Origin of the sequence: Actinomyces sp. HMSC075C01 (genome assembly GCF_001812965.1) — a bacterium.
In the GTDB taxonomy this organism is placed as follows: Bacteria; Actinomycetota; Actinomycetes; order Actinomycetales; family Actinomycetaceae; genus Actinomyces; species Actinomyces acetigenes.
The window spans coordinates 85,843-140,275 of the sequence record NZ_KV811010.1 but is presented as its reverse complement, the minus strand read 5'-3'; the positions used below and the strand labels follow the sequence as shown (position 1 = coordinate 140,275).

Below are 54,433 nucleotides of genomic sequence, written 5' to 3'. Positions count from 1 at the left end.
GGCGGGTCGTCTGCTCACGCGGACGACCCGCCTACGCATGCTCCGGTGTGTCCCCATACCTGACGGGGGAGCCGGAACCGCCCCAGGCCTCAGGCCCAGCCCGCTCCACACGACCCAGGAGGCACCCGTGCTCTCACGCGAACAGATCCAGATCAAGACGCCGGAGCAGGTCCGCCTCATGCGCCGGGCCGGGCTCGTCGTCGCCGACATCCACGCCGCCCTGCGCAAGGCGGTGCGCGCCGGGATCACCACCGCCGAGCTCGACGCCGTCTCAGCCGGGGTCATCGAGGCCGCCGGCGCCCACTCCAACTTCCTGGGCTACTACGACTACCCGGCCACCGTGTGCATCTCCGTCAACGACGAGGTCGTCCACGGCATCCCCGGTGAACGGGTCCTGGCCGACGGCGACCTGGTCACCTTCGACTGCGGCGCCTACATCCTCGACGAGGACGGCACCCAGTGGCACGGCGACGCCGCCTTCACCACCGTCGTCGGCGGGACGTACCTGAGCCAGACCGACCGGCTCGTGGACACCACCACCCGACAGGCCCTGTGGGAGGCCATCGCCGCCGTCGCCCGCGCCGCAGCGGGGGAGGGGCACGGACGCCAGCTGCGCCTCAACGCGGTCGGCGACGCCGTCGAGGCCGTTGTCGCCGACGTGGCCGAGCGGGAGGGCCACGAGCTGGGGATTCTCCAGGAGTACGTCGGCCACGGCATCGGCACGAGCATGCACATGGCCCCCGACGTCCTCAACTACTCCGTCAAACGGCGCGGTCCCCGCCTGCGCCCCGGCATGGTGCTGGCCATCGAGCCCATGCTCACCGCCGGCAGCCCGGCCACGCGCGAGCTCGACGACGGCTGGACCGTCGTCACCCGGGACGGCTCCCACGCCGCCCAGTGGGAGCACACCGTCGCCATCGTCCCCGGCGGAGTGTGGGTCCTCACCGCGCCCGACGGCGGCGCCGAGGGCCTGGCCCCCTACGGCATCGAGCCCAAGGCACTGGGCTGAGACGCTGAGGCGGGACCTGCTGCGAGGATGCGCTTACCCGCGGTGTGTCAGGAAACACCGCGTAATCGCGCCATCTGGCATGGTGGAGCCCGGGCCGTCTGCCGTAAAGTTATCCGCTGGACGCGCGTCCGTCGATGACGCATGCCCTCATGCCGCATTCACGACCCTGGCAACAGGGGCCCGCGGTGAGGCCTGCGCAACGGCGACCGCGGCTGCCCGGCGGCGACGTCGTCGGGGTGAACTCGAGCGAGAAAGCACCGATGGAGGAACATGGCTAAGAAGGACGGAGTCATCGAGGTCGAGGGATCGGTCGTCGAGGCCCTTCCGAACGCGATGTTCCGGGTGGAGCTGAGCAACGGGCACGTCGTGCTCGCGCACATCTCCGGAAAGATGCGGCAGCACTACATCCGCATCCTCCCCGAGGACCGGGTGGTCGTGGAGCTGAGCCCCTACGACCTGTCCCGCGGCCGAATCGTCTACCGGTACAAGTGACATGTCGGCTCCCAGAGCCGGCGGAGGAACATCATGAAGGTCAAGCCGAGCGTCAAGAAGATCTGTGACAGCTGCAAGGTGATTCGTCGCCACGGCCGCGTCATGGTCATCTGCGAGAACCCGCGGCACAAGCAGCGTCAGGGCTGAGTCCCCGGCGCCGGGCCGCCCAGAGAGCTGGACGGCCCTTTCCAGCACCCATCCCAGCGCACCCGCACCGCGGGTCCGCAACCCCCGGTTCTCGGAGGCCGGGGCCACCAGGCGAGGTGGGGGAGATGGGTGACGACCTCCGGGAGCACACAGGAGAACCACACCGTGGCACGCATTTCCGGTGTCGACCTGCCTCGCGAGAAGCGAGTCGAGGTCGCACTCACCTACATCTTCGGGATCGGACGCACCCGCGCGGACGAGACCCTGAAGGCGACGGGCGTCAACCCCGACACCCGCGTCAAGGACCTCACCGAGGAGGAGCTGGTCAAGCTCCGCACCCACATCGACGGCAACTACCAGGTTGAGGGTGACCTGCGTCGTGAGGTTCAGGCGGACATCCGCCGCAAGATCGAGATCGGCTGCTACCAGGGCCTGCGCCACCGCCGCCACCTGCCGGTGCACGGTCAGCGCACCAAGACCAACGCGCGTACCCGCAAGGGCCCCAAGCGCACCGTGGCCGGTAAGAAGAAGGCCAAGTAAGCAGCAGCTCGCGCCCCGCCCAGCGCAGGGCGCAGTGACGACCTCATCACGAAGAAGGAAGAATGCCTCCCAAGACCCGCGCCGCCGCGCGCAAGACGCGCCGCAAGGACCGCAAGAACGTTACCCACGGTCACGCCTACATCAAGTCCACCTTCAACAACACCATCGTCTCGCTGACGGACCCGCAGGGCGCCGTCATCGCCTGGTGCTCTTCCGGCCAGGTCGGCTTCAAGGGCTCGCGCAAGTCGACCCCCTACGCCGCCCAGCTCGCCGCCGAGGCCGCCGCCCGGCGCGCCCAGGAGCACGGCATGAAGAAGGTTGACGTCTTCGTCAAGGGTCCCGGCTCCGGCCGCGAGACTGCGATCCGCTCCCTCCAGGCCGCCGGCCTCGAGGTCGGCTCGATCACCGACGTCACCCCCCAGGCCTTCAACGGCTGCCGCCCGCCCAAGCGCCGTCGCGTCTGAGCTTCACGGGACGACGGCGCAGCCGGTTGCTGCGTCGTCGTCCCACCACGTTCCGCCCCCACGGCGGGACGCGGAGTAGGGCCGGCCCGGTCGGGCCGGTTGCTCCACCCATGAGGAACGGCGTCATATAGCGGGCGCCGCGACGAAAGGAAACCACGTGCTCATTGCACAGCGACCCACGCTCACCGAGGAGGTTGTGGTCGAGGACCGCCGCTCGCGCTTCGTGCTCGAGCCCCTCGAGCCCGGCTTCGGCTACACGCTCGGCAACTCCCTGCGCCGCACGCTGCTGTCCTCCATCCCGGGGGCGGCCGTGACCAGCATCCGCATCGACGGGGTGCCCCACGAGTTCCGCACGATCCCCGGGGTCAAGGAGGATGTCGCCCAGATCATCCTCAACATCAAGGAGATCGTCCTGTCCTCGGAGAACGACGAGCCGGTCGTCATGTACCTGCGCAAGTCCGGTCCGAGCGAGGTCACCGCCGGTGACATCACCCCGCCGGCCGGCGTCGAGATCCACAACCCCGACCTGGTCATCGCCACTCTCAACGAGAAGGGCAAGCTGGAGATCGAGCTGACCGTCGAGCGCGGCCGCGGCTACGTCTCCGCCAACCAGAACAAGGACCCCAACGCGGAGATCTCCCGCATCCCGGTGGACTCGATCTACTCGCCGGTCAAGAAGGTCTCCTACTCCGTCGAGGCCACCCGTGTGGAGCAGCGCACCGACTTCGACCGTCTCATCGTCGACGTCGAGACCAAGTCCTCCATCACCCCGCGTGACGCCCTGGCCTCCGCCGGTAAGACACTCGTGGAGCTCTTCGGCCTAGCCCGTGAGCTCAACGTCGAGGCCGAGGGCATCGAGGTCGGCCCCTCGCCGATCGACGAGGCCTTCCAGCAGGACCTGGCCCTCATGATCGACGAGCTCGACCTGCAGGCCCGCTCCTCCAACGCCCTCAAGCGCGAGGGCATCCACACCGTCGGTGAGCTCGTCTCGCGCAGCGAGGCCGACCTGCTCGACATCCGTAACTTCGGCGCCAAGTCCATCTCCGAGATCAAGGACAAGCTGGCCGAGCTGGGGCTCTCCCTCAAGGGCTCCCCGGTCGACTACGTCTCGGACGACGACTACGCCAACCCCACGTTCAGCGACGAGACCCAGGCCTGAGCCGGCTCGTTATTCACCTAGGAGACAACCATGCCTCGCCCCACTAAGGGTCCCCGTCTGGGCGGCAGTGCCCAGCACGAGCGTCACCTGCTCGCCAACCTGGCCACGCAGCTCATCGTCCACGAGTCGATCAAGACCACGGAGGCTCGCGCCCGTCGCCTGCGTCCCTACGTCGAGAAGCTCATCACCAAGGGCAAGCGCGGTGACCTGCACGCCCGCCGCACCGTGCTGAAGAAGGTGACGGACAAGTACGCCGTCTACCGCCTCTTCGAGGAGCTCGCCCCCAAGTTCGAGGGCCGCGAGGGCGGTTACACCCGCATCATCAAGACGACCCCCCGCAAGGGCGACAACGCCCCCATGGCGGTCATCTCCCTGGTGCTGGAGCCGGTTGCCCGCAAGGAGATCGTGGACGACGCGGTCGCCACCGCCAAGAAGGCCGCCCAGAAGGCTGTTGCCGACGAGGACAAGGCCGAGAAGAAGGCCACGACCGAGAAGGCTGAGGAGAAGGCCGACAAGGCTGAGAAGGCTGACAAGGCCGAGTACGCCGGCGCGGTCCGCCTCGAGGAGGGCGCCACTGACGCTCCCGACGACGACCACCTGGTCAAGGGCAACGAGGACTCCATGAAGTACCACGTTCCCGGCTCGCGCTGGTACGACGCCACGGTCGCCGAGATCTGGTTCGCCAGCGCCGAGGACGCCGAGGCCGCGGGCTTCGCCCCCGCCGGCGGCGCCGCCGCCCAGAAGGTCGAGAAGTGAGCCAGAGCTGACGCTCTGAGCGAGAACTCCGGGAGGGCCGGTCACCTGATGGTGACCGGCCCTCCCCGTGTGCTTGGTGGATGGTGGCCGACGGCGTCGTCACCGGCCAGGTCCTGAAGCGCCCCTGAGGCGAAAGCGGCCTGCCTGCGCCGGGCTCCCCGCACCAGCCGATGTTCACCTCTCAGACAGCCGGTGACTGGGCGAGGCTGATGAGAGAGCCGAGAAGATCAGCGCGGGGACTGGCAGGCCGGGGTCCTTCGTGTCGGGGGACCTTGATCGAGGACGTACTTCTCCGACGAGAACTGCGATGTCCTGCAGACCACTGGGGGTGGAGTGCAGTCATTTGTGGGAAAAGTACGTTCTGGACGGAGAATGCAGTCCCCGATCCGTTCGGCTTCGCGTTCCACACCCGCGTCCGCGCCGCCGGGCCGGTGCCGCTCCTCAGAAGCTCACGATGGAGTCCTCCAACGCCTTCTGCTCCGTGGCGGCCTCGGTCTCCTGGCGGATGCGGGCGGCGGCGTCGGACACGGATGGAGACGCAGGGGTGGAACGCGCCATGTCACCGGCCCTCCCCGAGGCGCATGACGAGCATGTCGCGCTCGTGCCGCAGACGGGAGGACTCCTCAACCAGTCCGCAGAACTCCAGGATCGTCGCGTTGACGTCAAGCGCGTTGACGAGAGAGCGGCTGAAGGACTGCGGATCGTGGTCGGAGAGGCTGCGAAGGAGAGCCGTGGCCTCCCGGGAGGCGGCCAGCGCCTCGTCGTTCCGCTCGGCGTTGGACAGGCGCTTGGCCAGATCGATGAGCTCCGTGGAGAGCCTGTGGGAGTATGCGGCCGGGTTGTGCTGCGCCAGGCTCCGATAGAGCGAGACCATCTCCTGCTCGGCGACCAGTGCCTCGTCGAAACGCTCGCCCCGGGTCAGCACGATGACGAGATTATTCAGAGCCTTCCCGAAATCGGAGGTGTACTGACCAGGGGTCTCCCAGATCAGCCGCCTGTACAGGGTGACTGCCTCCTGCGCAGTGTCCGCGGCCTCCCTGTACTGCTCGGCACCGGCCAGGTGACCGGTCAGATTCGTCAACGATGCTGCGAGCTCACCGGCGTAGGCACCGGGATCGGACTGAACCAGTCGGCGTCGGATGCTGACGACCTCCTGAGCGGCGGCCAGCGCGTCGTCGCGCCGCCCGGAGTCGCGCAGCCGGTTGGCGAAGGTGTTCAGGGCCATGGTGAGTCCGGAGGCGTGGGCCGAGAAGTCGGCCTGCGCCAGGTGCCGGTAGAGGTTGACGGACTCCTCGGCGGCGGCCATGGCCTCGGTCTCCCGTTCGGCCGTGTGGAGGTCGATCGAGAGGTTGTTCAGCGCCTCGGCGAGCTCTGCGGTGTGTGCGCCAGGGTCGATCTGCGCCAGGTGACGTCGGATGCTGACGACCTCCTGGGCGGCGACCAGGCCCTCGTCCTGATAGCCGGCCTCGCCCAGGCGCACGGCGAGAAGATTCAGGGCCGTGGCGAGATCGGCAGTGTAGGCGCCGTTGGACCGCGCCAGGTCACGCAGGGCACCGACGGCGTTACGCGCGGCAGCGACAGCCTCCTCCGATCTGCCGGAGTGCGACAAGCCGGCACTGAGATCCAGCTGTTGGGAGGCGTAGTCGTGCCGGGCTCTGTCCTGTGGGTAGGAGGCGGACATGCGACGGTTCTTTCAGAGCGGGGGCGAGTGCGCCCAAGAGTTTAGCGAGGCTCATCGGCTCAGAGGCGGGGTGGAGGTGGGCAGTGGTCTCCATCAGCGGGGCCCTCAGCCCGTCGACGCGAGTGGTCGGATGACCCAGAACCCGTCGACGGAGGTCTCCAGAGCCACATCCTCCGTTATGGCCTTGATTTCCTGGCGGATGCGGGCGGCGTCGGCCTCCTTACCCGCCCATTCGAGGACTGACGCATAGGTCCGCAGCGCGCCGGCGAGCCCCCGGCCGAAGTCCTCCGGGCGCCTGCGGGCCAGACCCCGGTAGGCGATGACCGCCTCCCGCGCGGTCTCCAGGGCCTCGCACCGGTGACCGGCCTCGGCCAGGCGCTTGGCGAGCCGGTGCAGGCACGGGGCCAGCGCCGGGGCGTGAGTCGCCGGGTCACGCTCGGCCAGCTCCCGGCGAATCTCCGCCGTCTCCCGGATCGCGGCCAGCGCGGCGGAGCGATCCCCGACATCACCCAGGCATGTGGCCAGGTTGTGCAGGCATGCTGCCAGGTCCGGCCTGTAGGCGGCCGGATCGACCTGAGCCAGGCTCCGGTAAAAGGTGACCGCCTCCTGCACCGCAGCCAAGGCCTCATGTGCACGCCCGGCCCGGCTGAGGTTCAAGGTAAGGATGTTGAGTACCCGAGCCAGGTCGGCGGTATGAGGAGCCGGGTTGGTACGGACCAGCCGCCGGTAGATGTCGATGGCCTCCCAGGCCATCACGAAGGACTCCTGCAGCTGCCCGGCCGTGTACAGGTAGACGGCGAGGACGTACAGGGACTCGGCCAGGGCCGGGGTGTCAGTGCCGGGACTGCTGCTCACCAGAGTGCGCCGAATGCTGACCACCTCCCGCGAGGCAGCCAGCGCGCGGTTCAGGCTGCCGCCATCACTCAGGCAGGCGGCCTGGACCGTGAGGGTGCTGGCCAGGTCGGGCAGGTGGGTGTCGGGGGCACTGTGGGCCAGAGCGCGAGCGAGGTCGACCGCCTCCTCGGCCGCGGCGAGCGCCTCACGGTGCTGACCCACGTCGCTCAAGCGCCGAGCCAGCGTCCCCAGGGCGTGGGCAGCCTTCGGCGAGTAGAGCGCCGGCGTGCGGTGGGCCAGTCCCCGGTAGAGCGCAGCGGCCTCCTCAGCCGTTTCCAGGGCCTCGGTTCGGCGCCCAACGGAAGCCCCGCAGGCGGCCAGCACCTCCAGGGCTCCGGCAAGATCACCGGTGCACGAACCGAGATCCTCTTCATCGAGGCGACGGTAGAGACCCACGGCCTCCCGGGCCAGCTCGAGGGCCTCATCGACGTAGCCCACCGCGCGCAGCCTGGGAGCCAGACGCGCCAGGTCCGCCGCGAGCCGGCGCGTGTGCACATCTGGATCCGTCCGGACCAGACGCCGTCGGACAGTGAGGGCCTGCTGGGCGGTGACGACGGCGCTGCTGGGCCGGCCGGACACACTCAGACAGCAGGCGAGCGTGACCAGAGCCTGAGCCAACCCGGTCTCCTCACCGAGGGGATCATCCCGTCTCAGGCCCCGGTAGAGGTCCACGGACTCCTGCGCGCTGGCCAGGGCGTCACGCAGATCCCCGGAAGCGCTCAGGTCGACGGCGAGGCGGCACAGCGCCTGCGCCAGACCGGAGGCGTGGGCGTCGTAGTCGTGCCGGGTCAGGCGCCGTCGGATCCGGACCGTTTCCTGTGAGACCGCAACCCCCTCACGCCTGCGGCGGGTCTCGCGCAGGCGGGCTGCCATGACGGAGAGCCCCTCAGCGAGATCGGGCAGGTACGTGCCCGAATCGAGCCGGGCCAGGCCCCGGAGAACCTGGCAGGCCTCCCGTGCGGCATCCAGCGCCTCCCCCCGACGGCCCGACTCGGCCAGGCGCTCACTGAGCTCCAGCAGCCGACCGGCGCGAGCAACCCACTCGGGGGCAACGCAAGGGGAGGTCGACACGTCCGACAAGCCTCAGGAACTGGGGAAATGGTGGTGGGCTCACGCTAGACGGTGCGTGAGCGCCGCCGCGATGGGGAGACATCACCAAAGGCGCGCCCGGCCAAGGGCTCCTTTAGAATCGGCGCTGTGCTGGCGGGGGGCCGGCGGCTGCCGGCAGGACAGGCACGGTGACGACAGAGAAGGGAGCCGGTGTGAACGCGCTGTTCAGCCTGAACCACGTGGGGGTTCAGGTCGTCGCGATGCTCGCCACCTTCCTCCTGTGCCTGACGCTGGGTGCCGAGCGCCACCTGCGCCACAAGGACGCCGGCGTCAAGACGCACGTCCTGGTGGGACTGGGCTCGTGCCTGTTCACCCTCGTGTCCGCCTACGGCTTCGCCCCTATCACCGGCTCGGATGTCGCGGTGGACCCCAGCCGTGTGGCCGCGCAGATCGTCTCCGGCATCGGCTTCCTGGGAGCCGGGGTCATCTTTGTCAACAACGACACCGTCCGGGGCCTGACCACTGCCGCGACCGTCTGGCTCAGCGCCGCCATCGGCATGGCCTGCGGGGCGGGCATGATCCCCCTGGCGGCCACGGCGGTCGCGCTGGACTACATCGTCGTCCTGCTGCTGGGTCCCCTCACCTCGCGCCTGCAGCGCCGCCGCGGCGAGGTGACCGTGCGCATCGACTACGAGGTCGGCCGCGCCATCATGCCTGAGATCCTCCAGGCGGCCACGGCCTCCGGCTTCACGGCCACCCTGGAGGAGACCGAGATGACCCGCGGCGAGCACGGGCGCACCATGAACGCCGTCATGCGCTTCCACGGGCAGCGGCCCGCCGCCCATCTCATCGAGTCCCTCTCCGGGCTCGACGGTGTCGACGGCGTCGAGTGCCTCGAAGGAGGCCGGCTCGACTGAGCCCGCCCGGTGGGGGCGGCCGGGTGCCTCGACGAGGCCCACCGGACCACGCCGAGCCGCCAGATCCGAGTGGAATCGTCCGGAGGTGTCCAAATCTGTGACAAAGGCTCGGGAGGAGTTCATGCCCACGAGTAGAAACCGCATGATTCCAACGTTCCATCAGCGAGGCCAAGGGCTCTGGAGGCTCTTTGTCACAGATTTGGACATCCTCGGCCATATTGACGCCCGCTCCAAACCAGTGCTCCGGGGCCTGCCCCGAGCAGGCCCCGGATTAACTGAACCCGCTCCGGGGAGGGCTCCGGCGACGGACGGAGTAACGGGAATCAGGGGCGGGCCATGTCCCAGCAGCGGGCGCCCCCGGTCATGCCGGCCTCGTTGGGGACCACGACGACGTCGTCGCCGATCCTGGCCAGCTGGGCCGCCGCGATCCGCCGCGAGTTGCCGCCACCCAGGTAGAGGCGGTCCCACAGGTACATGGGGCGCAGGGCGTCGACGACGCGGCGCACCCGACGCGACCAGTGGGCGTCGCCCAGGCGCAGGCGCTCGTGCTCGCCGATGTAGTCGTCATAGGTCAGTCCCCAGCGCACCGGCCCCTGGGAGACCTCCACGTGCGGGGCCAGGACCCCGTTGTCGAAGACGGCGTTGCCCAGGCCCGTGCCCAGGGTCACGATCATCTCCAGGCCGTGGCCCGTGACGACGCCGGCCCCGGCGACCTCGGCGTCGTTGAGGACCAGGGAGGGGATGCCCAGGGCCCGGGAGATGGCGGTGCTCATGTCGAAACGGGCCCAGGCCTCCACCAGGTCGGGCAACACCTTGGAACGGGGGCCGTCCTTGGTGATGTAGTGCGGGGTGGCGATGACGACCCCGTGGCGGATCATGCCCGGCATCCCCACCGTCACCCGGTTCGCGCCCGGCAGCTGGGAGGCCAGCGAGGCGATGGTCTCCACCAGTTTCGTCGGCGGGAGCGGGTAGGGGGTCGGGGTGCGCACGGCGCGGGAGATGATGTTGCCCTCGCAGTCCAGCACCGAGGCCTTGATGCCGCCGCCTCCGCAGTCCACGGACAGAGTCGTTGTGCTCACGGCCGCGAGCCTAGTGGAAGCGCGAAGACGGTGCGGTTCAATGGGGGCATGCCACGCATCCGCCTCGACCTGGCCTACGACGGGACCTTCTTCTCCGGGTGGGCCGCCCAGCCCGGGCTGCGCACTGTCGAGGGGGTCCTCACCTCCGCCCTGGCCACCGTGCTGCGTGAGCCAGTCCGCCTCACCGTGGCCGGACGCACCGACGCCGGCGTCCACGCCGCCGCCCAAGTGGCCCACCTCGATGTGAGCCCCGAGGCCTGGGCCGCACTGCCCGGACGCTCCGGGCGCCTCCCCGAGGCAGCCCTGCTCACCCGGGTGGCGGGCGTCCTGGCCCGCGAGGCCCAGGAGAGCCTGACGCGCACGCCGCGCGGGGCCGGCGACGTTGTCGTCACCGGGGTGCGCACCGTGCCGGAGGAATTTGACGCCCGCTTCGGCGCCCTGAGCCGCCGCTACACCTACCGGATCGCCGACGCCGCCGCCCCGCGCGACCCCGCCCGGCGCGCCACCGTCCTGTGGCTGCCCGATGCGCTCGACGTCGAGGCCATGGACGCCTGCACCCGGCCTCTGCTCGGCGAGCACGACTTCCTGTCCTACTGCAAGCCCCGCCAGGGTGCCACGACCATCCGCACCCTGCGCACCCTGCAGTGGCGCCGGGCCGAGGCCGGGCCGGACTCGGGGTCGGACGTCGGGCTCGTGACCCTGAGCGTCGTCGCCGACGCCTTCTGCCACTCCATGGTCCGCTCCCTGGTGGGGGCGGGCCTGGCCGTCGGGCAGGGACGCAAGCCGGTCACCTGGCCGCGCGAGCTCCTGGACGCCCGCACGCGCCAGAGTGCCGCCCCCGTCGCCCCGCCGCACGGACTGACCCTGGAGGAGGTCACCTACCCGGCCGACGACGAGCTCGCCGCCCAGGCTGAGCGCGCCCGCACCACCCGGCATCTGAGCTGCTGATCCGCGGCCAGGAGCCCACCTGGCCGCGTGGTGCGATTCACGGAACTGGGCAGCCGCACCTTTTGACCCTCCCGTGGGGCGCCCGGTACTGTTGGCAATCGTCGTGCAGCACACGTGTGCGTGTCCGCGGTGCCGTCCCACTCGCCCCGGGTCGCCTGTGCTCCGACCACTCACCTGACCATGGTGGTCTCGCCGAACCGCGAACGCTTCACCGCGCTTCGGCGTGCCCACTCGCCAAGAGAAACGAAGGCAACGCCCGTGCGCACGTATACACCGAAGCCCGGCGACGTCGAGAAGAACTGGTACGTCATTGACGCCACCGACGTCGTCCTGGGTCGACTCGCGGCCCAGGCCGCCACCCTGCTCCGTGGGAAGCACAAGCCCCAGTTCGCCCCCAACGAGGACTGCGGCGACTACGTCGTCATCATCAATGCCGACAAGGTGGCTCTCACCAACGGCAAGGCTGACAAGAAGTTCGCCTACCGCCACTCCGGCCACCCGGGTGGTCTGACCGCCGTCTCCTACCGCGAGCTGCTGGCCACCCGCCCTGAGCGCGCCGTCGAGAAGGCCATCAAGGGCATGGTTCCCCACACCAAGCTCGGTCGCGCCCAGCTCAAGAAGCTCAAGGTCTACGCAGGTGCTGAGCACCCGCACGCCTCCCAGAGCCCGAAGACGTTCGAGATCACCCAGGTCGCCCAGTAAGCGCTCCAGCGCTCGGCACCCCGCGACAAGCAAAGGACATATCGTGGCTGAGACCACTGTCGACATTGACGCGCTGGACGAGGAGAACGCCCCCTCCAGCTACACCACCGAGACCGAGGAGTCCGCTCCTGGTCGCGGCCAGTCCATCACCGCCCCCGGCTCCGGCCTGGGTCGCCGCAAGGAGGCCGTCGCTCGCGTGCGCCTCGTTCCCGGCACCGGCCAGTGGACGCTCAACGGCCGCTCCCTGGAGGACTACTTCCCCAACAAGCTGCACCAGCAGCTCGTGCGCGCACCCTTCACCATCCTGGACCTCGAGGGTCGTTTCGACGTTGTCGCCCGCATCAACGGCGGTGGCGTCTCCGGCCAGGCCGGCGCCCTGCGCCTGGGCATCGCCCGCGCACTCAACGAGATCGACCGTGAGGCCAACCGCGCCACCCTGAAGAAGGCCGGTTTCCTCACTCGCGACTCGCGCATCGTGGAGCGCAAGAAGGCTGGTCTGCACAAGGCCCGCCGTGCCCCCCAGTACTCCAAGCGCTGATCGGGCCAGGTCCTGGCCGAACCGGCCGGGACTCCGCTCCGCTTGCCTACGACGGCGGCCGTCCCCTTCCCGGGGCGGTCGCCGTCGTCATGTGTCAGGGGCGGAGGGGAGCGGCCCGGGCGGCGCCGCCAAAGTCGATACGCAGCCGGCATGAAGCCGATGCTCCCAGGTGAAGGGCGTCATCTCGGGCGCGCGTCGCCGGCTGCGCGCCACCGCAGGACATCAGACCTTGTGCGCTGGCCGAAGGTTGGGCCCCGATGTTCGGCGCTCCGTGGCAGGATGGTGCTGTTTCGTCACCCCTCAGGAGGATTTCCATGGCTCGTCTCTTCGGAACCGACGGCGTACGCGGCCTGGCCAACGACCTGCTCACGCCGACCCTGGCCGTGCAGCTCGGTGAGGCCGCGGCCCGCGTCCTGACCAAGGACACTTCCGCCGCACGCAGCTCACGCAGAGGCCGCCCCCGTGCCATCGTGGGCCGCGACACCCGCGCCTCCGGAGAGTTCCTCGACCACGCCATCAGCGCGGGCCTGGCCTCCTCCGGCATCGACGTTACCCGCGTGGGCGTCCTGCCCACCCCGGCGATCGCCCACCTGACGGCCACCCAGGACATCGAGCTGGGCGTCATGATCTCCGCCTCCCACAACCCCTTCCCGGACAACGGCATCAAGTTCATCGCCCGCGGCGGCTACAAGCTCGCCGACGCCGTCGAGGACGAGATCGAGGCCCTCCTGGGCAAGATCAGTGACCGCCCCACCGGCGCCGACGTCGGCCGCGTCATCAAGGGTGAGACCGTCGCCGACCAGAACTACATCAACCACCTCGTCGACTCCGCCGCCACCGACCTGTCCGGGCTGCGCATCGTCGTCGACGCCTCCAACGGTGCCGCCTCCGTCGTGGGTCCTGCCGCGCTGCGGGCCGCCGGCGCCGAGGTCATCGTCATCAACGCCTCCCCGGACGGCCTCAACATCAACGACAACTGCGGCTCCACCCACCCCGAGCAGCTGCAGAACTACGTCAAGGCGGTGGGAGCGGACATGGGTGTGGCCTACGACGGTGACGCCGACCGCTGCCTGGCCGTGGACGCCGACGGCCAGCTCGTCGACGGTGACCAGATCATGGGCATGCTCGCCATCGGCATGAAGGCCGACGGCACCCTCGGCTCCGACACGCTCGTCGTCACCGTCATGAGCAACCTCGGCCTCATCCTGGCCATGCGCGAGCACGGCATCCGCACCGTCCAGACCGGCGTGGGCGACCGCTACGTGCTCGAGCGGATGCTCCAGGGCGGCTACACCCTGGGCGGCGAGCAGTCCGGGCACGTCATCGACACCGTCCACGCCACCACCGGTGACGGCGTGCTCACCTCCCTGCACGTGGCCGCGCGCGTCAAGCGCACCGGCAAGACGCTGGCCGAGCTGGCCAGCGTCGTCACCCGCCTGCCCCAGACCCTCATCAACGTCAAGAACGTCGACAAGGGCGCTGCCAGCACCAACAAGGCCGTGCAGGACGCCGTGGCCTCCGCGGAGAAGGACCTGGGCGAGACCGGCCGGGTCCTGCTGCGCCCCTCGGGCACCGAGCCGCTCGTGCGCGTCATGGTCGAGGCCGCCACCCAGGAGGAGGCCGACCGCGTGGCCCGCTCCCTGGCCGACACCGTCAAGAACAACCTCAGCCTGTGAGCTGACGGAGGCTCCCTCCCCGGGGCCGGTCGAGGCCGCCGCTACCAGCATGGTGGCCGGCCCCGCGGCTTACCTTGACCGCTGGAACGCTGCCTTGGGGCGATGGGGGACAATGGACCCGTGACCTCCCCGTACCGCATGACTCTCCTGACGGAGCCGCCAACCTGGCATGGCAGGGCCCTGAGCGGGAGGAGCCTTGACCTGCTCGCCGTGCTCGCCGGCAGCCAAGACGCCAGGGTGAGCGACGGCGCCCTCATTGAGGCCCTGTGGCCCGACGACGCCCCGGCCCGCCCCCTGCGGGCACTGCACGTCGTCGTCTCCCGGCTACGTGCCGTCGTGGGGGAGGGTGTCGTCGAGCGCAGCGGCGACGGGTACCGGCTGGAGCTGGCGGAGGCGGAGGTCGATGTCCGGGACCTGTCGGGCAGGGCGCACCGGGCCCGGGCCTGCGCCGCCGCCGGCCAGTGGGAGCAGGTCCTCGATCTCACCGACTCCCTGCCACCAGTGCCCGTTCCCGACGAAGCCGATGACAACGGTGGAGCGGGAGACGCCCCTGTGGTCCTCCTGCGGGAGCGGGCCGCAGCCCTGACCGAGGGGGCCCGCCGCGACTGGGGGCTCGCCCTGGAGGCCACCGGTGAGCACGAGCAGGCCGCGGACCTGCTGCGCCAGGCCGCCCAGCGAGACGCCGGAGACGAGACCGTCCTGGCCGCCCTCATGCGCGCCGAGTCCTGGGCGCGCTCACCCGCTGCGGCCCTGAGGATCTACGAGCAGTACCGCCGTCGGCTGCGCGAGCTGGGAGCCGTGCCCGGCCCCGCCATGCGCGCCGCCCACGAGGCCGTCCTGGCCGCCGAAAACCCCGTGCGCCACGGCCTGGAGCCCGAGCCCGAGCACTTCCTGGGGCGTGAGGCGGACGTGACCGGTGTTCTCAAGACCTTGAGCACCCACCATCTGGTGACGATCACCGGCCCCGGCGGAGTCGGCAAGACGACCCTGGCTCAGGTGGTGGCGGCCCGCAGCCGCCGCCCCGCCGTCTACGTCGTCGCCCTCGCCGAGGTGCCGCCCGGGGCCGATCTGACCAAAGTCCTGCTCGACGCCGTCGGAGGTTCCGCAGTCGTCAACGGCGACCCACGCCGCGATCTGGCCGCCGCCCTCTCCCAGCCCGGAACCGTCCTGGTGCTGGACAACTGCGAGCACCTGGCTGACCAGGTCGCCGACCTCGTCGGGTCGCTCCTGGGCGCCTGCCCCGACCTGCGTGTCCTGGCGACCTCGCGCCGCCCCCTCGACCTGGCCGCGGAGCACGTCCACCGCCTCGATGCCCTCGATGCGGCCTCCTCCGCCGAGCTCTTCCGCGCTCGCGCTCTGGCCGCTCGCCCCGGCCAGGTCATTGACGATGATGACCTGGGCGAGCTCCTGAGCCGGTTGGAGGGCATCCCCCTGGCCATCGAGCTGGCCGCCGCACGCACCCGCAGCCTGTCGGTCGGCCAGATCGCCGAGCGGCTGCCCGGCAGACCCGATCTGCTCACCGCCGCCCGCGACGCCCCGGCCCGTCAACGCACTCTGAGGGCGGTCATCGAGTGGTCCTGGAACCTGCTCGACGCCGCCGAGCGTCGCGCCCTGGCCCGGCTGGCCCTGCTCGCCGACGGTTTCACCCTCCTGCCCGCGGAGGCGCTCATCGGTGCGCAGGCCGCCGACCTCCTCGACGCCCTGGTCTCCCACTCCCTGCTCGTGGTGCGCGACCACGGCCTGCCCCGCTTCCACATGCTTGTCACCGTCCGCGACTTCGCCCTGGCGCAGCTGTCCGCCTCCGGTGACGAGGCCGAGGCCCGCGCGGCCCTGCACCAGTGGGCGGTGGACCTATGCTCCCAGATCCGCTTTCCCGTGGACTCCGGAGACTTCGGCGATGCCAGTCACCCTGAGGCGCGCCACCACGACCGTCTCTTCCAGCAGGTCGCCGACAATGAGGCCGTCATCCTTCAGCAGCTCGACCGGCTCCTGGCGCAGGCCGACGGCCACGGCTCGGATCGCCTGCCGGCGGAGCTGCGCGACGCGATCTGCCTCATCGGCGCCGCACTCATGCGCCTGTGGAGCGTTACCTGGAGCTATGAGCGCATCGCCGACTACGGTGCGCGCCTCATCGGTCCCGCCGTCCAACCGACCCAGGACCTGCGTGGCAACGAGGCAGGCCTAAGCGTCCTGGCCCTGTGCGTCACCCTCTTCGGGCTCCTGAGCCACGTGCCCGCACAGGTCCGCTCACGTCTGCCTGCGTCCTTCGACGGCGAGGGCACCTTCGCCCGGGTGCGGCGCTTCCTGCGTGCGGGCGACGAGCAGTGGCCCGAGCTGGCAGACGACGCCGACCCCTGGGTCGCCTGGGCGGCGACCCGCTGTCTAGCCGCCCAGCAGGAGGACGACGGCGACCCTCAGGCCTCCCTGGAGACCATCGAGGCCCTGCTGGGGCGACTCCACAGTCACGACCTGGCCGGCATTCACCTGCTTGAGCTCCACCTCCACCGGCTGCAGGTGCTCATGTCCCTGGGGCGTTACAGCCAGGTCGTTGACGCCTGCTCGCGCGCCCAGGTGCTCCTGGAGCGGGTCCTGCCCAGCTGGGGCGAGTTCTTCCGCACGACGCTGCAGTGGGGGGACGCCTACTGCACGGTCTACCTCGATCCGCGCCCTGAGACTGCAACCGAGCTGCTGGAGAGGCTCGAGTCCGTCGACCTGCCGGGAACCATACGCTTCATCCTCCGCTCCGTGCGCGGCGAGCTGGAGCTCACCCGCGGGAACGTGCGCACCGCCGCCCTCATCCAGCGCGTGAGCCTGCACTACGCCAGGCACTGGCGATCCATCCTGGGGGCCGGCTCCCAGTGGGAGCTCTACAACCTAGGTATGTGCATGGTCACTGACATCGAGCTCAGCCCCGACGACGCCGTCGAGCTCGATGCTGGAGCCATCCGTGCCCGAGCCACCTCGCTGCTACGTGACATCCTGTCCGACCCCGCTCCGCGGCAGCGGGACATCCCCACGATCATGGGCTTCGCCGCAGCTGTCGGTCTGTCCGCAGCAGCAGCCGCGGAGCCCGGCTCCCAACGACGGGCAGTGGGGGCCGAACTGGTCGCCACTGCCCTGGCCGTGGGTACTAATCAGACTTACCGTCTGCTCTCCCACGACTACCTGCGCACCCGCACCGAGCGGCTCGACACACCGGCGCTGGGTCAGGCCGAGGAGAGGATCCGGGGTCTGGACCGCAGCGAGCTCGTGGCTCACGCGGCCGACCTCGCCGGCCGTCTGGCGGGCGAGGTCGGCTGAGTCCTCGACGTACGGCTCAGGCGTTGCGCCGCTGGTAGCGGAAGACCGTCAGAGGAGCCGTGATGACCAGGACCAGCAGCGAGCCGATGATCGCGGCACGCACGTCCCCGGCCGAGCCCGCCGTTCCGTCCAGCAGATAGCGGCACCCGTCCACGATGTGTGAGACCGGGTTGTGGCGCACGAAGACCTTGAGCCATCCCGGCAGCGTCGAGGTGGGCACCATGGCGTTGGACAGGAAGGTCAGCGGGAACATGATGATCACCGAGAAGGAGGTGACCGCCTGGGCCGAGGAGAAGACCGTTCCCAGCAGCAGGAAGATCCATGCGATGGCCCAGGCGCAGCCCGCCGCCAGGGCGATGGCGCCGAGCGTGCCTGACCAGCCGTTCTCAGGTCGGTAGCCCAGGACGTAGCCGGTGAGTACGGTCAGTGAGGTGCAGATGAGGTAGCGCAGCACGTCGGAGACCATGGGGCCCAGGACGGGAGCGACCCGCGACATCGGCATGGCGCGGAAGCGGTCGAAGACCCCCTTGTCCATGTCCTCGCGCAGGTCCACGCCCACACTCTGGCTCGTGGTCAGCGCGTTCATGATGACGAGCCCGGGGACGATCGTGGGTAGGTAGGCCTTGACGTCCCCGGCAATGGCACCGCCGAAGAGCTCGCCGAACATGACGGTGAACATGATCGGTTGGAGAAGAACATCGAAGGACTCCCCAAAGTTGCGCACCATGGTGATGAGTGAGCGCCAGGCCATGGCCAGGGTATCCGGGACGAGTCGGGCCTCGCTGAAACGCGAGACGCCGGAGGACAGGGAGGTGCTGGTCGATGTGGTTGTGGCTGCTGGGACGGTCATGACTGCTCCTTGACATTTGAAGGACGGGCGGATGGGGAAGCGGGCGAGGCCGCGTCGTCGTGCCGCCCTTGCCCGGTCAGGGCCATGAAGACCGAGTCCATGCTGGGGCGGTCCACCGAGACGGTTCTGGGGGACAGGCCGGCGTCGCGCAGTGCCACGAGCACCTCGGTGGCCACCGACGCATTGTTCAGCGGCGCCTGCAAGTGGGTGCCTTGATCGACGGTCGCCGGGGCGTGACCGGTCACCCGCTCGATGATGGCGGCGGTGGCCGCCTGGTTCTCGGGGGTCGCCGGGGTTAGCACCAGGGAGCTGCTGCCCACCCGGTCCTTGAGCTCATCGGGTGTGCCCTCGGCGATGAGCCGTCCGGCATCGATGATGCCGACCCGGTGAGCCAGGCGGTCGGCCTCCTCCAGGTACTGGGTGGTCAGCAGGATCGTGGAGCCGCCCTCCACCAGGGAGCGGATGACGTCCCACATCTGCTCGCGCGTGCGCGGGTCCAGACCAGTGGTGGGCTCGTCGAGGAAGACGAGCGGGGGACGGGAGATGAGCGAGACCGCCAGGTCCAGTCGGCGCCGCATCCCACCGGAGTAGCCGCTCACCCGCTTGCCACCGGCCTCAGTGAGGCTGAAGGCGGCCAGCAGCTCGTCGGCCCGCTCACGCGCCCGGCGCCGGCCAAGACCCAGAAGGCGCCCGAAGAGTCGCAGGTTCTCCACCCCGGTGAGCGTCTCGTCGACGCTGGCGTACTGGCCCGTCACCCCGATGAGGCTGCGCACCGCATGGCGCTCGCGGACGACGTCGTGCCCCAGGACCATTGCCTGACCGCGAGTGGGCGCCAGCAGGGTAGTGATCATGCGCAGCGCCGTCGACTTGCCGGCACCGTTGGGGCCGAGCAGGCCGTAGACGATGCCGGTGGGGACTTCCAGGTCAAGGCCGTCAACGGCGGTGAAGGAGCCGAAGGTGCGGGTCAGGCCATCGGTCCTGATGGCCGGTGCCTCGCCCGGTGAGGGGGATTCGCTTACTGTTCGTGTTGCCATGCCGCCAAGGCTGGACCCCGGCGGTTTCACAGCGGCTTCAACGCGACACCGTCCGGTTTCACGCCGTTTCGTTCCGTTCATGGACCATGTCAGGGAGGTGCTGATCACGGCGGACGGTAGGGCTACTATCCTCATGAGTCACTCCATAGCTCCCCGAGGAGTCCCTATGGCAACGTTTTCGTCGCGAGTGTGGTCATGATGACCGCCCTTCTCCATCACAAGGTCTTCGGCTACGGGGCTCGTTCGTGTCGTTGTGGCGGGTACTGGAAGAACACTGTCGACAACCGCGGGCGCCCCTACCTGACCAAAGAGATGAGCGAACTGCGGGCACGCAACATCAGTGAAGACGAGTGGCAGATGCTCCTGGCCGAGGTCCAGCAGCTGCTCCGGGATGCAGAAGCCGGTCGTCTCAACTACGACAACAGTTACACCAAGGGCGTCGTCTGCAGGGCACAGAGTGCGCATGACGTGCTCGAGGCCCGCCTGGAGCTGACAGTCAACCTCGACGGAGAGCAGCGCCATCTGCGGCTGTACTTCAGCGAACCGGATGATGAGGACCGTCTGCTGCTCTCGCTCAGCCTCCGCCACAAGCGAGGCGGAATGATCGGGCTGGAGGAGCAGGACGAGCACATCGCCTCGGCTCAGAGGCGTTTCGAGTCCTGGGTGCAGACGCGGAGAGCGAAGTGATGTGAGATGCGACGATGCACTCCCCGCAGGATCGAAGCAGAGGCTAATATATCGCCACCGATATATCCCACAAGGTGGTGAGTGAACATGGACATCTACGAGCTTCTCGGTGAGGATCCGGACGCCCCTGGTCACAAGCATGCGCGCAGCCTGGTCGCTGCCGACCATGCGCTGGTCCGTGACCTCGTCGCCGTGCGCGATCGCAGCGGGATGACTCAGGCTGACGTTGCGCGCATCATGGGCACTAGTCAGGCATCCGTCTCCCGGTTCGAGTCGGGCCACTCGGATGCTCACCTGTCGACGGTGCGCCGCTATGCCAAGGCAGTGGGTGCGCTTGTCCGCCACGAGGTGATTGCTGTCGGAGAGCAGAACGTTCGTCGTGCCGCTCGCAACGCTGGTATGCCTGACTACAGGTGGGAGTCATCCTCTACGGAAGCGGCGCGACGGGTATCTACGGGCAAGCTGGTGGGGGCATGATGTCCGCGCCGAGTTCAGGTGAGACGAGCAATCAGCACTTCTCGCTTCGATCGGCCGCCGTCCTACAGCTTCAGACCTTCCGTGTCATCTGTCAGCCGCAGGACATAGAGAAGGACTTCGTTCAGTGGCGCATCAGCCCCATTGAAGTGCAGATGGCGCAAGAGGAGACGGCTCCGATCCACGCTCTTGTCGGTGATCTTGCCATCGGTGCCGGTGAATGGTTCGTCGGCGCGACCGCCAGTATGGTGTTCGCTGCTTCTGATGACGAAGCTGACGAGACCGCGATGCAAGAAGATCTCGCTGCTGTCGCGCAGCGCTACGGCCCCTGGGCTGCACGTGTGCTGTGGGATCACGTCTCAGCGGCTGCACGTACAGTGTCGGCACTTTGTCCTGGGAGCGTGGGGTGCATCGATATTCCTGGGGACATGCCGGATGTCACCTACCCGTCTCCCGCCGGGCAGACCGGTCGCACCGCGAACGATGAGTAGTGATGTGATGAGTGAGCGATTGCGTCATGAGATGGCTGCCCCGTCCGGCGAGGCACCTGTTTCGAGCGACGGCGTTTCAAAGTCGGGCGATGTCGGTGGTGCCGGAGCTGCGGCGGGCGGCCTTGTCACGGGCCGCTTCGTAGCTCTCGTAGAAGATGGGCGCAGAAATCCCGTTGGTCCGGCCCTGCTCGTAGACGGTCCGGCACACGAACAGCAGGTCAGCGGTGTTGCCATGCAGCGTCATGATCCGTCGGGTGAGAAGATTCTTGGCGAACATCCGCTTCATGAGGGGCGCGGACACGGCGGTCGGCAGCCGATAGGCGAGCATCTCGCCGCGGTAGCGCCTCAGATCAACGCCGCGCGAGGCCACGATCCTCGATGTTTCCCGGATCGCCTTGACCACCCCGGCGAGCATCCTGGTAGAGCCCATGAGCTGCTCGGCGGCGTGCGTCGTGTCCTCGACGTCGCCGTACATTGCTGCTACGGCACCGACGCCGGCGTTGATCGCCATATGCAGCCAGATCCACTCGAGCATGTCATGGGGGCGCTCGAGGCCGACACCGCAGGAGCCGAACAGCGCCTCCACCCTCTCGTAGCCCGGGAAACGGGCTCTGTCTTGCCGCTCCAGCATGATGTGGTCGAAGATGCAGCAGGTGAGCTGTTCCCCCGTGATGCTCCCGCCCGCCACCGGGTACCCCAGGAGGACGTCGCGGCCGGCCATCAAACGGTCGAGCTCCTCGCGCTCTCCCCAGAACCCGCAGAACAGAAGCACGGGTCCCTCGATCCCGCTTGTGCGGAGGTCGGCCATCACCTCGGCGATCCTGCCCTGCGGCACTGAGACCACGATGAGGTCGTAGCTGGTGCGTCTCTGGTGGTGAACGGTGTACTGGTCACGGGTCAGCGAGCCTTTCGGGTCAGTCCTGCCATCGAGGATCTCGACCTCGAGTGAGCTGACTGAGGCCCTCGTGCTGCTTTGTCGCACCAGGTGCTCGACGTGGTGACCGGCCTTCTGGAAGAGGTATCCGTACGTCGTCCCGATCACCCCCAGACCGACGACGAGGACGTGCATGGGAGCTGTAGGTGTTGCCTGCGTTGTCATGACCGTGAGCCTGTGGCCCTCCGGTTTCACCGGTTTCACGGTGGCTTCAGGGACGGGCGCTCAGGACTTGCGCCGCAGGACCCGGCTCATGCGGTGCTCGGCGTCCTTGGTCAGGACCAGGGTGGCCCGCCCCAGGAAGGTCGTCATATCAGACTGATGAAGAGTGGGTTCTGGTGTGATTCAAACAGGTGCGGATGCCACTACTTTTAACATGCAAACCTCATCGTGTCTGTATTGTTTGATTGACGACCACAGTGTGCTGTTTTATTATTTGTTTATGATTAATAGCAACATCGCCACCTTGCGTAAAAAGCATCGCTGGACTCAGGAAGCATTGGCAAACAAGGTTGGCGTCTCTCGGCAGACCATTGCCAAGTGGGAGGCTCCGGGCGGTAATCCCGACATTTCCTCATGTATTCGGTTAGCGCAGGCGTTCGATGTTGCGATCGACGATCTTGTCAACGGCGACACTTCATTTGTTGCCATGCTTGATCGCCCCGGCAAATACATATTTGGTACCGTTGTGATCGATCAGGATGGGAGACTCACGCTTCCAGTGCGTGCCAGAAAAGTATTCAACATTAAGCCTGGCGACGAACTCCTACTTATCGGCGACATCGATCAGGGGCTCGCTTTGATGGATGCGCGGTTCTTTGTGCAGGCTGCTCGTCACGTGGAGGGAGGTCATCGTGCGGCACATGACAATACTGAATACTAAGCGAAAGAGGGTGCGCGTGTTGATAATCATTTGCGCCGTGATTGGCTTGCTCGGGGGAGGCGTGACTTATTATGCTCATCGAAATATGACCTATGATCGGGCTGCTGAAACGGTTGTTCGTCGTGCTGGTTTTGTCGAAAGGCAGGTAACGCTGCCGAGCGGTTCAGTCATTCACTATGGTGAAGGGCCTGCCAATGGTTCGCCGCTCATGTTGGTCCACGGCCAGCAAACAACGTGGAGGGACTATAGTGCGGTGCTCGGAGAACTATCTCAACGCTATCACGTGTTTGCGGTCGACTGTTATGGCCATGGTGGATCGAGTAAAAATCCGGCAGATTATACGGCGATCAAGAATGCGATTGATTTCGTGTGGTTTATCCAGCATGTTGTCAAGTCTCCAGTCTTGATCTCCGGTCACTCTTCGGGAGGTCTGTTGGCGACTATCGTTGCCGCCAGGGCTCCGCAGCTTGTCACTGGTTTGTTGATTGAGGATGCGCCATTCTTTGCGACTGAACCTGGAAGGGCTGAGAAGACATTTGCTTGGCTCGGGTTTCGCGATATGCATCGTTTTTTGCGAAGCGGTGAACGAAATTTCACCCGCTACTCGCTTGAGCACACCTATCTTGCGCAAGTTCTTGGGCAAAAGAACTTTGATGTGTTTGTTAAGCGTCCTGCCCTCGATTACATGAGGCGCCACCCTGGCGAAATACCGCGCCTTTGGTATTATCCTCCTGAGCTGCATGTCAATGAGTTCTTCGACTTGACGGCTAACTTGCAGGATGGTACGGGCGCCTATGACTTACGATTTGGTGAGACCTTCTATGATTTCTCGTGGTTTGCTGGTTTTAATCAGGCGGAAACACTGAAGGCTGTGCGCTGTCCGTCAATTATTTTACATGCTGCTCATCCATCAAATATGCAGGGCTACTATGATGGTCGTGGGGTGCTGCTCGGTGCTATGGATGATCGTGATGCGTCGCGTGTCCACTCGCTTCTCTCTCGTGGCACTCTAGTTGACAACGTTAAAAGCGGTCATGATATTCATTCTGAACAACCTGAGGTTTTTATCAAGGCTGTCGATGATCTTCGTTAACTTTGTTGCAGGAGTGGGGTGGGAGTGTTTTCTGAAAATCAAAATCGGTGCCGACGCCACGATGTTAACGCTGGGTGAGATCGGCATCCGGTAGGCGAGCATCTTGCTGCGGTAGCGCCTCAGGTCGACGCCGCGCGAGGCCACGATCTTCGATGTCTCCTGAATCGCCCTGACCACCTGGACGAGCATCCTGCTGGAGGTCATGGACTGTGTGGTGGCGTACTGACCGAGGGGCCTGGTAGGTCTGCTGCACCGGACTCTCCGGGGAATCGGCATGTTGGTGTCCCCATCGGTGATAATGGGACCTTCGAACCTCAGGTCGCGTGAACACGAACCTTGGAATCATGCGGTTTTGCTTCGTTACCACGAGAACGGTCTGGGCCTTTTGTCACCGATGTGGACATCCTTGGCCCCTCTTCGGGTTGCTGACGGTGCATGTCTGATGCCGGTTCGGGCATGTCCCTCTTCTGGTGCGGTCTACTCCACGAGGGTGGGGATCTACTGGCCAGGGGTTGTGCGCACTGCACGAAGGTCCTACCTACCTGGAGTACACCCAACCCTCCCGCAGTAGCACCCGACCCTCGTGCAGTGCGCGCCCAAGGCCTGCACGGCGACAGCGGGCGGCCCGCCCCTCCAAGGAGCCGGCGGACGACTCCCACCCCCAGGCGGCTCGCCCCCGCTGGAGTCTCAGCGCGAGGACGAGGGGGACGGGCGCTCAGGACTTGCGCAGCAGGACCCGGCTCATGCGGTGCTCGGCGTCCTTGGTCAGGACCAGGGTGGCCCGCCCCCGGGTGGGGGCGATGTTCTCGCGCAGGTTGACCAGGTTGACGCTCTCCCAGATCTCGTTTGCTCCAGCTAGGGCCACGTCGTCGGGGATCTCGGCGAAGCGCCGGAAGTACGAGCCCGGCTGGGTGAAGGCCGTGTGCTTGAGGGTGAGGAACCGGTCCAGATACCAGCGGCGGATGTCGTCGGGGTCGGCGTCGACGTAGATCGAGAAGTCGATGAAGTCGCTCACCGCCAGCGCCGAGGCCCCCGGCCGCGACCCCCGCGGGGCGGGCTGGAGCACGTTGAGTCCCTCCAGCACGAGGATATCGGGACGCTCCACCGTCACGTGCCGGTCCGGGACGATGTCGTAGACCGTGTGGGAGTAGACGGGCGCCTGGACGCACTCGCTGCCGGACTTCACCGCCGCCACGAACTCCAGCAGCGCGCGACGGTCGTAGGACTCGGGGAATCCCTTGCGGGCCATGAGTCCTCGCTCCTCAAGGACCCGGTTGGGCAGCAGGAAGCCGTCGGTGGTCACCAGGTCCACCCGGGGCGTGTCCGGGAAGCGGGCGAGCAGGTGGGCGATGAGTCGCGCCGTCGTCGACTTGCCCACGGCGACCGAGCCGGCCACCGCGACGATGAAAGGCGTGGGCGGCTCCCTCACCCCCAGGAAGGCGCCGGTGCGGTGCGCCCGCTCGCGCGAGGTGGTGATGTAGTCCTCCAGCAGCGCGGTCAGGGGCCGGTAGACGGCGTCGACCTCGGCCAGGTCGATGGGGTCGCCCAGTCCCCGCAGCTTCTCGACATCGGCCTGGGTCAGCGGCAGCGGCGCCGAGGACGCCAGGGCGGACCACTGGTCCCGGTCCAGCTCGATGTAGGGCGAGGCGCACGGGAAGCCCAGGTCACTCGGGTCGCTCAGCTCGGATGTCACTGACACAGTGTCGCAAATGACAAGGCGCGGCGGACGATCCCCGGGGAACGAATGGGGCTCGTCGGGGTGCTGGCGGGGAATCGAGGTCGCACTGAGATCGCACTGAGATCACGCCGAGATCACATCGACGTGTCCCTGCGCTCGTTGTCAACGCCGCGCCGGCGTGATTCGATCGGAGCATGTGTGGAATTGTCGGCCATGTCGGCCCTCCGAGTGAAACTGGTTCCTCCCGTTCCCTGACTGTTCTGATGGATGGCCTCGGCCGTCTGGAGTACCGTGGCTACGACTCTGCGGGCGTCGCGCTGGTGGGCCCCTCCGGCCTGGATGTCGTCAAGGAGGCGGGCAAGCTCTCGGGCCTGCGCGCCATCCTGGAGGCCACCCCGCCGGCTCCCGCCACCGCGGGCATCGGCCACACCCGCTGGGCCACCCACGGCGGCCCGACGACGGTCAACGCCCACCCCCACCGCGCCGGCCACCTCGCCGTGGTTCACAACGGCATTATTGAGAACTTCCGCCCGCTGCGCGAGGAGGTCGAGGCCGCCGGGCGTGAGCTCCTCTCCGACACCGACACCGAGGTCGTCGCGCACGTCCTGGACATCGACTTCACCTCTCGTCTGCGCCAGGACCCGGCTGCCGCCTCCGACCCGGCCCGGGTCGCCGACCTCCTGGTCGCCTCGATGCAGGCCGTCACCGCCCGCCTCGAGGGCACCTTCGCGCTGCTGGCCGTCACCGCCCTGGCCCCCGCGGCGATCGTCGCCGCCCGCCGCTCCAGCCCCCTGGTCATCGGCCTGGGTGAGGGGGAGAACTTCCTGGGCAGCGACGTGGCCGCCTTCGTCGCCTTCACCAAGAAGGCCGCCGAGGTCGACGACGACCAGGTCCTCCTGCTGACCGCCGACGCCGTCCACGTCTGGGACCAGGACGGCAAGGCCGTCGAGCCCAAGACCTGGGAGGTCTCCTGGGATGCCTCCGCCGCCGTCAAGGGCGGCTACGACACCTTCATGGACAAGGAGATCCACGAGCAGCCCACCGCCGTGGCCGACACCCTGCGCGGCCGCGTCGACGAGCGCGGTGAGCTCCAGCTCGACGAGATGCGCATCGACCCCGCCGTCCTGCGCAGCGTCGACAAGATCATCGTCATCGCCTGCGGCACCGCCGCCTACGCCGGGCACGTCGCCAAGTACGCCATCGAGCACTGGTGCCGTATCCCCGTGGAGGTCGAGCTCGCCCACGAGTTCCGCTACCGCGACCCGGTCGTCAGCGAGAAGACCCTGACCGTGGCGATCTCCCAGTCCGGCGAGACCATGGACACCATCCAGGCCGTGCGTCACGCCCGTGAGCAGGGCAGCAAGGTCCTGGCCATCGTCAACACCTACGGCTCGACCATCGCCCGCGAGGCAGACGCCGTCCTCTACACCCACGCCGGCCCGGAGGTCGCCGTGGCCTCCACCAAGGCCTTCCTCGCCCAGATCACCGCCTGCTACCTGCTGGGGCTCTACCTGGCCCAGCTGCGCGGCAACAAGTGGCCCGACGAGGTCGCCGAGTACCTGGACAACCTCGCCGCCATGCCGGACCGCATCCAGCACGTCCTGGACCACCAGGAGGCCAGGGTGCGTGAGCTGGGCACCGCGCTGGCGGACAAGTCGTCCTTCCTGTTCCTGGGCCGCCACGTCGGCTTTCCGGTGGCGCTGGAGGGGGCGCTCAAGCTCAAGGAGCTCGCCTACGTCCACGCGGAGGGCTTCGCCGCCGGCGAGCTCAAGCACGGCCCGATCGCGCTCATCGAGGAGGGGCTGCCGGTCTTCGTCATCGTGCCCACCCCGCGTCGCCCTGTCCTGCACGACAAGGTCATCTCCAACATCCAGGAGATCCGGGCCCGCGGTGCGCGCACCATCGTCATCGCGGAGGAGGGGGATACCGACGTCGAGCCCTTCGCCGACCACATCATCCGGGTGCCCGTCACCCCCACGATCCTGTGGCCGCTGCTGACCGTGGTGCCGCTGCAGATCTTCGCCGCGGCGCTGGCCGGTGCCAAGGGGCTGGATATCGACCAGCCGCGCAACCTGGCCAAGTCCGTCACCGTCGAGTAGGGCCGACGCCGAGACGTCGACTCGACTCGCAACGGCGCCGAGCTCGTATCCCGGGCTCGGCGCCGTCGTCTACAGGGCGGGGCGAAGGGACCTGATCTGCTGCTTCGTGCGGGCCTGTGAGCGTTGGGAGGACAGGGCCAGGTCGTCGTCATTGTCGACGTGGTCGGCCTGGGCGACGACGAAGGCCTGGGCCATACCGCCGTCGTGGGCCAGGGAGAGGTGCCAGTGGCCGATGCCGGCCTGGCGCGCGGCCATCGCGGCCGCCCCGGTTAGGCGCAGGCGCGGCGGCGTGCCGGGCATCGAGGTCACCTCGATGTCCTGGTACTCCCACCCCTGGGGCGCGTCCAGCCCGAGCTCGGCGTAAGCCGACCCCAGGGCCTTGAGAACCGCCTCCTTGGCCGCCAGGCGCGCCCCGAGGGAGGCTGCCCGCTTCTGGCAGGCGGCCAGCTCGGCGGGGGTGAAGAGCCGCTCGCGCAGGCCGGGTACCCGGTCCATGTAGCCTTCGAGGCGGGGGATATCAACCAGATCGGTCCCTACAGCGCGAATCACTCGGCCATTGTGCCGGGTGAACGGGGACGGCGAGGGGTGAACGCGCCACCTAGTTCTAGAAAGGACAACTTCTTGCCGCCTGCCCGACGGCGGCTGACCTGGACCTGCAGCCACCGAGTGAGTCCCGTTGTGTGAAACTGCCTGTCTCAAAGCCGCGTTGGAGGGGCGAGGAGAGCGGAGCGGAGGACAATGGGACGGGTGAGTGACCTCAACGACCTCCCGCGTTCCCACGACGTCACCGACCCCACCACCTGTGCCTGGCCCGCCCGGGAGATAGCGTCCGCGGAGGCCCCCGTCACCGCGGGCACCGACCGCTACATGAGAGCCGCCGCCCACGCGGTGGCTCGGGCGGCACTGCGCGAGCTGCGCCAAGGAGCCGGCACTGCGGGCACCGCGGCGGTCCCTGCCCGGTCGGTTCTGGCGCCAGTGTCTTCAGCGAGTCCCGTGGGGACGGCGCCGACCCCCTCCTCACCGCTGTCCCCGACGACGCCGCTGGGAGGAACGGGTGGTGGAGCAGGCGCGTGCGCGAGCCCCGGATGGATCTCCGGGGCCCCGGTACTCCTCTTAGTCGGCGGCGGCCACAACGGGGCCGACACCCTCCTGGCCGGTGGCCTGCTCGCCCACAGCGGCTGCGCGGTCAGCGCCGTGCTCGCCACCGAGCACCCCCATCCCGTCGCCCTGGAGGAGGCCCGCAGCCACGGCGTCACCATCCACGGAGCCGGCTACCGCAGCGATGACGGAACCGATCAGGCCTTAGCCGAGGCCGTGGCCGCTATCGAGGCCTTCCTCGTCCGCGGCGGACTCGTCCTGGACGGGCTCACCGGCATCGGCGCCACCGGGGCGCTGCGACCCGACGCCGCCGCTCTCATCGCCCCGCTCATCGCCGCCGGAGAACCGGGGCACCGCCCGCTGCGCGTCATCGCTGTCGACCTGCCCAGCGGAACCGGCGTCGACGACGGCACGGTGAGCGGCCCGGTCCTGGCCGCCGACCTCACCGTCACCTTCACCTGCCTCAAGGGATGCCAGTGCCTGCCCCCGGCCCGCCACCTGTGCGGCGTCGTCGAGGTCGTCCCCCTCGGGCTGCCCACGCCCACGAGCCGGCCCCTGGCCCGCCACCCCGCCGACGGCGCCCTGGGCGACTACCTGAGACGAGCCCTTCGCGAGCCGGGCCCCGATGACCACAAGTACACCCGTGGCGTGGTCGGCCTGTGGGCCGGCAGCGAGACCTACCCCGGCGCCGCCGTCCTGGCCGCCAGCGGCGCCGTGCGCGCCGGCTCCGGCATGGTGCGCCTGTCCGCCCCCAGGCGCGTGGAGGACCTCGTCCTGGCGGTCCGACCCGAGGTCGTCCCCACCGCCGGACGCGCTCAGGCGCTCGTCCTGGGGCCGGGCATCGACCCCGCCGACACCACCAGGGCCGATGAGGTGCGGGCCGTCCTCGCCTCCACCCTGACACCCTCCGGCCAAGACAGCCAGTGCCCCACCCCGGTCCCCACCGTCGTCGACGCCGGCGCCCTGAGCATCCTGACCGAGCTCCTCACCGAGGAGCTGGGCTGCACGCCGCTGCACGTGCTGACCCCGCACGCCGGAGAGGCCGCCGCGCTGCTGATCGCACTGGAGGACAAGGGGGCGGCGGCGCGGGAGACCCATAGATGGAACCGCGAGCGCGTCGAGGCCCACCCGGGGCTCGCCGCCCGCGAGATCTGCCGCCTCACCGGCGCCACTGTCCTGCTCAAGGGAGCCACCACCCTCATCGCCGCACCACAGCGCCCCCTGGTCAGCGTGGACAGCGGCCCCGGCTGGATGGCGAGTGCCGGAAGCGGGGACGTGCTGGCCGGGATCCTCGGAGCGGTCCTGGCCGGCGCCGCAGCCCGCTGGGAGCAGGAGACAGTGCCCGCCGCCTCGGGCCCGGCCTCAGTAGACGTCCTGGTTGAATCGGTGGCCGCCGGCGTCAGGCTGCACGCGCTCGCGGGGGCCTACGCCGCTGCAAGCCCGCAGGGCGCCGGGGGCGCGGGGGCCGGTGGGCACCCGATCGCCGCCCTGGACATCGCCGCGGCCCTCGGCCCGGCCCGCCTCGAGCTCAACCGGCTCCAGGCGGTGCCCCACCCTTGAGGTGCGGCGCCTGAAGCGGTACCCAGCAGGCCTTCCGGCTCGAGGCGTGGGCCAGGAAACAGCGGCGCCCCCGGCCACCCAGTGCGACAATCGCGCCGTGACCACCTCCCTGGACTCTGCCGCAACGACCCCCTCCACCGCTCCGCGATCCGCGCTCGCCCAGTGCGCGCCACCGGCGGCGGCTACCTCGCGGGCCGTCATCGACCTGGAGGCCGTGGCCCACAACGGGCGGCGCCTGGCGCAGGTGGCGGGCGTGCCGTGGATGGCCGTGGTCAAGGCCGACGCCTATGGTCACGGGCTGGGACCGGTCGCCCTGACCGCCCTGTCAGCGGGAGCCTCCTGGCTGGGAGTGGCCCAGCTCGCCGAGGCCCTGACCCTGCGCTGCCTGCTGGATGAGGCCGGCGTGAGCCGCCCGGTGGGGGAGCCCTCCGCGCAGGCCCCCCGGGTCCTCACCTGGCTCCTGCCCGTCATGGATCCTGCCCGGGCGGCCGCCGAGGACTCGCCCCTGCGCGCCGCCCTGGCCGCCGACCTGGACCTGTCGGTGTCCACCCCGCCCCAGCTCGAGGCCCTGTCGGCGGCGGCCCGGGCGCAGGGGAGGACGGCGCGTCTCCACCTCAAGGTCGACACCGGCATGTCGCGCGGCGGCGCCACCCCCGAGGAGCTGCCGGCCCTGGCCGCCGCGCTGAGGCGGGCCGAGGACGAGGGGACGGTCGACGTCGTCGGCCTGTGGTCCCACCTGTCGCGCGCCGACGAGCCTGCCAGCGGCTCCACCGAGGAGCACCTGGAGCGGTACCGGCAGGCCGAGCAGGTCGTCCGGGCCGCCGGCCTCAACCCGCCCATCCACCACCTGGCCGCCACCGGAGGACTCCTGTGGCACCCGCAGGCCCGTATGGACCTGGTGCGCGCAGGCATCGGCCTGTACGGGTTGAGTCCCGACCCCTCCGTGGCCACCGGCGCCGAGCTCGGGCTGCGGCCCGCCATGCGCCTGGAGTCCCCTCTGGTGCAGGTCAAGCGCATCGAGGCCGGGCAGGCCGTCTCCTATGGGGGGACCTGGAGCGCCCCCACCGACCGCTGGGTGGGGCTCGTGCCCCTGGGATACTCCGACGGCATCCCCCGCGCCGCCAGCTCCACCGGCCCCGTGGGAGTCGGCAGCATCATGACCACCATCGTGGGGCGGGTGTGCATGGACCAGGTGGTCGTCGACCTCGGCCCGGCCGTGGACGAGACCGGAGCGCCCCTGCCGGCACCGGCCCAGGTCGGGGAGACCGCCGTGCTCTGGGGAGACCCCCAGGACTCAGACCAGGAGGCCGTCCCCACCGCGGATGAGTGGGCGCAGGCCTGCGGCACCATCAACTACGAGATCGTGACCCGGTTGGGAGCTCGCGTCCCGCGCTGCTACGTCGGGGAGCCCGGCACCGGCGACTACTCTCGACCCTAGACGGCAGACGTCGGATATCGCCGGTCCCCATCAGGCCGGCCGGTTCCACCATCGGACCCATGCACGGATGAGGAGGGAATATGAGCACAGCGCCGCACACACCTGAGACCGCCCCCGAGATCACCATTGCCACCGGCAACGCCGACGAGACCCGGGCACTGGGTGCCCGCCTGGCCCGCCTGCTGCGCGCCGGCGACCTCGTCATGCTCTCCGGCGGACTGGGGGCCGGCAAGACCACGCTCGCCCAGGGCGTCGGTGCGGCCCTGGGGGTGCGCGGCCGGGTCTCCTCACCCACCTTCATCATCGCCCGCGTGCACCCCTCCGTCTCCGACGGCCCCGACCTCATCCACGTTGACGCCTACCGGATCACCTCCCTGGAGGAGATTGACGCCCTCGACCTGGACTCCTCCCTGGACCGCGCCGTCACCCTGGTCGAGTGGGGCGAGGAGAAGGTGGAGGCCCTGAGCCCCGACCGCCTGGAGATCCAGGTGCTGCGCCCCCACGGAGCCGTGCGCGCCGAACGCCCGCAGCCCGACGACGCCCCCGCCGGGGCCGAGCACTCCGCCGGCTCGGTAACGGGGGAACCGGTCGTGGACCTCGGCGAGGTCGACGACGGCAACCGGACGATTATCGTGCGCGCCGTCGGTCCGCGCTGGGCCGACGTCGACCTGAACCCCCTGGCCGCAGAGGCCTCCTGCCAGCCTGGAGCGCCGCTGTGAACACTCCCACCACCGTGGCACCGGTCCGCAACGCCACCCCGATCCTGCCCGCCCAGTGCGCCCGGCGTCCTCGGCGTCCCCGGCACCTGCTCCTGCCGGCTGCGGCGGCGACGCTCCTGGGCGTCTGCCTCCTGACCCCGGCGCCGGTCCGCGCCGCTGCCGACACTAGTGCCCGACTTGCACCGATCACGTCGGCCGGCGGCGTGGCGGGTGTCTCGACCGACGCCGACTCGCGTGACGAGGCCAAGGCGCTCATGGAGAGCGAGTGCGTCGCTCAGGTACGTCAGAGCACCGGTGAGCAGGGCGAGATCACGGTGGGCGATCCGCGCAGCGTCTACACCTGGGCCTCCGGCTTCCTTGACGGCTCCCAGCCCACCGCGCAACCCGTCGACACCGGCGACTGGGCCGCGACCGTCTCCTCAGGCGGCAAGCCGGTCGGTCTTCTCGAGGTGGTCCATGACAAGGGGCACGCCACCTGCACCCCCGTGTTCGACGACGACCTGGCCACCGACGTCGACCAGATGGGCGAGGCCCACCTCGTCCACGACCGCAACGCCAACGCCTGGTACTCGCTGAGCGGCACCACGGTGACGGCGATGGGGGAGGCCGCCACCCGGCGCCTGGCCGGTCCCATCGATCTGCGCGACTATGGAGAGATCCTGCGTGAGCGCGCCGGGTCCAAGCCCAAGACCTCCGCCGCTCAGGGCGAGGAGCGCTCCACCACGGGGGGCTGGGCGATCTGGGGGCCGGTCCTGGCGGTCGTCGTCGTCGGGATCCTCACCGTCATCATCACGGTCCGTCACGAGCGTAAGGTGACCGCCCCGCTGCGCCAGGCCCGCAACCGCGCCGACATGGCCGAGCGCGCTGATCGGCTCAGCCGGGACGAGTCCGACACCCAGGGCGCCGCAGTGCGGCGGGGCATCCCCCGCGCCGCCATCGACCTGTCCCTTCTGGGGGACGGGGTTGAGGATGACGCCGACGCGACCGTCGGTGAGACCCTGGGGGACACGATCCCCGAGAGCCGCGTCAACCTGCCACGAGACCCGAGGGCATAGGCTGGTCCGGTGCGAATCCTCTCCATCGACTCCTCCCTGGGGACTCAGCTCGCGGTCGTCGATGCCGCCCCCTCGGCCGCCGGCGCGCGCGCCCTGCAGGTGCTGAGCCAGGATGAACAGGCCGATACCCGTCGTCACGCCGAGTCCCTCGGGCAGATGCTCTCTGAGGCTCTGTCGGCTCCCGAGGTGGCCGAGCGTCCGTTGGACGCCGTGGTCGCCGCCACCGGACCGGCCCCGTTCACCGGACTGCGGGCCGGACTGGTGACGGCCGGGGTCGTCGGGCGCACCCGGGGCGTCCCCGTCCACGGAGTCTCCAGCCTCGACGCCGTCGCCCGCCGCGCCCTGGACGAGCTCGGAGCCCACGAGGGGCACAAGGATCCGGTCGTCCTGGTCGCCACCGACGCCCGCAGGCGCGAGGTCTACGCGGCACTCTTCCGCGCCAACGGTCCCGACGACGTCACCCGCCTGACCGAGATCAGCGTCTGCCTCCCGGCCCAGGTCGCCCAGCGCCTCGCCGAGCAGACGCCGGGGCGGGCCGGAGAAGGCGGAGGCGTCGACGTCGTGGCCGGCTCCGGCGCCGCCCTCTACCCCGAGCTGGCGGAGATGACCTCCTGCCAGGAGGCCCTGGCCCCCGTCTCCGGTGACGCCCTCACCCAGGTGCGCATCGCCCTGGCCCGCCTCGAGCGCGGCGAGGAACTGAGCACGCAGCCGCTCTACCTGCGCCACGCCGACGTGCAGATGCCCACCGCCCGCAAGCGCGTGCGCTGACCCCGGGGCCACGAAGGACACTGAGATGCCCGAGGTGACGGGAGCGAGCCGGGCCCCCAGACTGCGGGAGATGGCCGCGGGGGACCTGGAGACCATCGCCCGTCTCGAGAGCGAGCTCTTCGGAGCCGAGGCCTGGAGTAGAGATCTGCTGGCCGCCGAGCTGGCGGCCTCCCAGGGGCCTGGGACGGACCGCCGCTACGTCGTCGTCGAGGCCGAAGAGACCGATGATGACGCTGCGGATCGCGCCACCGGGGCCGGGCCGCACGGGCCACGGCTCCTGGGCTATGCCGGGCTCTATCACGCAGGCGGGCTGACCAGCGCGGATCTGCTGACCATCGCCACCGTCCCGGCGGCGCGCGGGCGAGGGATCGCCTCCCTCATGCTCGCCGAGCTCGTCTCCACCGCCCGAGAGCTGGGCTGCCCCGATGTCCTGCTGGAGGTGCGTCAGTCCAACGAGGCCGCCCAGCGGCTCTACGCCAGGCACGGCTTCGTCCCCATCGGCCGGCGCCGCCGCTACTACCAGGCACCGCCGGAGGACGCCGTGGTCATGCGGTTGACTCTGAGCCCGCGCCCGGGACCGGTGGGGGCCGAGGCCGGTGATCCGAGCCCGCCCTGAGCCCGAGGGCCAGCCCATCCGGGGGCATGCCCCGGTGTCCGACTGGACGGATTGCGCCGGGACCGAAGAAGCAGATGGGTCCGCAGCGACCGGAGATAAACACGGACCGCGGGGAGAGAAGCGGTAGGTGTCGGCCACTTCACAGATTTGTCTGACACCCCCGTGACGAAAAGGCGACCCCAGATGTCGGTGTCAGCATATTCCGCGGCGTTGAATGACGAATCGAGATTCGATGAGATCCCCGCGATTCTGCGGATCGTCACAGTAACTGCGCTGGTAGGGGCCCGGGCGGGACCAACGGGACCTGGTGCCCGGCTAGCCTTCTGCCGTGGCCAAATCATCTGCTCCTTCCCTGAAGAGGCGGACCGCCTTCTCCACGACCGTCTTCATGAAGCGCATGATGGCGATCTCGGGACTGGTGTTCCTGTTCTTCGTCCTCTTCCACGCCTACGGCAACCTGCACTACTTCGAGGGTGAGGTCGCCTACGATCACTACGCCGTGTTCCTGCGAGCGCTGCTGGTGCCGATCATGCCCTACGGCGGTGTCCTATGGATCCTCCGCCTGGCTCTCATCGCCTGCCTCCTGGCTCACGCCGGCAGCGCCTTCCACCTCTGGGCGCGCAACAAGCGGGCCCGCGGCAACGACAAGTACGCCGTCAAGAAGCCCGGCGCCGAGTACTTCGCCTCCCGCTACGCCATGCGCACCATGCGCTGGGGCGGCGTCATCCTCCTGCTGTTCATCATCTGGCACCTCCTGCAGTACACCACTCTGTCACTGACGCCGGGTGGGAAGTACGTGCACGGACGGGCCTACCTCAACATGTACTACGGCTTCCAGCTGTGGTGGGTGTGGCTCATCTACGCGGTCGCGCTGGCCGCCCTGTGCCTGCACGTGTGGCACGGCGTGTGGTCCGCCCTGCAGACGCTGGGGGCGGTGCGAGGAAACACCATCCCCTTCATCCGGCTGATCGCCTTCGTGCTGGCCTTCGCGCTGTTCGTCGCCTTCATGGCGGTTCCGACGGCGATCCTCTTCGGCTATGTCGATGCCCCCATGGCCGCTGGCGACTACTATCCGCAGTTCTGTGACGCGATCGGCTCCTCCGCCGAGCACTTCGCCGAGTGTGCTACGGCGACCCACTGAGAGTGAACGACTATGACTGAACTCATCGACGGCCTGTACTACGAGGGCGAGAAGATCGCCGACACCAAGGCCCCCCACTCCGTCCCGATCGACCGGCGCTGGGAGCAGCGCAAGTTCGAGGCCAAGCTGGTCAACCCCGCCAACCGCCGCAAACTGGACATCATCGTCGTCGGCTCCGGCCTGGCCGGCGGCGCCGCGGCCGCCTCCCTGGGCGAGCAGGGCTACAACGTCAAGGTCTTCTTCTACCAGGACTCGGCTCGCCGGGCGCACTCCATCGCCGCCCAGGGCGGTATCAACGCCGCGAAGAACTACCGCAACGACGGGGACTCCGTCTACCGGCTCTTCTACGACACGGTCAAGGGCGGTGACTACCGCGCCCGCGAGGACAACGTCTACCGCCTGGCAGAGGTCAGCGCCAACATCATCGACCAGTGCGTGGCCCAGGGCGTGCCCTTCGCCCGTGAGTACGGTGGCCTGCTGGACAACCGCTCCTTCGGTGGCGTGCAGGTCTCCCGTACCTTCTACGCCCGCGGCCAGACCGGCCAGCAGCTCCTCATCGGCGCCTACCAGGCCCTCGAGCGCCAGGTGCACGCCGGCACGGTCAAGGAGTTCCGTCGCCACGAGATGGTCGAGCTCATCATCGTCGACGGCCGTGCCCGCGGCATCGTCACCCGCGACATGGTCACCGGGAAGATCGAGACCCACCTGGCCGACGCCGTCGTCCTGGCCAGCGGCGGCTACGGGAACGTGTTCTTCCTGTCGACCAACGCCATGGGCTGCAACGCCACTGCCATCTGGCGCGCGCACCGCAAGGGCGCCTACTTCGCCAACCCCTGCTACACGCAGATCCACCCCACCTGCATCCCGCAGTCCGGGGACTTCCAGTCCAAGCTCACCCTCATGAGTGAGTCCCTGCGCAACGACGGACGCATCTGGGTGCCCAAGAAGGCCGAGGACTGCGACAAGGACCCGCGCGACATCCCCGAGGAGGCGCGCGACTACTACCTCGAGCGCATCTACCCGGCCTTCGGCAACCTCGTGCCGCGTGACATCGCCTCCCGCCAGGCCAAGAACATGTGCGACGAGGGTCGCGGCGTGGGACCGGCCATCAAGGAGCGCGACGCCGACGGCAACGAGCGGATGATGCGTCGCGGCGTCTACCTGGACTTCTCCGAGGCCATCAGCCGCCTGGGCAAGGACGCCGTCTCCGCCCGCTACGGCAACCTGTTCGAGATGTACCAGCGCATCACCGGGGACGACCCCTACGAGGTCCCCATGCGCATCTACCCCGCCGTGCACTACACGATGGGTGGCCTGTGGGTGGACTACGACCTGGAGTCCAACGTCCCGGGCCTCTACATCGCCGGAGAGGCCAACTTCTCCGACCACGGCGCCAACCGCCTGGGCGCCTCCGCCCTCATGCAGGGCCTGGCCGACGGCTACTTCGTCCTGCCTGACACCATGAACGACTACCTGGCGGACATGCTGCGCCTGGGCAAGGTCGACCCCAACGCCCCGGAGATCGCCGAGGCCAAGCGCTCCGTCGAGGAGCGTGTCGCCCGCCTCATGGCCCTGCGCGGCACCCGCAGCGTGGACGACTTCCACATGGCCCTGGGCCGCATCATGTGGGAGTACTGCGGCATGGAGCGGCGCGACGCCGGACTGCGCGACGCCATCGAGCAGATCCGGGCCCTCAAGGAGGAGTTCTGGCGCGACGCCCGCATCACGGGCCAAGCCGACGAGCTCAACCAGGCCCTGGAGAAGGCCGGCCGACTGCTGGACTTCTTCGAGCTGGCCGAGCTCATGTGCATCGACGCCCTGCACCGGCGTGAGTCCTGCGGTGGCCACTTCCGGGCGGAGTCCCAGACTCCCGAGGGTGAGGCCATGCGGCACGATGACGAGTTCCTCTACGTCGCCGCCTGGGAGTGGGGCGGGGAGAACCAGCCGCCGATCCTCCACAAGGAGGACCTCGTCTACAAGGACATCGAGCTCAAGCAGCGGAGTTACAAGTGAACATCAAGCTCAAGATCTGGCGCCAGAAGAACCAGGACTCGAAGGGCCACTTCGAGGAGTACGCCATGAGCGGGATCGAGGAGCACATGAGCTTCCTCGAGGTCCTCGACCTGCTCAACGAGCAGCTCTTCGCCGAGGGCAAGGAGCCGGTGGCCTTCGACTCCGACTGCCGCGAGGGCATCTGCGGTCAGTGCGGTGTGGTCATCAACGGGCAGGCCCACGGGCCCATCCGCTCCACCACCTGCCAGCTGCACATGCGCCACCTGGCGGAGGACCCCTCCTTCAAGGACGGCTCCACCATCACGATCGAACCGTGGCGCTCCACCGGCTTCCCGGTGCTGCGCGACCTCATTGTGGACCGCTCCGCCCTGGACCGCATCGTCCAGGCCGGCGGCTACATCTCGGTCAACACCGGTGGGGCCCCGGAGGCCCACTCGGTGCCCGTGCAGAAGGAGAAGGCCGATGCCGCCTTCGAGGCGGCCGCCTGCATCGGCTGCGGCGCCTGCGTGGCGGCGTGCCCCAACGCCTCGGCCATGCTGTTCACCGGCGCGAAGATCTCGCACCTGGGCCTGCTGCCGCAGGGTCAGCCCGAGCGTCTTGCTCGCGTGGTGAGCATGCTCAACCAGCACGACGCCGAGGGCTTCGGCGGCTGCACGAACATCGGTGAGTGCGCGGCCGTGTGCCCCAAGTCGGTTCCGCTCGAGGTCATCTCGCGCCTCAACCGGGATCTCGGCCACGCTCTGTGGAAGGGCCAGCACGCCCACTGATCCACTTGCCTCACTCAGTACCGAGCCGGGCATTTCTCGCGTACCCCAACGGAATTTCTGTAGGGCTACGCGAGAAATGCCCGGCTCGGCGGTGTTCTACGTGCATACCTTTGACCAGCGCACGCCGGTGGGGACTTTCTGCGCGTGCGGGGGCAATCTCTTCCGGACGGGGGCATGTTGCGCGTACGGCGACTGGATTGCTGTCCCCGACGGCGTCGAATGTCCCCGCCCGGAACGACAAGCGCCCGGCCGCGTGGAATGTCCCCGCCCGAGGCCTCGATAGGCGCCTGTTCGGCGTCCGTCTCTCCAGGCGATAGTCTGGCCCCGTGAGCGACCCCCTCATTCTCGGCATCGAGTCCACCTGCGACGAGACCGGCGTGGCCCTCGTGCGCGGCCGCGAGCTCCTCGCCGATGTCACCGCCACCTCCATGGACCAGTACGCGCGCTTCGGCGGCATCATCCCCGAGATCGCCTCACGCGCCCACCTGGAGTCCTTTCTTCCGACCCTTGACGCCGCGCTGGAGAAGGCCGGTGTCGACCTCAGTGAGGTCGATGCCGTCGCCGTGTGCGCCGGCCCCGGGCTCATCGGCTCCCTGACCGTCGGCATCTCCGCCGCCAAGGCCCTGGCCGTGAGCCTGAACCGGCCGATCTACGGCGTCAACCACGTCATCGGCCACCTGGCGGTCGATGAGCTGGTCGACGGCCCCCTGCCGGAGCACTTCGTCGGACTCATCGTCTCCGGCGGCCACTCGAACCTCCTGAGCATCCGCAACGTCGCCACCGACGTCGTCGAGCTCGGCGGCACTCTCGATGACGCCGCCGGCGAGGCCTTCGACAAGGTCGGCCGCCTCCTGGGTCTGCCCTACCCCGGCGGCCCGCACGTGGACCGGCTCTCCCAGGAGGGTGACCGCGGTGCCATCCGCTTCCCCCGGGGGCTGGCCGCGGGCAAGGACAAGGAGCGTCACCGCTACGACTTCTCCTTCTCCGGTCTCAAGACCGCCGTGGCCCGCTATGTGGAGTCCCTGGAGGACTCCGGCCAGGAGGTGCCCAGTGCCGACGTCTGCGCCGCCTTCTCCGAGGCCGTCAACGACTCCCTGACGGCCAAGGCGGTCCAGGCCTGCCTGGACACCGGCTGCGACACGCTCGTCGTCGGGGGAGGGTACTCGGCCAACTCCCGCCTGCGCTCCCTGGCGGCCGAGCGCTGCGAGGAGGCCGGCATCACCCTGCGCCTGCCACCACTGCGCTTCTGCACCGACAACGGCGCCCAGATCGCAGCCCTGGGGTCAGCGGCCGTGCGGGCCGGTGTTGCCCCCAGCCCCATGGACTTCGCCCCGGACTCGGGGATGCCGTTGGACGTCAGCGTTGCCCGCTGACGTCGCCCCCTGAGGCCGACTGCCCTCCGGTATCCGTTGCGCTCGGGGACAGGCCGGCGGCCACTCCCCGGATGATGATCTCGATCTTGCGGTCCAGGCCGCCGCGCTCCAGCCAGCTCTCGTTGGGCGTCAGCGCCTCGGGTAGGGGAGGGTTCCCGACGGCGGCCGCGAACCGGCTGGTCTCCTCCAGTCCCGTGGCGCCGCCCCTCCCGGTGCCTGAGGCGCTCTCTCCCGATTCGTGTCCCGGCAACGGTGCAGGCAGCTCGGGGCGACCGGCGGGGGAGCGCATGACCTCGATCTGCGCGTGCGTGGAGATGACGGTGTCGCCGACGAAGTCCAGAACCACCCCGGCCTCGTCGGCCTCGAGTCCTCCCTCGATCAGAGCCTGACACGCCTGAGCCACGGGTGCGGCGAAGAGCTGGTGGGCCCACGGCACCCCCATGATGACGCCGGCCAGGCCGGGATAGCGCTCCAGCATCTCCCAGACGGCCTCGGCATGCGCCCGAACCGTGTCGGGCCAGCGCTTCCCGGGGCGGGGAACCTCGATCTGGGCGGCGATCCTCTCCAGGCAGGCGGCCAGCAGGTCCTCACGTGAGGAGATCGTGCGGTACAGGCCGGAGACCGCCACGCCCATCTGCTTGGCCGTGGCGGTCAGGGTGAATTCGGCGATGCCGATCTCGAGGGCGGCATCGACGACGTCGTCGCGCGAGAAACCGGGTCTTGGTCCGGTTGGCCTGCCCAGTCGTGCCTGTGATGCCATGACAGCACCGTAGTGCGACTCAGCGACGGTTGCTCCCGGTTCAGAGACCAGATTAAGGTGTGCCTTATTAAGTTCTGAAACACCTTCAGAGTTAGAGTCGACGGAAGAACGAGGCACCTGATGAGCACGCAGGCACAGCGGCCGGCGCCAGGGACGTCGCCGCAGACGGCACCGCAGTCGTCTTCGCAGCTGTCGCCGCCTTCGCCGGGCCCCGGAAGAGCCGGGGAATCGGGCGAGCAGGTGAGGAGGAGCAACGCTCAGCGCTCGCGTGAGGGGCAGGCCGCCATCGCCCGCCTCGGCGCCCCCGTGCGCACCCGCCTGCGGATCGGTCAAATCCTCGTCCTGCTCTCCGCGGTCCTGGCGGTGGCCCCCTACATCGCTCTGGTCCAGCTCGGCGACATCCTGCTGCGCGCCCACCGGGCGGGCCTGAGCCCGGATCCCCGGCAGGTGTCAGGTGCAGTCATGGTGCTCGTGAGCGCCTACTCCACCCGCCTGCTGCTGTACTTCCTGGCGCTGCTCATCACCCACCTGGCCGACCTGTCCCTGCGCGACCGCCTGCGCCGCGACATCGTTGTGCGCATCTCCCACGCCCCGCTGTCCTGGTTCACCGCTTCCACCTCCGGGCGCCTGCGCAAGGCCGTTCAGGACGACACGACTCTGGTCCACACCGTCATCGCCCACGGTCCCGTCGAGCGCCTCAACGCCATCGTTACCCCGCTGGCCCTGCTGGGGTGCGCCTTCTGGATCGACTGGCGCCTTGCTCTGCTGGCTGTCTCCACACTCATCCTCTACGTGCTCACCTACTCGGTGTCCATGCGCGGCATGAACGAGAAGACCGTGGAGATGGACCGCAAGCTGGCCGCCATCTCCTCGGCCATGGTCGAGTTCGTCTCCGGTATCGGCGTGGTCAAGGCCTTCGGGCGCGTGGGGCGCGCCCACTCGGCCTACCTCGCCGCCGCCGACGAGTTCTCCGCCTTCTACCGCGCCTGGGCGATGCCTCTGGTGACCGTCACCTGTCTGTCCTTCACCTGGGTCTCGATCCCCGTACTGCTCCTGGTCAACCTCGGGGGAGGGGCGCTGCTCATCCATACCGGTGCCGTCACCCTGCCCCGGGTCCTGGCCACGACCCTCGTCGCCCTGGTCCTCCCCGCCGCACTCATCACCATCGCCTCGATCTCCTGGTCCTACCAGCTGGCCGGGGCGGCGGCCCTGCGCCTGTGCGAGGTCCTCGACACCCCCGTTCTGCCCGCCACCGACCGCCCCGAGCGGCCTCGCACGGCGTTCGTCGAGATCGACCACGTCTCCTTCTCCTATGGGGAGGTCCTCGCCGTCGACGACGCCTGCCTGACCTTGGAGCCGGGAACCGTGACCGCGCTGCTGGGCCCCTCCGGCTCGGGCAAGTCGACACTGGCCACCCTCATCGCACGCTTCGCCGACCCCGACGCCGGCGCCGTCCGCATCGGCGGGGTGGACCTGCGGGACATGGACGAGTCCACCCTGTACTCCACCGTTTCCTTCGTCCTCCAGGACGCTCAGCTGCTCGCCACCACTGTGTGGGAGAATATCGCCCTCGGGCGCCCCGAGGCCGACCTGGCGCAGGTGCGCGCCGCCGCCCGCGTGGCTCGAATCCACGAGGAGATCATGGCGCTGCCGCAGGGCTACGACACCGTCCTGGGGCAGGACACGGCACTGTCCGGTGGGCAGGAGCAGCGCATCGCCATCGCCCGTGCCATCCTGCTGGACACCCCCGTCATCGTGCTCGACGAGGCCACCGCCATGGCCGACCCCGAGTCCGAGGCCGAGATCCAGCAGGCACTCAGTGCCCTGGTCAAGGATCGCACCGTCCTGGTCATCGCCCACCGGCCTGCCGCCGTGCGCGGCGCCGACCGCATCGCCGTCATGGACGGCGGACGCATCGTCGCCGCCGGCTCCCACGACGACCTGGCCGATGAGCCCCACTACCGGGCCCTGCTGCGCCAGGCCGGCGAGCTCAAGGGCGCCGCGGAGGCGGACAGCCACGACACCGTGACTAGGACGGACGGCCCCGCACTCGCCGACGGTACGGCTGACGATGCGGCCGACGGCAGCGTTCTTGTACCGGCATCCTCCCGCACCGATGACCGGGGCGGGAGGACCGGGACCGCGCTTCCTGTGCCCTCCACTTCCGGCGGGTCCTCCCGGCCGGCGGACTCCCTGCTGTCCCGCTTCCGCAGGCTCATGACCGACTCCTCCTGGAGACAGACCCGAGGGTGCATCGCCCTGGCGGGAGTCAACGGCGTCCTGGTGGGACTGGCGCTGCTGGTGCTGCTGCCCGCCTCAGTGGCTCTGGCGACCAGTGCCCCCCGATGGGGGCTGTCCTTCGGCGGCTGGCTCATCGTGCTGGTCGTTCTCGGTCTCGGCGCGGCTGTCTGCGACTTCCAGGGACGGCGCATGGGCATGTCGGGGGCGCTGGGCTTCATGCACGACGTTCACCACGCGGTGGGCGACCGGATCGCGCGCCTGCCCCTGCGCTGGTTCACCGCCGACTCCGCCGGCACCCTGTCCCGGGCCGTGAGCCAGGAGATGGTTGCTCTGGGGGAGTCCGCCGCCCACTTCGTGTACCTGCTCACCTCCACGACCGCTGCATGCCTGGTCGTCGGGGTCGGCTCCTGGGCCTGGGACTGGCGCCTGGGACTCCTGCTGACGCTGGCCGTGCCCCTGTTCGCCGGACTCGTGCGCCTCTCGCGCCGTCTGCTGGACCGGGGCAAGTCCATCTCCGAGCCCGCTGAGCGCGAGCTCGCCGCCCGCATCGTCGAGATCGCCCGCTGCCAGGGGGCCCTGCGATCCTGCCGGGCCGCCTCCGGCTACAGCCGCCTCACCGCCGCCTTCGACGACGGGGCCCGCGCCTCCAGGCGCGCCCTGTGGTGGGAATCGGCCGGCAACCTCGTCAACGGCGCGCTGAGCCAGATCGTCGTCGTCGCCATGATCGTCCTGACCTCCTCACTGGCCGCCTCCGGCTCCATGGAGCCACTGGCGGCCATCGCCGTCATCGGCATGTGCCTGCGCTTCACCACCATGCTCGACGACATCGGAGCAGCCGTCATGGGCGTGGAGGAGCGGCGCCAGATGATGAACCACCTCGACGCCGTCATGGACGCCGAGCTCATGGCCGAGCCGCAGGAGCCCATCGCACTGCCCGAGCCGGGGACCGTCGAGCTTGACGACGTCGTCTTCGGCTACCGCCCCGACGCTCCCGTCCTGACCGGGGTGTCGATGAGCGTGCCCGCACGCACCATGTGCGCCATCGTGGGCCCCTCCGGCAGCGGCAAGACGACCATCGCCCGCCTCATCGCCCGCTTCTGGGACGTGAGCTCGGGGGTCGTGCGAGTTGGCGGTGCTGACGTGCGCGACATGCCGACCTCCCAGCTCATGGAGCAGCTCTCCATGGTCTTCCAGGACGTCTACCTCTTCGACGACACCCTGGCCGCCAACATCCGCATCGGCGACCCCGCGGCCGATGACGAGCAGGTGCGCTGGGCCGCGGAGCTCGCCGGCGTCACCGAGATCGTCAACCGTCTGCCCCACGGCTGGAGCACCCGCGTGGGAGAGGGTGGGCGGGCCCTGTCCGGCGGCGAGCGCCAGCGCGTCTCCATCGCTCGGGCCCTGCTCAAGCGCGCACCGATCGTGCTGCTCGATGAGGCCACCAGTGCCCTGGATGCGGAGAACGAGGCCAATATCGTTGCCGCGATGCAGGAGCTGCGGCGCACCTCGACACTCATCGTCATTGCCCACAAGCTCGAGACGATCGCAGCGGCCGACCAGGTCATCGTCCTCGACGACGCCGGGCGCATTGCCCAGCGGGGACATCACCATGAGCTCGTGTCCGTCGAAGGGCCATACCGCAGCTTCTGGGAGCAGCGCACCCGGGCCCGCGGGTGGTCACTCGTGTCGAGGCAGGACTGATCGCCCCCGGGAATCACCGATCGCCGGGCGAGACTCGGGACCGTGTCGGCTCGCAATAGAAGTGGGGAACGGGTCCGGATGTCAGGCCGACTTATCAGTTATCGGCGGATTCGGCGGCTCAGGGGATCCATGGCGTCGATCCGTTCGACGATCCGCATCGCGCGGGCCTCGGTCCGCTTGCGAAGGATCCCCTCCTGCGGGGCTGACGATGGTGCGGGTGCGCGCGATGCCGGCCTCTATTCCAAGAAGAAGCAGCCCGATGACAGCAACAGAAGCGCTGACCGCACCGATCTGTGCGAGGGTTCCTCTCTGGATCGTCACTGTCACCAGGAATGCGGCGAAGCCGATCGGGCGGTGCCGATCAGGCCCACGAGGACGCTGCACGTCATCATGAACTACCCCGGGTGCACGGTCAGGGGATTACTGACCCCGGTGATCGACTGAGGTGGGGTGCTCATTCCGCTGGTATTGAGGCTGTCAGAAGAGGGCCGAGAGGGAAATGAGGTTATGGGTACGAATGTGGGGTGTGCTCTATTGAAGCGCAATGTTTTGGATAATTGTGGCGGCAATGAAATGATGGCTTGGAAGGTGTGTGCTACGGGCGGGGAAGGAAAATGCTCTCGTGTGACCCGGATAGTTAATTCCGTGTTCTGTTATGACGTCAGCGCACGTTGTTCTCTCTTGCATTTTCCATTGTTCATTCCACGGGAGGATAAGGAGAGTTCGTGCCCACCTCTTCCGCTGCAGCGCACGTCGATCCCTCCGCCCGGGTCCTCACCGCCTCCTCGGCAGTGCTCCGAGCACAGCTCGGAGCACTGGTCATGTTCGTGGTCGTCGGGATGTGTGTTGTCTCCTCGCTTGTGAGACACTCGCTCGGACGGGACCCCGGGGCGTGTTGGTGGTCCTGAAGGCGAGGGTGGCCTCAAGGCGAGGCATGACGGGGCGTGGGTGTCCATGGTGCTGACATCAATCCCGCACCGGCGCTGCACGCCGAGGAAGAACCGCAGGATTCCAACGATCCTTACGGGGCGTTTCAGCGGCTGGATCGTTCATGTCAGCGCTGTGGACACCGGGCCGCGCAGGAGCGAGTCCGGGGTTCTCGGTGGCACAGCCCGGCGCCTCCGCCACAGGTCCAACCCCCCGCCCCCTGCCTGCGCGGGGTCCGGTCGAAGGTAGGCCCTTCGAGATCACGGATATGGCCCCGACCCCTGCCCCCTGCGCAGGGGCCCGGAGGTCATGGTTGGACGCCGGCTCCGCCTTGAGTCTCGCCTCGAGTCGGACTACTCCACGAGGGTCGGGATCCACTGACCGAGGGTTGTGCGTACTGCACGAAGGCCCCACCTACCCGAAGTACCCCCAACCCTCCTCCAGTAGCACCCCACCCTCGTGCAGTGCATCCAGACGACGCCGGCAGCCACCACAGTCATCGGGCCAGCCCCCTCCGACAAGCCCAAGCAACAGCCCTCCCCTCCGGCAGACCCACCCCACCAGTGTCCTGAGAAGTCATGACACCCGACACTCCCAGAAGACATGAGACAACACAGTGGTCGTCGGGATGGTGGGCGTGTGCCTGTGGGCGGGGTATCCGGTGGACCTCATGTCGCAGCACTGCGGGCTGCCCGTGATCGCTATCATGAGCATGGTCGACCGCGCCGTCGGACTGCTGCTGAGCCTGGCTGACCTGTAGGGATACCTCTCCGTCTCCAAGCCGATCCTGGTGATCGACTCCGCGGGTGGTGCGCAGGCTGGAGAGGAGCTTCTCCCACAGTCACACGACGATCCCGATTCCTGCCCTGCTGGGGATTCCCGCCACTGGCATGACCCGCCTCCTACGTGAGGAGACGAGGCTGCGGACAGGGCGCTCCTGAGCCGGAGCCCCGACGCCACCGGCCACAGGTGGGTCGCCGGCGCGCGGTTTAGGACTTGGCCGCCAGCGAGAGCACCTCGGTGGGGCGCAGGGGCCTGCCTGCCCGGGCCTCGGCCAGCAGCAGCCTGACGGCCGCCTCCCGCTGCCCTCCGTAGGCCCCGACGGCGGCGATCTGACGCTGGTAGGAGGCCCCCGTCTCCAGTGTGGTGCGCACGGAGTCCAGCTCGGCGGCGCAACCGAGATCCTCGGCGACGGGAGCGAGCTCGGTGAGCATCTGCTCGACCGTGTCTCCCACCAGCTCCTCCTCACCGGCTGAGTTGACGATGAGGATCGCGTCCATGCCGTAGCGGGCTGAGCGCCACTTGTTCTCGGCGACGTACCAGTCCGGTAGTGCATCGAGCTCCTCACCCCGGTCCAGGGTGCGGGAGAAGGACTCCACGAGGCACTGGGTCAGCGCCGCCATGCCGGCCAGCTCGGTCAGGTTCGTTGCGGCATCGCAGGCCCGCACCTCGATGGTCCCCAGGCGCGGCGAGGGGCGCACGTCCCAACGGATCTCGGTGAAGTCCTCGATGACGCCGGTGTGGACCAGGTCACCGGTGTAGCTCTCCAGCTGCTCCCAGGTGCTGAACTGCTCGGGGGCGCCGGCGGTGGGCAGCTGCTGGAACATCATGGCGCGGTTGTCCGCGTAGCCCGTGTCCGCCCCCGCCCAGAAGGGTGAGGAGGCGCTCAGGCACTGCAGGTGGGCGGTGCGGGTGAGCAGGGCCTTGAGGATCGGCAGAACCTTGGCCCGGTCCTCGACGCCGACGTGGACGTGGGTGCCGAAGATGAGCATCTGGTGGCCCCACAGTCGGGTGCGGTCCACCAGGCGTGCGTAGCGCTCGGCATTGGTCACTTTCTGCACCAGAGGGTCGGCGAAGGGGTGGGTCCCGGCCGAGGCCAGGTCCACGCGCAGCGGGTCGGTGACGGGAAGAACGCGGTCGAAGGCGAATGCGATGTCCTCCATGCACTCGGCCACGGTCTTGCGCGCCCCGGAGACCAGCTCGATGGTGTTGAGCATCATCTCGCCGTGCACGTGCCGGTCCGGGCCCACCTTCTGGAGGATCTCCTCGGCACACTGGCGCAGGTCGAGGCTGTCGCGGTCGATGAGGGCCAGCTCCCACTCCACCCCCAACGTGGAGCGGGCCGAGCTGGCGAAGTCAAGGGACTGGGGACGGTGAGCCGGCGGAAGCTGAGTGCCGGCGGGCACGGCGCTCGGGCTCGTCGTGTCAGTCGTGTCCTGCATGTCCTGGTCTCCTCGGGTTCCTTGGGGCCCTCGCGGGTGCTGACAGGGCCTCTCGTCGCGGGAAGGGGGTATAGGGGGTATTACGTCGGTGAGTGAGCCGATGAGGCGCCGGTGATCGGTTCGACGACGAGAACGGCGCCCCTCGCCTTGTCTCCCACCCGGGTCAGGATCCAGGTCTCCGACTCCTGACCGCTCAGCCTCAGCGAGGCGCGCAGGGCGTCGGGGGAGACGTCGACTCCGCGCTTGAGGATCTCCAGGCGCCCGATACCGAGCTCGCGGCTACGGGAGCGCAGGGCCTTGAGCCGTAGCGGTAGGACCTCGGTGAGTCGGAAGGAGCGCACGAAGGGGGCGGTCGCCTCGTCGGGGAGGCGCTCTCCCGTGAGGTAGCCGATCCGGGGCCCCACCGGCCTGGCGTCCAGGGTCTCGCACAGGTGGGCGACGAGCCCGGCGCGCACGGCGGCGCCGTCGGGAACGTGGATGAGGCTGCCCAGGTCGTCGGGCGAGCCGATCGGGTTGACCTGGACCGGTGGCTGCGAGGGGTCGGTGGTGCTGGGGTCGACCAGCGTGCAGGCGCTCGCACCATCGGTCCCTGAGCGCAGGAGCATCGCGGAGCGCCCGGGCCCCTCCGGTGCCAAGGGCCCGCACCAGATGGCCGCCTCGACGACGTCGCCGTCCACGCTCACCCACTGGGTGTGGGCGTCCGACGGCAGCGCGGCATGATCGATGCCGGGGGCGACCTTGACGCCGAGGGCGGGCACGGCCTCGCGCAGCGCGAGCACCTGCGACAGAGTCGGAGACCACTGCTCCGGGTCGGTGATGCGACGTCCCGCGGCGCGGCGGGCGGGGTCGGCGAAGACGGCGTCCACACCCCGCTCGACCAGGTCGATGTCCAGGGCGTCGGCGCACTCGACGCTCGCGTGGGGGAAGGGCATGAGGTTGATGGTGGCCAGGGCGGCTGCGGCCTCATCTCGGTCGACGGCGAGCACCGGCAGATCGAGCCCGGCCAGGGCGACGGCGTCGCCCCCGATCCCACAGCCCAGGTCCGCGACCTTCGTCACGCCCGTGGCCGCGTAACGGGCCGCATGGTGAGCCGAGACCGTCAGCCGAGTGGCCTGCTCCAGGCCGTCGGCGGTGAAGAGCATCTGCTGGGCGAAGGGGCCGAACTTCGCTGCGGCCCGCTCGCGCAGGCGCTGCTGCGTCAGCGCGGCCGCCACCAGGTCGGGGGAGTGGCCCTCCTCGCGCAGGGAGCGTCCCAGGGACAGGGCCTCGGAGGGGTCGTAGGGGGGCAGGGAGGACAGAAGCTCCCAGCCCTCGGGGGTCAGCAGGAGCGCGACGTGGTTCTCAGCCATCACCCCCGATCATTCCATGCAGGACCTGCTCGTGGGCGTGATGTTCACTGGGTGGAGCGGGAAGGGTGTCGACGCGGAAGGGCCGGGAGGGGCCTGTAGGGACCCTGGGGGACCCTGCCCGGCAGGCGCTGAGTAGGGTTGTGGACCGAGGCGCCGCACACCGGCGGGGCCGAAAGGCGCAGGAGGGGAAGGCGGATAGGCGACTGATGACTGAGGAGGAGCCCCGGCTCGGTGCCGGTCTGGGTGCCGACGCCGCCGTGGGGCGCGAGGACGACGGCGTGAGCACAGCCCAGGGGTCTGACACTGCGGGACGCCTCCGGGCGCTCCTTGGGCCACTGGCGCGGATCTCTCTGACAGTCATGGGGACCGTGGCCCTCCTGGCGGCCGGGGCCAGCATCTGGGCGTGGACCGTCAGTGCCGGGCATATCGAGACCGCCGGTGAAGGTCCCGGCGACGGCGAGGCGGCCAGGGCTCCGGTGGCGATCGTCCTGGGGGCGGCCGTTCACGCCGACGGACAACCCTCGCCCTGGCTGGCCCACCGGCTCGACGCCGCCGCTGACCTCTACACCAGCGGCCGCGTCGAGGCGATCCTGGTCTCCGGGGACAACCGGCGCGCCGGCTACGACGAGCCCACTGTCATGCGCCGCTATCTCGCCTCCCGGGGGATCCCCGAGCAGGCGATCGCTGTGGACTACGCGGGCTTCGACACCTACGACACCTGTGTGCGGGCGCGCAGGATCTTCGGGATCGAGCGGGCCCTGCTCGTGACCCAGGACTTCCACGAGCCGCGCGCGGTCGCCATCTGCCGCTCGGTCGGCGTCGACGCCGACGGCGTCGGCGACTCACGGGCCCGCAACGACCGCATCGGGTGGACGGTCAGCTGGATGCGCGAGCGAGCGGCGGCGATCAAGGCGGTCGTCGATGTCGTCTCCCGACGAGACCCGACCCTGGGCCGCCAGGAGACGAGTGTCAACGAGGCCATCGCCTGGACCCGGGAGCACCGGCGCTGACGAGGGCTGACGCCCACGGCGAAACCGCCGCCACGCTTTGGCACTCGCGTTGACTGAGTGCTAACGCCGTCGTAGATTCTCCGTCAGGCGCAGCGGAGTGCTCGCCCGGTCCTGGGACGCAGGGCGGGCACCTTCTGCGACTCGCACTCCTGCATCGTGCCGGATCGACCCCCGCGACGGCGATCTGGAACGTCTGGGGAGGGCGAACAAGCCGTTCTACTGCACGTTGAAGAGAAGGAGGAGGTCTCCAATGTCGATCTCCATCAAGCCGCTCGAGGACCGTATCGTCGTCCAGACCGCTGAGGCCGAGCAGACCACCGCGTCGGGCCTGGTCATCCCCGACACCGCCAAGGAGAAGCCCCAGGAGGGCAAGGTCGTGGCCGTGGGTCCGGGTCGCGTCGATGACTCCGGCAACCGCGTGCCCGTCGACGTCGCCGAGGGTGACGTCGTCATCTACTCCAAGTACGGGGGCACCGAGGTCAGCTACGCCGGTGAGGACTACCTCATCTTGTCGGCGCGCGACGTCCTGGCGGTCGTCACCAAGTGACCCGTTGAGGTCGTGTGCGCCGTCCGGCGCTACGGCACGTTGAAGGGGGAGGCACCTTGGGGTGCCTCCCCCTTCAACGTGTGCGCACAGTGCCTGCTGCATGGAGGCACCATGGCACTATGTCTGGACGATTGTCTTGAGTTGGGAACGTCCGTGTGTCGATTCCCTGAAACAGGGCGGAGCGTTAGGCCGGCTCGTCGGCGAAACGGCGTGCCTGCCGCTCATAGTAAGCGCGCCGCTCCTCCTCACTCATGCCTCCCCAGACGCCATAGGGCTCGCGAGTGCTCAGGGCATGGTCCCGGCACTCCTCCAGGACGGGGCAGTCCTGACAAATGGCCTTTGCTCGTTCGTCCCGCCGTCGACGGGAACCGCCTCTCTCTCCTTCGGGGTGGAAGAAAACCGAGGAGTCCATGCCGAGGCAGGCCCCCCGGTACTGCCACTCCCAGAGGGTGGAGATCGGGCCGGGCAGGCGCGATGAGTCGTGCATTGCCTCCCTCCCCTCCTTTGGATATGGCGGTCGGGCGCACCGAACTTGATGCGCTATATCTAACGATAAGATCGCGCGGTGCGTTAATCAAGAAGAAACATTCTATCTCACAATGAAATTTTCTCCAGATTTGCTGGGTGTCTGCGTTCTGGCTGTGTGAAAACGTGCGCCAGAATGTGGCGCTCGAATAGCAGAAACGTTTTGTGAACGATGTATGTCTGAAGGGCATCTTTTTTCTGAAACGTTCCGCGTTAGTTGTCGCTTTATTTCTGGGGTGCTGGTCGCCTCAGCGTGGTGGTCTCGCCGTCGGGCCGGCTGCCGTTCAGGCGTCGGGGCGAGGGTCCGGCCCAGCCCCTCCGGGCGGCTCGGTGCAGGCGGGACGGTGCCGGTGGTCAGTGGGGCGGACAGGCCGGTGCCGACGGATATGCACAGGGTGGTCAGGTCGTCCTACGATGGCCCCCGTGAGCGACTCGATCACCAGCCCTGACGTCTTTGCCCCTACCGGTCTCACTTACGACGACGTGCTCCTGCTCCCCAGGCTGACCGACGTCATCCCCTCCGAGGTCGATACGACCTCCAGGCTGACCCCGAGGATCAGACTGGCCACACCGCTGCTCTCGGCCGCGATGGACACGGTCACCGAGTCGGACATGGCCATTGCCATGGCTCGTCAGGGGGGTATCGGTATCCTTCACCGCAACCTGTCCATCGAGGACCAGGCTCAGCAGGTGCGACGTGTCAAGCGCTCGGAGTCCGGCATGGTCACTGACCCGGTGACCGTCGGACCGGACGCCACCATCGCCCAGCTCGACGAGCTCTGCGGCCACTACAAGGTCTCCGGCCTGCCGGTCGTCGACGCGGGAGGCAACCTTCAGGGGATCATCACCAACCGCGACCTGCGCTTCGTCCCCCCGGAGCGCTGGGCGAGCCTGACCGTGCGCGAGTGCATGACGCCTCGTGATCGCCTCATCACCGGCGCAACCGGCATCTCCCGGGAGGACGCCAAGGCGCTCCTGGCCGAGCACCGCATCGAGAAGCTGCCCCTGGTCGACGCCGAGGGGCGCCTCACCGGTCTCATCACCGTCAAGGACTTCGTCAAGACCGAGCAGTACCCCCACGCCACCAAGGATGCCGAGGGGCGCCTTGTGGTGGGGGCCGCCGTCGGCTACTGGGGAGACACGTGGGAGCGCGCCGGGGCTCTGGCCGAGGCCGGCGTGGACGTCCTCATCGTCGACACCGCCAACGGCGGTGCCAAGCTGGCGCTGGAGATGATCTCCCGTCTCAAGTCCGATTCCGCCTTCAGCGGCATCGAGGTCATCGGCGGCAACGTTGCCACCCGTGAGGGTGCCCAGGCGCTCATCGATGCCGGGGTCGACGCCGTCAAGGTCGGGGTGGGGCCGGGCTCCATCTGTACCACGCGTGTCGTCGCCGGCGTGGGGGTGCCCCAGGTGACGGCCATCTACGAGGCCGCCCGGGCCTGTAAGCCCGCCGGGGTCCCCCTCATCGCCGATGGCGGCCTGCAGTACTCCGGTGACATCGCCAAGGCCCTCGTGGCCGGAGCGGAGACGGTCATGCTCGGCTCCCTGCTGGCGGGCTGCACGGAGTCTCCCGGCGACCTCGTCTTCGTCAACGGCAAGCAGTGGAAGCGCTACCGCGGCATGGGGTCGCTGGGCGCCATGAGCTCGCGTGGACGCACCTCCTACTCCAAGGACCGCTACTTCCAGGCCGACGTCTCCTCCGACTCCAAGATCGTCCCCGAGGGCATCGAGGGTCAGGTCCCCTACTCGGGGGCGCTGGGCGACGTCGTCTACCAGCTCATGGGCGGGCTGCACCAGTCAATGTTCTACGTGGGTGCGCGCACGATCCCCGAGCTCAAGGAGCGTGGGCAGTTCGTGCGGATCACGAGCGCCGGCCTCAAGGAGTCCCACCCCCACGACGTCAAGATGACCGTCGAGGCCCCCAACTACACCGGGCGAGACGGGGTCTGAGACGTCGGCGGCCCCGCCGACCAGACAGACTCAGCACAGCACTGCCACGCAGGGAGCCGTCCGGAGTGATCCGGCCGGCTCCCTACGTGCTTGGGGCCCTCGCTGGTTGTGCGGCAGGCGGGCTCGGAGGGACTCAGCGCATGGGGGAGTCCGGCAGGGGCCAGGCGGTCTGGGCCGGCGTCCGCGAGGGGGCTTGGCGCGCCAGCCACTCATTGAAGGACTCCGCCCAGGCGCGGTGGGCTCGGGCCTGGAAGGCCACGAGCTCATCGGGGCCGAGCTCGGAGATCTGCGGGTAGACCGAGGCCAGGGCCTCGAGCACATCGAGTGTGGCGGCCACGTCCACCTCCGCGGTGTGCAGGGCCTCATCGACGCGCACACCGTAGACCTCGCAGAGGTCGCCCAGGCGGCGCTTGCCGCGGCGGTAGCGATCCACGGCCCGGTCCAGGACCAGCGGGTCGGCGATGGGCCCCAGCTCGCGGCCAAGGCGCGAGCGCATCGTGGGCAGCCCGTGGCGAGCGAGCTCGGCCTCCATGAGGGTCAGGTCGTAGGAGGCGTTGAAGACGACGACCGGGGTGCCGGCCGTCATTGCCGCCAGCAGGTGCTCACTGACCTCTGCCAGCACCTCGGTCACCGGCCGTCCCTCGGCGCGGGCCCGCTCGGTGGTCACGCCATGGACTGCGGAGGCGGCCTCGGGGATCTCCACGCCGGGATCGGCGAGCCACGTAGTCACCGACTGCGGCCGGACGCCGTCGGCCTGAGGTGCTGCCCGCCAGACGAGCGCCGCCGTGACCAGGCGGTCGCCGGAGGGGTCCACTCCGGTGGTCTCAGTGTCGAAGCCGAGCAGGGGGCCCCGTGGCCAGGCGGAGGCAACGGGGGCGGCGGCGTCGGATACGGAGGAGGAGTGCGGGGTGCTCATGGGGCCAGCATGCCACCGGGGTACGACACTAATGCGCCAGTGGCGGTGCGCCTCGGTCTTGTCTCCCCGCTTCTGAGTCGTCGACTGGGCGGAGGGTGGGATCGACTCTGTGGTGCCTTGGCGGCGCAGTCGGCCGCGTAGGCCGGCGTCGCGTTCGTACCT

At 68.9% G+C, this 54,433-nt stretch carries 48 protein-coding genes; 35 read left to right on the top strand and 13 right to left on the bottom strand.

Features of this window, described 5'->3' with window-relative positions:
- Positions 1–127 precede the first annotated feature (127 nt).
- From map to rplQ, 7 genes are all read left to right on the top strand, one after another.
- Positions 128–1,009, top strand: a complete 882-nt coding sequence (gene map, locus HMPREF2883_RS09335; RefSeq protein WP_075371324.1) for a type I methionyl aminopeptidase — start codon at positions 128–130, stop codon at positions 1,007–1,009.
- Between the two features lie 270 nt (positions 1,010–1,279).
- The gene (gene infA, locus HMPREF2883_RS09330; RefSeq protein WP_003781847.1) at positions 1,280–1,501 is read left to right on the top strand and encodes a translation initiation factor IF-1; all 222 of its coding nucleotides are present in this window, start codon (positions 1,280–1,282) and stop codon (positions 1,499–1,501) included.
- A gap of 33 nt (positions 1,502–1,534) precedes the next feature.
- Entirely contained in the window at positions 1,535–1,648 is a 114-nt protein-coding gene (rpmJ, locus tag HMPREF2883_RS09325; protein ID WP_003781903.1) for a 50S ribosomal protein L36, read from the top strand.
- A 165-nt stretch (positions 1,649–1,813) separates the two neighbouring features.
- The gene (gene rpsM, locus HMPREF2883_RS09320) at positions 1,814–2,188 is read left to right on the top strand and encodes a 30S ribosomal protein S13 (RefSeq protein ID WP_070661560.1); all 375 of its coding nucleotides are present in this window, start codon (positions 1,814–1,816) and stop codon (positions 2,186–2,188) included.
- A 62-nt stretch (positions 2,189–2,250) separates the two neighbouring features.
- Positions 2,251–2,652 (top strand): 30S ribosomal protein S11, encoded by a 402-nt coding sequence (rpsK, locus tag HMPREF2883_RS09315; protein ID WP_003781888.1) that lies wholly within the window; start codon positions 2,251–2,253, stop codon positions 2,650–2,652.
- 157 nt (positions 2,653–2,809) lie between these two features.
- Positions 2,810–3,811: a DNA-directed RNA polymerase subunit alpha gene (locus HMPREF2883_RS09310; protein WP_070661445.1), complete on the top strand. Its 1,002-nt coding sequence runs from the start codon at positions 2,810–2,812 to the stop codon at positions 3,809–3,811.
- A 30-nt stretch (positions 3,812–3,841) separates the two neighbouring features.
- Positions 3,842–4,567 (top strand): 50S ribosomal protein L17, sunset domain variant, encoded by a 726-nt coding sequence (rplQ, locus tag HMPREF2883_RS09305; RefSeq protein ID WP_070661443.1) that lies wholly within the window; start codon positions 3,842–3,844, stop codon positions 4,565–4,567.
- A gap of 559 nt (positions 4,568–5,126) precedes the next feature.
- Here rplQ and HMPREF2883_RS09300 read toward each other — a convergent pair.
- Both HMPREF2883_RS09300 and HMPREF2883_RS09295 read right to left on the bottom strand, forming a co-directional pair.
- Positions 5,127–6,248, bottom strand: coding sequence for a tetratricopeptide repeat protein (locus HMPREF2883_RS09300; protein WP_070661440.1), 1,122 nt, complete (start codon positions 6,246–6,248; stop codon positions 5,127–5,129).
- Positions 6,249–6,353: 105 nt separating this feature from the next.
- Positions 6,354–8,213 carry a tetratricopeptide repeat protein gene (locus tag HMPREF2883_RS09295; protein ID WP_141759085.1) on the bottom strand — a complete coding sequence of 620 codons (1,860 nt, stop codon included), beginning with the start codon at positions 8,211–8,213 and terminating at the stop codon, positions 6,354–6,356.
- 167 nt (positions 8,214–8,380) lie between these two features.
- Here HMPREF2883_RS09295 and HMPREF2883_RS09290 point away from each other — a divergent pair, with 167 nt between their 5' ends.
- Positions 8,381–9,109: an MgtC/SapB family protein gene (locus HMPREF2883_RS09290; protein WP_070661434.1), complete on the top strand. Its 729-nt coding sequence runs from the start codon at positions 8,381–8,383 to the stop codon at positions 9,107–9,109.
- Between the two features lie 323 nt (positions 9,110–9,432).
- Here the strand turns inward: HMPREF2883_RS09290 and HMPREF2883_RS09285 are convergent, their stop codons facing one another.
- Entirely contained in the window at positions 9,433–10,188 is a 756-nt protein-coding gene (locus tag HMPREF2883_RS09285; protein ID WP_070661431.1) for an ROK family protein, read from the bottom strand.
- 48 nt (positions 10,189–10,236) lie between these two features.
- Here HMPREF2883_RS09285 and truA point away from each other — a divergent pair, with 48 nt between their 5' ends.
- From truA to HMPREF2883_RS09260, 5 genes are all read left to right on the top strand, one after another.
- Positions 10,237–11,136: a tRNA pseudouridine(38-40) synthase TruA gene (gene truA, locus HMPREF2883_RS09280; protein WP_070661428.1), complete on the top strand. Its 900-nt coding sequence runs from the start codon at positions 10,237–10,239 to the stop codon at positions 11,134–11,136.
- Between the two features lie 258 nt (positions 11,137–11,394).
- On the top strand, positions 11,395–11,838 hold the full coding sequence (gene rplM, locus HMPREF2883_RS09275) for a 50S ribosomal protein L13 (RefSeq protein WP_003789346.1): 444 nt from the start codon (positions 11,395–11,397) through the stop codon (positions 11,836–11,838).
- Between the two features lie 43 nt (positions 11,839–11,881).
- Positions 11,882–12,376 (top strand): 30S ribosomal protein S9, encoded by a 495-nt coding sequence (rpsI, locus tag HMPREF2883_RS09270; protein WP_003789348.1) that lies wholly within the window; start codon positions 11,882–11,884, stop codon positions 12,374–12,376.
- Positions 12,377–12,690: 314 nt separating this feature from the next.
- Positions 12,691–14,052 (top strand): phosphoglucosamine mutase, encoded by a 1,362-nt coding sequence (gene glmM, locus HMPREF2883_RS09265; protein WP_070661426.1) that lies wholly within the window; start codon positions 12,691–12,693, stop codon positions 14,050–14,052.
- A 120-nt stretch (positions 14,053–14,172) separates the two neighbouring features.
- A complete protein-coding gene (locus HMPREF2883_RS09260; protein WP_371080654.1) occupies positions 14,173–17,352 on the top strand; it encodes an AfsR/SARP family transcriptional regulator in 3,180 nt (1,059 codons plus the stop codon).
- 16 nt (positions 17,353–17,368) lie between these two features.
- Here the strand turns inward: HMPREF2883_RS09260 and HMPREF2883_RS09255 are convergent, their stop codons facing one another.
- Together HMPREF2883_RS09255 and HMPREF2883_RS09250 are read right to left on the bottom strand one after the other, a co-directional pair.
- Entirely contained in the window at positions 17,369–18,202 is an 834-nt protein-coding gene (locus tag HMPREF2883_RS09255) for an ABC transporter permease (protein WP_070661418.1), read from the bottom strand.
- Positions 18,199–19,236 carry an ATP-binding cassette domain-containing protein gene (locus HMPREF2883_RS09250; RefSeq protein WP_070661415.1) on the bottom strand — a complete coding sequence of 346 codons (1,038 nt, stop codon included), beginning with the start codon at positions 19,234–19,236 and terminating at the stop codon, positions 18,199–18,201. The genes HMPREF2883_RS09255 and HMPREF2883_RS09250 overlap by 4 nt, the downstream gene beginning before the upstream one ends.
- Before the next feature lie 195 nt (positions 19,237–19,431).
- Between HMPREF2883_RS09250 and HMPREF2883_RS09245 the strand changes: the two genes are divergently transcribed.
- The 3 genes from HMPREF2883_RS09245 to HMPREF2883_RS09235 all read left to right on the top strand — a co-directional run bounded on the left by HMPREF2883_RS09245 (position 19,432) and on the right by HMPREF2883_RS09235 (position 20,888).
- Positions 19,432–19,923: a hypothetical protein gene (locus HMPREF2883_RS09245; RefSeq protein WP_256277409.1), complete on the top strand. Its 492-nt coding sequence runs from the start codon at positions 19,432–19,434 to the stop codon at positions 19,921–19,923.
- A gap of 87 nt (positions 19,924–20,010) precedes the next feature.
- Positions 20,011–20,400 (top strand): helix-turn-helix domain-containing protein, encoded by a 390-nt coding sequence (locus HMPREF2883_RS09240; protein WP_070661412.1) that lies wholly within the window; start codon positions 20,011–20,013, stop codon positions 20,398–20,400.
- Positions 20,397–20,888, top strand: a complete 492-nt coding sequence (locus HMPREF2883_RS09235; protein WP_070661409.1) for a hypothetical protein — start codon at positions 20,397–20,399, stop codon at positions 20,886–20,888. The genes HMPREF2883_RS09240 and HMPREF2883_RS09235 overlap by 4 nt, the downstream gene beginning before the upstream one ends.
- 76 nt (positions 20,889–20,964) lie before the next feature.
- On the opposite strand, the gene HMPREF2883_RS09230 is transcribed toward HMPREF2883_RS09235, so the two are convergent.
- Complete coding sequence (locus HMPREF2883_RS09230; protein WP_256277408.1) at positions 20,965–21,987, bottom strand: ketopantoate reductase family protein; 1,023 nt, start codon at positions 21,985–21,987, stop codon at positions 20,965–20,967.
- Positions 21,988–22,264: 277 nt separating this feature from the next.
- Between HMPREF2883_RS09230 and HMPREF2883_RS14265 the strand changes: the two genes are divergently transcribed.
- A complete protein-coding gene (locus HMPREF2883_RS14265; RefSeq protein ID WP_075371327.1) occupies positions 22,265–22,705 on the top strand; it encodes a helix-turn-helix domain-containing protein in 441 nt (146 codons plus the stop codon).
- A complete protein-coding gene (locus tag HMPREF2883_RS14260) occupies positions 22,686–23,798 on the top strand; it encodes an alpha/beta fold hydrolase (protein WP_141759084.1) in 1,113 nt (370 codons plus the stop codon). The genes HMPREF2883_RS14265 and HMPREF2883_RS14260 overlap by 20 nt, the downstream gene beginning before the upstream one ends.
- A gap of 715 nt (positions 23,799–24,513) precedes the next feature.
- Here HMPREF2883_RS14260 and coaA read toward each other — a convergent pair.
- Positions 24,514–25,497, bottom strand: coding sequence for a type I pantothenate kinase (gene coaA / locus HMPREF2883_RS09220; RefSeq protein WP_070661400.1), 984 nt, complete (start codon positions 25,495–25,497; stop codon positions 24,514–24,516).
- 173 nt (positions 25,498–25,670) lie between these two features.
- On the opposite strand from coaA, the gene glmS reads away from it, so the two are divergent.
- Positions 25,671–27,575, top strand: coding sequence for a glutamine--fructose-6-phosphate transaminase (isomerizing) (gene glmS / locus HMPREF2883_RS09215; protein WP_070661398.1), 1,905 nt, complete (start codon positions 25,671–25,673; stop codon positions 27,573–27,575).
- A 69-nt stretch (positions 27,576–27,644) separates the two neighbouring features.
- Here the strand turns inward: glmS and HMPREF2883_RS09210 are convergent, their stop codons facing one another.
- Positions 27,645–28,124 carry a holo-ACP synthase gene (locus HMPREF2883_RS09210; RefSeq protein WP_070661395.1) on the bottom strand — a complete coding sequence of 160 codons (480 nt, stop codon included), beginning with the start codon at positions 28,122–28,124 and terminating at the stop codon, positions 27,645–27,647.
- Positions 28,125–28,313: 189 nt separating this feature from the next.
- Here HMPREF2883_RS09210 and HMPREF2883_RS09205 point away from each other — a divergent pair, with 189 nt between their 5' ends.
- From HMPREF2883_RS09205 to tsaD, 10 genes are all read left to right on the top strand, one after another.
- On the top strand, positions 28,314–30,233 hold the full coding sequence (locus HMPREF2883_RS09205; RefSeq protein ID WP_070661392.1) for a bifunctional ADP-dependent NAD(P)H-hydrate dehydratase/NAD(P)H-hydrate epimerase: 1,920 nt from the start codon (positions 28,314–28,316) through the stop codon (positions 30,231–30,233).
- Positions 30,234–30,330: 97 nt separating this feature from the next.
- The gene (alr, locus tag HMPREF2883_RS09200) at positions 30,331–31,671 is read left to right on the top strand and encodes an alanine racemase (RefSeq protein WP_070661554.1); all 1,341 of its coding nucleotides are present in this window, start codon (positions 30,331–30,333) and stop codon (positions 31,669–31,671) included.
- An 80-nt stretch (positions 31,672–31,751) separates the two neighbouring features.
- Complete coding sequence (gene tsaE / locus HMPREF2883_RS09195; protein ID WP_070661388.1) at positions 31,752–32,390, top strand: tRNA (adenosine(37)-N6)-threonylcarbamoyltransferase complex ATPase subunit type 1 TsaE; 639 nt, start codon at positions 31,752–31,754, stop codon at positions 32,388–32,390.
- Positions 32,387–33,445: a hypothetical protein gene (locus tag HMPREF2883_RS09190; RefSeq protein ID WP_070661385.1), complete on the top strand. Its 1,059-nt coding sequence runs from the start codon at positions 32,387–32,389 to the stop codon at positions 33,443–33,445. The genes tsaE and HMPREF2883_RS09190 overlap by 4 nt, the downstream gene beginning before the upstream one ends.
- Before the next feature lie 9 nt (positions 33,446–33,454).
- The gene (gene tsaB, locus HMPREF2883_RS09185) at positions 33,455–34,213 is read left to right on the top strand and encodes a tRNA (adenosine(37)-N6)-threonylcarbamoyltransferase complex dimerization subunit type 1 TsaB (protein ID WP_070661382.1); all 759 of its coding nucleotides are present in this window, start codon (positions 33,455–33,457) and stop codon (positions 34,211–34,213) included.
- Between the two features lie 25 nt (positions 34,214–34,238).
- The gene (locus HMPREF2883_RS09180; protein WP_070661379.1) at positions 34,239–34,829 is read left to right on the top strand and encodes a GNAT family N-acetyltransferase; all 591 of its coding nucleotides are present in this window, start codon (positions 34,239–34,241) and stop codon (positions 34,827–34,829) included.
- Positions 34,830–35,217: 388 nt separating this feature from the next.
- The gene (locus HMPREF2883_RS09175) at positions 35,218–35,970 is read left to right on the top strand and encodes a succinate dehydrogenase cytochrome b subunit (RefSeq protein WP_176747196.1); all 753 of its coding nucleotides are present in this window, start codon (positions 35,218–35,220) and stop codon (positions 35,968–35,970) included.
- Between the two features lie 12 nt (positions 35,971–35,982).
- Positions 35,983–37,983, top strand: coding sequence for a fumarate reductase/succinate dehydrogenase flavoprotein subunit (locus tag HMPREF2883_RS09170; RefSeq protein ID WP_070661373.1), 2,001 nt, complete (start codon positions 35,983–35,985; stop codon positions 37,981–37,983).
- A complete protein-coding gene (locus HMPREF2883_RS09165) occupies positions 37,980–38,750 on the top strand; it encodes a succinate dehydrogenase/fumarate reductase iron-sulfur subunit (RefSeq protein WP_003789384.1) in 771 nt (256 codons plus the stop codon). The genes HMPREF2883_RS09170 and HMPREF2883_RS09165 overlap by 4 nt, the downstream gene beginning before the upstream one ends.
- Before the next feature lie 326 nt (positions 38,751–39,076).
- Positions 39,077–40,123: a tRNA (adenosine(37)-N6)-threonylcarbamoyltransferase complex transferase subunit TsaD gene (tsaD, locus tag HMPREF2883_RS09160; RefSeq protein ID WP_070661369.1), complete on the top strand. Its 1,047-nt coding sequence runs from the start codon at positions 39,077–39,079 to the stop codon at positions 40,121–40,123.
- Here tsaD and HMPREF2883_RS09155 read toward each other — a convergent pair.
- Positions 40,107–40,883 (bottom strand): TetR/AcrR family transcriptional regulator, encoded by a 777-nt coding sequence (locus tag HMPREF2883_RS09155; protein WP_070661365.1) that lies wholly within the window; start codon positions 40,881–40,883, stop codon positions 40,107–40,109. The two genes, tsaD and HMPREF2883_RS09155, sit on opposite strands and share 17 nt — an antisense overlap.
- Before the next feature lie 120 nt (positions 40,884–41,003).
- On the opposite strand from HMPREF2883_RS09155, the gene HMPREF2883_RS14255 reads away from it, so the two are divergent.
- From HMPREF2883_RS14255 to HMPREF2883_RS15135, 3 genes are all read left to right on the top strand, one after another.
- Positions 41,004–44,825, top strand: coding sequence for an ABC transporter ATP-binding protein (locus HMPREF2883_RS14255; RefSeq protein WP_075371325.1), 3,822 nt, complete (start codon positions 41,004–41,006; stop codon positions 44,823–44,825).
- A gap of 129 nt (positions 44,826–44,954) precedes the next feature.
- Positions 44,955–45,269 (top strand): hypothetical protein, encoded by a 315-nt coding sequence (locus HMPREF2883_RS09145; RefSeq protein WP_070661362.1) that lies wholly within the window; start codon positions 44,955–44,957, stop codon positions 45,267–45,269.
- Positions 45,270–46,368: 1,099 nt separating this feature from the next.
- On the top strand, positions 46,369–46,512 hold the full coding sequence (locus tag HMPREF2883_RS15135) for a hypothetical protein (RefSeq protein WP_176747189.1): 144 nt from the start codon (positions 46,369–46,371) through the stop codon (positions 46,510–46,512).
- A 229-nt stretch (positions 46,513–46,741) separates the two neighbouring features.
- Here HMPREF2883_RS15135 and HMPREF2883_RS09140 read toward each other — a convergent pair whose 3' ends face one another.
- Both HMPREF2883_RS09140 and HMPREF2883_RS09135 read right to left on the bottom strand, forming a co-directional pair.
- A complete protein-coding gene (locus tag HMPREF2883_RS09140) occupies positions 46,742–47,974 on the bottom strand; it encodes a glutamate--cysteine ligase (RefSeq protein ID WP_176747188.1) in 1,233 nt (410 codons plus the stop codon).
- An 80-nt stretch (positions 47,975–48,054) separates the two neighbouring features.
- Complete coding sequence (locus tag HMPREF2883_RS09135; RefSeq protein ID WP_070661359.1) at positions 48,055–49,323, bottom strand: class I SAM-dependent methyltransferase; 1,269 nt, start codon at positions 49,321–49,323, stop codon at positions 48,055–48,057.
- A 350-nt stretch (positions 49,324–49,673) separates the two neighbouring features.
- Here HMPREF2883_RS09135 and HMPREF2883_RS09130 point away from each other — a divergent pair, with 350 nt between their 5' ends.
- Complete coding sequence (locus HMPREF2883_RS09130) at positions 49,674–50,333, top strand: SanA/YdcF family protein (RefSeq protein ID WP_141759088.1); 660 nt, start codon at positions 49,674–49,676, stop codon at positions 50,331–50,333.
- 250 nt (positions 50,334–50,583) lie between these two features.
- A complete protein-coding gene (gene groES / locus HMPREF2883_RS09125; RefSeq protein WP_070661353.1) occupies positions 50,584–50,880 on the top strand; it encodes a co-chaperone GroES in 297 nt (98 codons plus the stop codon).
- A 184-nt stretch (positions 50,881–51,064) separates the two neighbouring features.
- Here the strand turns inward: groES and HMPREF2883_RS09120 are convergent, their stop codons facing one another.
- Complete coding sequence (locus tag HMPREF2883_RS09120) at positions 51,065–51,367, bottom strand: WhiB family transcriptional regulator (protein ID WP_070661350.1); 303 nt, start codon at positions 51,365–51,367, stop codon at positions 51,065–51,067.
- 452 nt (positions 51,368–51,819) lie between these two features.
- Between HMPREF2883_RS09120 and guaB the strand changes: the two genes are divergently transcribed.
- Entirely contained in the window at positions 51,820–53,355 is a 1,536-nt protein-coding gene (guaB, locus tag HMPREF2883_RS09115) for an IMP dehydrogenase (RefSeq protein WP_176747187.1), read from the top strand.
- A 133-nt stretch (positions 53,356–53,488) separates the two neighbouring features.
- Here the strand turns inward: guaB and HMPREF2883_RS09110 are convergent, their stop codons facing one another.
- Positions 53,489–54,271 carry an exonuclease domain-containing protein gene (locus HMPREF2883_RS09110; protein WP_070661347.1) on the bottom strand — a complete coding sequence of 261 codons (783 nt, stop codon included), beginning with the start codon at positions 54,269–54,271 and terminating at the stop codon, positions 53,489–53,491.
- Positions 54,272–54,433: the final 162 nt, after the last annotated feature.

Excerpts from the sequence above, each read along its gene's own strand:
- HMPREF2883_RS09145 (WP_070661362.1), top strand. The coding sequence starts at position 44,955 with ATGGCGTCGATCCGTTCGACGATCCGCATCGCGCGGGCCTCGGTCCGC.
- HMPREF2883_RS14265 (WP_075371327.1), top strand. The coding sequence starts at position 22,265 with ATGATTAATAGCAACATCGCCACCTTGCGTAAAAAGCATCGCTGGACT.
- HMPREF2883_RS09140 (WP_176747188.1), bottom strand. The coding sequence starts at position 47,974 with ATGCAGGACACGACTGACACGACGAGCCCGAGCGCCGTGCCCGCCGGC.
- truA (WP_070661428.1), top strand. The coding sequence starts at position 10,237 with ATGCCACGCATCCGCCTCGACCTGGCCTACGACGGGACCTTCTTCTCC.
- glmS (WP_070661398.1), top strand. The coding sequence starts at position 25,671 with ATGTGTGGAATTGTCGGCCATGTCGGCCCTCCGAGTGAAACTGGTTCC.
- glmM (WP_070661426.1), top strand. The coding sequence starts at position 12,691 with ATGGCTCGTCTCTTCGGAACCGACGGCGTACGCGGCCTGGCCAACGAC.
- HMPREF2883_RS09245 (WP_256277409.1), top strand. The coding sequence starts at position 19,432 with ATGATGACCGCCCTTCTCCATCACAAGGTCTTCGGCTACGGGGCTCGT.
- HMPREF2883_RS09110 (WP_070661347.1), bottom strand. The coding sequence starts at position 54,271 with ATGAGCACCCCGCACTCCTCCTCCGTATCCGACGCCGCCGCCCCCGTT.
- HMPREF2883_RS09235 (WP_070661409.1), top strand. The coding sequence starts at position 20,397 with ATGATGTCCGCGCCGAGTTCAGGTGAGACGAGCAATCAGCACTTCTCG.
- HMPREF2883_RS09250 (WP_070661415.1), bottom strand. The coding sequence starts at position 19,236 with ATGGCAACACGAACAGTAAGCGAATCCCCCTCACCGGGCGAGGCACCG.
- groES (WP_070661353.1), top strand. The coding sequence starts at position 50,584 with ATGTCGATCTCCATCAAGCCGCTCGAGGACCGTATCGTCGTCCAGACC.
- HMPREF2883_RS09175 (WP_176747196.1), top strand. The coding sequence starts at position 35,218 with ATGAAGCGCATGATGGCGATCTCGGGACTGGTGTTCCTGTTCTTCGTC.
- rplQ (WP_070661443.1), top strand. The coding sequence starts at position 3,842 with ATGCCTCGCCCCACTAAGGGTCCCCGTCTGGGCGGCAGTGCCCAGCAC.
- HMPREF2883_RS09230 (WP_256277408.1), bottom strand. The coding sequence starts at position 21,987 with ATGACAACGCAGGCAACACCTACAGCTCCCATGCACGTCCTCGTCGTC.
- HMPREF2883_RS09180 (WP_070661379.1), top strand. The coding sequence starts at position 34,239 with ATGCCCGAGGTGACGGGAGCGAGCCGGGCCCCCAGACTGCGGGAGATG.
- infA (WP_003781847.1), top strand. The coding sequence starts at position 1,280 with ATGGCTAAGAAGGACGGAGTCATCGAGGTCGAGGGATCGGTCGTCGAG.
- HMPREF2883_RS14255 (WP_075371325.1), top strand. The coding sequence starts at position 41,004 with ATGAGCACGCAGGCACAGCGGCCGGCGCCAGGGACGTCGCCGCAGACG.
- rpsK (WP_003781888.1), top strand. The coding sequence starts at position 2,251 with ATGCCTCCCAAGACCCGCGCCGCCGCGCGCAAGACGCGCCGCAAGGAC.
- tsaE (WP_070661388.1), top strand. The coding sequence starts at position 31,752 with ATGAGCACAGCGCCGCACACACCTGAGACCGCCCCCGAGATCACCATT.
- HMPREF2883_RS09240 (WP_070661412.1), top strand. The coding sequence starts at position 20,011 with ATGGACATCTACGAGCTTCTCGGTGAGGATCCGGACGCCCCTGGTCAC.
- HMPREF2883_RS09135 (WP_070661359.1), bottom strand. The coding sequence starts at position 49,323 with ATGGCTGAGAACCACGTCGCGCTCCTGCTGACCCCCGAGGGCTGGGAG.
- rpmJ (WP_003781903.1), top strand. The coding sequence starts at position 1,535 with ATGAAGGTCAAGCCGAGCGTCAAGAAGATCTGTGACAGCTGCAAGGTG.
- HMPREF2883_RS14260 (WP_141759084.1), top strand. The coding sequence starts at position 22,686 with ATGACAATACTGAATACTAAGCGAAAGAGGGTGCGCGTGTTGATAATC.
- HMPREF2883_RS09155 (WP_070661365.1), bottom strand. The coding sequence starts at position 40,883 with ATGGCATCACAGGCACGACTGGGCAGGCCAACCGGACCAAGACCCGGT.
- HMPREF2883_RS09120 (WP_070661350.1), bottom strand. The coding sequence starts at position 51,367 with ATGCACGACTCATCGCGCCTGCCCGGCCCGATCTCCACCCTCTGGGAG.
- HMPREF2883_RS09205 (WP_070661392.1), top strand. The coding sequence starts at position 28,314 with ATGGGACGGGTGAGTGACCTCAACGACCTCCCGCGTTCCCACGACGTC.
- HMPREF2883_RS09300 (WP_070661440.1), bottom strand. The coding sequence starts at position 6,248 with ATGTCCGCCTCCTACCCACAGGACAGAGCCCGGCACGACTACGCCTCC.
- guaB (WP_176747187.1), top strand. The coding sequence starts at position 51,820 with ATGGCCCCCGTGAGCGACTCGATCACCAGCCCTGACGTCTTTGCCCCT.
- HMPREF2883_RS09255 (WP_070661418.1), bottom strand. The coding sequence starts at position 18,202 with ATGACCGTCCCAGCAGCCACAACCACATCGACCAGCACCTCCCTGTCC.
- HMPREF2883_RS09170 (WP_070661373.1), top strand. The coding sequence starts at position 35,983 with ATGACTGAACTCATCGACGGCCTGTACTACGAGGGCGAGAAGATCGCC.